Annotated in this window: 50 protein-coding genes and 1 riboswitch (1 of these 51 cut by a window edge); of the genes, 22 read left to right on the forward strand and 28 right to left on the reverse strand. The window is 72.7% G+C overall.

Annotation, left to right across the window (positions count from 1 at the left end; translation table 11 throughout):
• Both ACFYMO_RS18610 and ACFYMO_RS18615 read right to left on the reverse strand, forming a co-directional pair.
• On the reverse strand, nt 1-364 hold the 5' end (the start) of the coding sequence (locus ACFYMO_RS18610; RefSeq protein WP_366774176.1) for an amidohydrolase family protein. The gene continues 1,274 nt to the left of window position 1, outside the view; only the first 364 of its 1,638 coding nucleotides appear in the window; the start codon lies at nt 362-364; its stop codon lies beyond the left edge, outside the window.
• A gap of 130 nt (nt 365-494) precedes the next feature.
• A complete protein-coding gene (locus tag ACFYMO_RS18615) occupies nt 495-935 on the reverse strand; it encodes an Lrp/AsnC family transcriptional regulator (RefSeq protein WP_019356223.1) in 441 nt (146 codons plus the stop codon).
• Between the two features lie 236 nt (nt 936-1,171).
• On the opposite strand from ACFYMO_RS18615, the gene ACFYMO_RS18620 reads away from it, so the two are divergent.
• Complete coding sequence (locus tag ACFYMO_RS18620) at nt 1,172-1,621, forward strand: hypothetical protein (protein WP_388547483.1); 450 nt, start codon at nt 1,172-1,174, stop codon at nt 1,619-1,621.
• Nucleotides 1,622-2,355: 734 nt separating this feature from the next.
• Nucleotides 2,356-3,045, forward strand: coding sequence for a hypothetical protein (locus ACFYMO_RS18625; protein ID WP_366774178.1), 690 nt, complete (start codon nt 2,356-2,358; stop codon nt 3,043-3,045).
• Between the two features lie 171 nt (nt 3,046-3,216).
• On the opposite strand, the gene ACFYMO_RS18630 is transcribed toward ACFYMO_RS18625, so the two are convergent.
• Nucleotides 3,217-4,392 carry an acyl-CoA dehydrogenase family protein gene (locus ACFYMO_RS18630; RefSeq protein WP_360299725.1) on the reverse strand — a complete coding sequence of 392 codons (1,176 nt, stop codon included), beginning with the start codon at nt 4,390-4,392 and terminating at the stop codon, nt 3,217-3,219.
• Between the two features lie 361 nt (nt 4,393-4,753).
• On the opposite strand from ACFYMO_RS18630, the gene ACFYMO_RS18635 reads away from it, so the two are divergent.
• Nucleotides 4,754-6,049 (forward strand): glycoside hydrolase family 18 protein, encoded by a 1,296-nt coding sequence (locus ACFYMO_RS18635; RefSeq protein ID WP_366774179.1) that lies wholly within the window; start codon nt 4,754-4,756, stop codon nt 6,047-6,049.
• A 221-nt stretch (nt 6,050-6,270) separates the two neighbouring features.
• Here ACFYMO_RS18635 and ACFYMO_RS18640 read toward each other — a convergent pair whose 3' ends face one another.
• Nucleotides 6,271-6,546, reverse strand: a complete 276-nt coding sequence (locus tag ACFYMO_RS18640; protein ID WP_366774180.1) for a GlsB/YeaQ/YmgE family stress response membrane protein — start codon at nt 6,544-6,546, stop codon at nt 6,271-6,273.
• A gap of 59 nt (nt 6,547-6,605) precedes the next feature.
• On the reverse strand, nt 6,606-7,310 hold the full coding sequence (locus ACFYMO_RS18645) for a TetR/AcrR family transcriptional regulator (protein ID WP_366774181.1): 705 nt from the start codon (nt 7,308-7,310) through the stop codon (nt 6,606-6,608).
• 180 nt (nt 7,311-7,490) lie between these two features.
• Here ACFYMO_RS18645 and ACFYMO_RS18650 point away from each other — a divergent pair, with 180 nt between their 5' ends.
• The 5 genes from ACFYMO_RS18650 (at nt 7,491) to ACFYMO_RS18670 (ending at nt 14,175) form a co-directional block, all read left to right on the forward strand.
• Nucleotides 7,491-9,251 (forward strand): bifunctional 3'-5' exonuclease/DNA polymerase, encoded by a 1,761-nt coding sequence (locus ACFYMO_RS18650; protein WP_366774182.1) that lies wholly within the window; start codon nt 7,491-7,493, stop codon nt 9,249-9,251.
• A gap of 148 nt (nt 9,252-9,399) precedes the next feature.
• A complete protein-coding gene (gene gndA, locus ACFYMO_RS18655) occupies nt 9,400-10,839 on the forward strand; it encodes an NADP-dependent phosphogluconate dehydrogenase (protein ID WP_366774183.1) in 1,440 nt (479 codons plus the stop codon).
• A 284-nt stretch (nt 10,840-11,123) separates the two neighbouring features.
• Nucleotides 11,124-11,327, forward strand: a complete 204-nt coding sequence (locus tag ACFYMO_RS18660) for a hypothetical protein (protein WP_366774184.1) — start codon at nt 11,124-11,126, stop codon at nt 11,325-11,327.
• An 80-nt stretch (nt 11,328-11,407) separates the two neighbouring features.
• The gene (locus ACFYMO_RS18665; protein ID WP_366774185.1) at nt 11,408-11,740 is read left to right on the forward strand and encodes a DUF952 domain-containing protein; all 333 of its coding nucleotides are present in this window, start codon (nt 11,408-11,410) and stop codon (nt 11,738-11,740) included.
• A gap of 353 nt (nt 11,741-12,093) precedes the next feature.
• Nucleotides 12,094-14,175 (forward strand): M4 family metallopeptidase, encoded by a 2,082-nt coding sequence (locus tag ACFYMO_RS18670; protein WP_366774186.1) that lies wholly within the window; start codon nt 12,094-12,096, stop codon nt 14,173-14,175.
• Nucleotides 14,176-14,328: 153 nt separating this feature from the next.
• Here ACFYMO_RS18670 and ACFYMO_RS18675 read toward each other — a convergent pair whose 3' ends face one another.
• On the reverse strand, nt 14,329-14,784 hold the full coding sequence (locus ACFYMO_RS18675; RefSeq protein ID WP_366771928.1) for a VOC family protein: 456 nt from the start codon (nt 14,782-14,784) through the stop codon (nt 14,329-14,331).
• A 502-nt stretch (nt 14,785-15,286) separates the two neighbouring features.
• Here ACFYMO_RS18675 and ACFYMO_RS18680 point away from each other — a divergent pair.
• Nucleotides 15,287-16,252: a glycosyltransferase family 2 protein gene (locus ACFYMO_RS18680; RefSeq protein WP_388547491.1), complete on the forward strand. Its 966-nt coding sequence runs from the start codon at nt 15,287-15,289 to the stop codon at nt 16,250-16,252.
• A gap of 3 nt (nt 16,253-16,255) precedes the next feature.
• Complete coding sequence (locus ACFYMO_RS18685) at nt 16,256-17,668, forward strand: polysialyltransferase family glycosyltransferase (protein WP_388547494.1); 1,413 nt, start codon at nt 16,256-16,258, stop codon at nt 17,666-17,668.
• A gap of 93 nt (nt 17,669-17,761) precedes the next feature.
• Here ACFYMO_RS18685 and ACFYMO_RS18690 read toward each other — a convergent pair whose 3' ends face one another.
• On the reverse strand, nt 17,762-18,919 hold the full coding sequence (locus ACFYMO_RS18690; protein ID WP_366771931.1) for an acyltransferase: 1,158 nt from the start codon (nt 18,917-18,919) through the stop codon (nt 17,762-17,764).
• Between the two features lie 292 nt (nt 18,920-19,211).
• On the opposite strand from ACFYMO_RS18690, the gene ACFYMO_RS18695 reads away from it, so the two are divergent.
• The 5 genes from ACFYMO_RS18695 (at nt 19,212) to ACFYMO_RS18715 (ending at nt 26,687) form a co-directional block, all read left to right on the forward strand.
• The gene (locus ACFYMO_RS18695) at nt 19,212-19,616 is read left to right on the forward strand and encodes a YrhK family protein (protein WP_366771932.1); all 405 of its coding nucleotides are present in this window, start codon (nt 19,212-19,214) and stop codon (nt 19,614-19,616) included.
• Between the two features lie 995 nt (nt 19,617-20,611).
• Nucleotides 20,612-22,249: a DUF4331 domain-containing protein gene (locus ACFYMO_RS18700; RefSeq protein ID WP_388547499.1), complete on the forward strand. Its 1,638-nt coding sequence runs from the start codon at nt 20,612-20,614 to the stop codon at nt 22,247-22,249.
• Between the two features lie 108 nt (nt 22,250-22,357).
• Nucleotides 22,358-23,743, forward strand: a complete 1,386-nt coding sequence (locus ACFYMO_RS18705) for a tetratricopeptide repeat protein (protein ID WP_388547502.1) — start codon at nt 22,358-22,360, stop codon at nt 23,741-23,743.
• Complete coding sequence (locus ACFYMO_RS18710) at nt 23,740-25,437, forward strand: nickel/cobalt transporter (protein ID WP_388547505.1); 1,698 nt, start codon at nt 23,740-23,742, stop codon at nt 25,435-25,437. Before ACFYMO_RS18705 ends, ACFYMO_RS18710 begins: the two co-directional genes overlap by 4 nt.
• 173 nt (nt 25,438-25,610) lie before the next feature.
• The gene (locus tag ACFYMO_RS18715; RefSeq protein WP_388547507.1) at nt 25,611-26,687 is read left to right on the forward strand and encodes a hypothetical protein; all 1,077 of its coding nucleotides are present in this window, start codon (nt 25,611-25,613) and stop codon (nt 26,685-26,687) included.
• Between the two features lie 371 nt (nt 26,688-27,058).
• On the opposite strand, the gene ACFYMO_RS18720 is transcribed toward ACFYMO_RS18715, so the two are convergent.
• From ACFYMO_RS18720 to ACFYMO_RS18750, 7 genes are all read right to left on the reverse strand, one after another.
• On the reverse strand, nt 27,059-28,297 hold the full coding sequence (locus tag ACFYMO_RS18720; protein WP_366771937.1) for a PP2C family protein-serine/threonine phosphatase: 1,239 nt from the start codon (nt 28,295-28,297) through the stop codon (nt 27,059-27,061).
• 352 nt (nt 28,298-28,649) lie between these two features.
• A complete protein-coding gene (locus ACFYMO_RS18725) occupies nt 28,650-29,162 on the reverse strand; it encodes a hypothetical protein (protein WP_366771938.1) in 513 nt (170 codons plus the stop codon).
• A gap of 263 nt (nt 29,163-29,425) precedes the next feature.
• Nucleotides 29,426-30,412 carry an SRPBCC family protein gene (locus tag ACFYMO_RS18730; RefSeq protein ID WP_388547511.1) on the reverse strand — a complete coding sequence of 329 codons (987 nt, stop codon included), beginning with the start codon at nt 30,410-30,412 and terminating at the stop codon, nt 29,426-29,428.
• Nucleotides 30,413-30,417: 5 nt separating this feature from the next.
• The gene (locus ACFYMO_RS18735; protein ID WP_366771940.1) at nt 30,418-31,017 is read right to left on the reverse strand and encodes a hypothetical protein; all 600 of its coding nucleotides are present in this window, start codon (nt 31,015-31,017) and stop codon (nt 30,418-30,420) included.
• A 441-nt stretch (nt 31,018-31,458) separates the two neighbouring features.
• The gene (locus ACFYMO_RS18740; protein WP_366771941.1) at nt 31,459-31,887 is read right to left on the reverse strand and encodes an Asp23/Gls24 family envelope stress response protein; all 429 of its coding nucleotides are present in this window, start codon (nt 31,885-31,887) and stop codon (nt 31,459-31,461) included.
• 494 nt (nt 31,888-32,381) lie between these two features.
• Nucleotides 32,382-32,753, reverse strand: coding sequence for a peptidase inhibitor family I36 protein (locus tag ACFYMO_RS18745; RefSeq protein WP_366771942.1), 372 nt, complete (start codon nt 32,751-32,753; stop codon nt 32,382-32,384).
• 155 nt (nt 32,754-32,908) lie between these two features.
• A complete protein-coding gene (locus ACFYMO_RS18750; protein WP_366772045.1) occupies nt 32,909-33,745 on the reverse strand; it encodes a helix-turn-helix transcriptional regulator in 837 nt (278 codons plus the stop codon).
• 54 nt (nt 33,746-33,799) lie between these two features.
• On the opposite strand from ACFYMO_RS18750, the gene ACFYMO_RS18755 reads away from it, so the two are divergent.
• Nucleotides 33,800-35,032 (forward strand): MFS transporter, encoded by a 1,233-nt coding sequence (locus ACFYMO_RS18755; protein WP_388547516.1) that lies wholly within the window; start codon nt 33,800-33,802, stop codon nt 35,030-35,032.
• A gap of 96 nt (nt 35,033-35,128) precedes the next feature.
• Here the strand turns inward: ACFYMO_RS18755 and ACFYMO_RS18760 are convergent, their stop codons facing one another.
• Together ACFYMO_RS18760 and ACFYMO_RS18765 are read right to left on the reverse strand one after the other, a co-directional pair.
• Nucleotides 35,129-35,314, reverse strand: a complete 186-nt coding sequence (locus ACFYMO_RS18760) for a DUF1737 domain-containing protein (RefSeq protein WP_360294362.1) — start codon at nt 35,312-35,314, stop codon at nt 35,129-35,131.
• Between the two features lie 187 nt (nt 35,315-35,501).
• Nucleotides 35,502-37,004: a SulP family inorganic anion transporter gene (locus tag ACFYMO_RS18765; RefSeq protein WP_360294364.1), complete on the reverse strand. Its 1,503-nt coding sequence runs from the start codon at nt 37,002-37,004 to the stop codon at nt 35,502-35,504.
• A gap of 394 nt (nt 37,005-37,398) precedes the next feature.
• Here ACFYMO_RS18765 and ACFYMO_RS18770 point away from each other — a divergent pair, with 394 nt between their 5' ends.
• A complete protein-coding gene (locus ACFYMO_RS18770; protein ID WP_360294367.1) occupies nt 37,399-37,794 on the forward strand; it encodes a MerR family transcriptional regulator in 396 nt (131 codons plus the stop codon).
• Nucleotides 37,795-38,024: 230 nt separating this feature from the next.
• Here ACFYMO_RS18770 and ACFYMO_RS18775 read toward each other — a convergent pair whose 3' ends face one another.
• The gene (locus ACFYMO_RS18775; protein ID WP_366771944.1) at nt 38,025-39,434 is read right to left on the reverse strand and encodes a peptidase C39 family protein; all 1,410 of its coding nucleotides are present in this window, start codon (nt 39,432-39,434) and stop codon (nt 38,025-38,027) included.
• Between the two features lie 253 nt (nt 39,435-39,687).
• Here ACFYMO_RS18775 and ACFYMO_RS18780 point away from each other — a divergent pair, with 253 nt between their 5' ends.
• A complete protein-coding gene (locus ACFYMO_RS18780; protein WP_366771945.1) occupies nt 39,688-40,329 on the forward strand; it encodes a hypothetical protein in 642 nt (213 codons plus the stop codon).
• Between the two features lie 382 nt (nt 40,330-40,711).
• A complete protein-coding gene (locus ACFYMO_RS18785; protein ID WP_388547729.1) occupies nt 40,712-42,808 on the forward strand; it encodes an AAA family ATPase in 2,097 nt (698 codons plus the stop codon).
• On the opposite strand, the gene ACFYMO_RS18790 is transcribed toward ACFYMO_RS18785, so the two are convergent.
• From ACFYMO_RS18790 to ribD, 10 genes are all read right to left on the reverse strand, one after another.
• A complete protein-coding gene (locus ACFYMO_RS18790; protein WP_366771946.1) occupies nt 42,729-43,952 on the reverse strand; it encodes a hemolysin family protein in 1,224 nt (407 codons plus the stop codon). The genes ACFYMO_RS18785 and ACFYMO_RS18790 overlap by 80 nt on opposite strands.
• Complete coding sequence (locus ACFYMO_RS18795; protein ID WP_366771947.1) at nt 43,949-45,376, reverse strand: hemolysin family protein; 1,428 nt, start codon at nt 45,374-45,376, stop codon at nt 43,949-43,951. The genes ACFYMO_RS18790 and ACFYMO_RS18795 overlap by 4 nt, the downstream gene beginning before the upstream one ends.
• A gap of 202 nt (nt 45,377-45,578) precedes the next feature.
• Entirely contained in the window at nt 45,579-46,082 is a 504-nt protein-coding gene (locus ACFYMO_RS18800; protein WP_366771948.1) for a PH domain-containing protein, read from the reverse strand.
• A 19-nt stretch (nt 46,083-46,101) separates the two neighbouring features.
• Nucleotides 46,102-46,950 (reverse strand): ATP phosphoribosyltransferase, encoded by an 849-nt coding sequence (hisG, locus tag ACFYMO_RS18805; RefSeq protein WP_019356186.1) that lies wholly within the window; start codon nt 46,948-46,950, stop codon nt 46,102-46,104.
• Nucleotides 46,951-46,995: 45 nt separating this feature from the next.
• Nucleotides 46,996-47,268 carry a phosphoribosyl-ATP diphosphatase gene (locus tag ACFYMO_RS18810; protein WP_019356185.1) on the reverse strand — a complete coding sequence of 91 codons (273 nt, stop codon included), beginning with the start codon at nt 47,266-47,268 and terminating at the stop codon, nt 46,996-46,998.
• 34 nt (nt 47,269-47,302) lie between these two features.
• Entirely contained in the window at nt 47,303-47,788 is a 486-nt protein-coding gene (gene ribH, locus ACFYMO_RS18815; protein WP_366771949.1) for a 6,7-dimethyl-8-ribityllumazine synthase, read from the reverse strand.
• 95 nt (nt 47,789-47,883) lie between these two features.
• Entirely contained in the window at nt 47,884-49,245 is a 1,362-nt protein-coding gene (locus tag ACFYMO_RS18820) for a bifunctional 3,4-dihydroxy-2-butanone-4-phosphate synthase/GTP cyclohydrolase II (RefSeq protein ID WP_366771950.1), read from the reverse strand.
• Nucleotides 49,246-49,291: 46 nt separating this feature from the next.
• Complete coding sequence (locus ACFYMO_RS18825) at nt 49,292-49,975, reverse strand: nicotinamide mononucleotide transporter family protein (protein WP_366771951.1); 684 nt, start codon at nt 49,973-49,975, stop codon at nt 49,292-49,294.
• Complete coding sequence (locus ACFYMO_RS18830) at nt 49,972-50,649, reverse strand: riboflavin synthase (RefSeq protein ID WP_366771952.1); 678 nt, start codon at nt 50,647-50,649, stop codon at nt 49,972-49,974. Before ACFYMO_RS18830 ends, ACFYMO_RS18825 begins: the two co-directional genes overlap by 4 nt.
• Complete coding sequence (ribD, locus tag ACFYMO_RS18835; RefSeq protein ID WP_388547732.1) at nt 50,650-51,792, reverse strand: bifunctional diaminohydroxyphosphoribosylaminopyrimidine deaminase/5-amino-6-(5-phosphoribosylamino)uracil reductase RibD; 1,143 nt, start codon at nt 51,790-51,792, stop codon at nt 50,650-50,652.
• 206 nt (nt 51,793-51,998) lie between these two features.
• Nucleotides 51,999-52,129, reverse strand: a riboswitch (FMN riboswitch).
• Nucleotides 52,130-52,385: 256 nt separating this feature from the next.
• On the opposite strand from ribD, the gene ACFYMO_RS18840 reads away from it, so the two are divergent.
• Together ACFYMO_RS18840 and ACFYMO_RS18845 are read left to right on the forward strand one after the other, a co-directional pair.
• Complete coding sequence (locus tag ACFYMO_RS18840) at nt 52,386-53,747, forward strand: MFS transporter (RefSeq protein ID WP_388547529.1); 1,362 nt, start codon at nt 52,386-52,388, stop codon at nt 53,745-53,747.
• Between the two features lie 130 nt (nt 53,748-53,877).
• Complete coding sequence (locus tag ACFYMO_RS18845; RefSeq protein WP_366771955.1) at nt 53,878-55,260, forward strand: solute carrier family 23 protein; 1,383 nt, start codon at nt 53,878-53,880, stop codon at nt 55,258-55,260.
• Here the strand turns inward: ACFYMO_RS18845 and ACFYMO_RS18850 are convergent.
• Complete coding sequence (locus ACFYMO_RS18850) at nt 55,242-55,808, reverse strand: GNAT family N-acetyltransferase (protein ID WP_366771956.1); 567 nt, start codon at nt 55,806-55,808, stop codon at nt 55,242-55,244. The two genes, ACFYMO_RS18845 and ACFYMO_RS18850, sit on opposite strands and share 19 nt — an antisense overlap.
• 127 nt (nt 55,809-55,935) lie before the next feature.
• Between ACFYMO_RS18850 and ACFYMO_RS18855 the strand changes: the two genes are divergently transcribed.
• Nucleotides 55,936-56,646 carry a DUF5995 family protein gene (locus ACFYMO_RS18855; protein ID WP_366771957.1) on the forward strand — a complete coding sequence of 237 codons (711 nt, stop codon included), beginning with the start codon at nt 55,936-55,938 and terminating at the stop codon, nt 56,644-56,646.
• The last annotated feature ends 12 nt before the right edge of the window (nt 56,647-56,658 follow it).

Below are 56,658 nucleotides of genomic sequence, written 5' to 3' on the forward strand. Positions count from 1 at the left end.
GCGCGTCCCAGCCGGTGCCCAGCAGCACCCGGTCGTCCGGTCGCGCCCGCGCGTACGCGCGCACCCGGGCCAGCGCGTCGGCCAGCGTGGGCACTCCCGACAGGTCGAGCCCGGTCAGCGCGAGACCGGTCGCCGTGGTGTGCACGTGCGCGTCGGTGAAGGCCGGGGTGACCAGCGCGCCGTCGAGGTGCACCACCTCGTCGACGCCCTCGGCGAACGAGTCGGCGGCCCCTTCCGAGCCGACCCAGGCGATGCGGTCACCCTCGACGACCATCGCGGTCGCGAACGGGTCGGCGGGGCTGTGCACCTCGCCCTCGCGCAGCAGGACGGTACGGGGCCGGGAAGGGGTCGTGCGCTCGGTCATGGGGACAGTCTCCCGCTTCCCGGCGGCTGCCCGGTGCGCGGGGGCCGGGAGCGCCTCCCGGGTGGGGGGCTCCCTTCCCGGCAGGACCCCGGACCCGGCCGCCCTCGGGGGATTCCGACCCCGGGGCGGGTCAGATGCGGGGCGGACGCGCCTCGTAGGGGGTGGACAGCACGACGGTGGTACGAGTGGAGACCCCCGCCAGGCTCCGGATCCTGGCCAGTAGGTGTTCCAGTTCGATCGGTGTGGCCACGCGCACCTTGAGGATGTAGTTCTCGTCCCCCGCCACGCTGTGGCACGCCTCGATCTCGGGCACGTCCGCGAGCCGGTCCGCGATGTCGTCGGGGGCGCTGGGGTCGAAGGGTTTGACCGAGATGAACGCCGTCATCGGCAGGCCGACCGCCTCGGAGTCCACCAGCGCGGCATAGCCGCGGATGACGCCGCGCTGTTCGAGACGGCGCACCCGCTGGTGCACGGCCGAGGTGGACAGGCCGGTGGCCTTGCCCAGGTCGGTATAGCTCATCCGCCCGTCCTTGACGAGCAGTTCCACGATCTGACGGTCGAGTTCCTCCACAGCGGATCACCGTACTGCCCTCTCGCGCCCGCCGCAGCGGAAAAAGCTCCGGCGCACGCATACGGCGCACCGGGCCGGTGGACACAGCGGCGAACATCCGAGTGCTAAGTATGTGACCAAGGCCACACTTATGCATCCGCGTGCTCCCGTGCAGAGTGATTATGCGCGCGGCACGACGGGAAGTGCTTGCTGTGGCCGGAGCCCAGTCGCCCGGCCGTTCCATCAAGGGGGATCACATGCGCACGACGAAATCCACCCAGCCCGCCCGCCCGCGAAGCGCTCTCCGGAGCGAGGCGCACCGCGACGAGGCGCGACCGCACGCAGCGGCCGCTCCCCAGGACGGCCCCGACACCCCCATCGACCCGTCCGGAGCGGTCAACGAGGACGAGATGTACGAAGGTCTCCGCGTCAAGTGCCCCGAATGCCGCCAGGCGATCGCGGTGTTCGCGCAGGAGGAGAAGCTGCCGCGGCACGGGCTGTGCGCCTCCCCCTGGGACCCGTTCGGTCTGACGGTGTGCCAGGGATCCGGCCGCCCGGTGGGCGAGGCCGCCCCGTGGGACAGCGAGACCCGCGGCCGCACCGTCAGTGAACTGCTCACGCTTCCCGAGGGATTGGACTGGCGCACCCAGCCCTTCTCGCACGCGGGACGGCCGGACCGCCGGCCGGTTCCGGTCGGCGCCGAGTGACCGGCCGGGCCACCGGGGCACGGAGCGGGACGGCCCGGCACACGCCGCACGGCCGGCGGCGGCGGCACACGCCGGCAGACCCCGCCGCCGGGGCGCCGGCTCCCCGCTGAACGACCGGGCCCGCGCCGGTCGTCCGCACCTCGCCCGTCGAGCGCGCGTCCGGCCGCCCCGGCCGCCGGGCGCGAACACACCGCGCCACCGGTGCGGTACGGCCGCGCGGCAGGTCGGCACGTCGCGGAGTCTCCCGCACCGGATTCGGCCACCGGCGCCCTGTGGTCGGGCGTTCTCCGGAGGACGCGACACGGCCGCACGGCGGGCGCAACACGCGTGGTCGGCAGCGCCGTTCGGCGGCTGTCCGGCGTCAGCCCGCATCGGCACCGCGGACCGCGCCGCAGAGCCGGCGGGCAGCTCCGCTCCGGGACGGCACGCCCGCGCGCGGCGCGGTCCGGCGCACGGCCCACGACCGCCGTACCGGCACCGACCGGGCCACCGGCTCTCCTCGGCCTCCTCGGCGCCGAGGGGCCCGACCGGTGCCGGCCCGAGCCCTGACGTGGCGCGTCACCCCACCGTTCCGGAGGACGACGCAGCGTGACGCTGCGACGCACTGCTCCCGGCCGCACTGCCCCGGCACGTGTTCCGCACCCATGTGTGCGGCCCGGACCCGCGCCGATGGCCCCGCACGGGCCCGGCGTGGATCCCGCACGGCTGGGAACCTCGGGGGCCGAGGAGGCATCATGGCGAACACGCGCACAAAGAGCAGGACAGCCGCCACCACCCGGCGCAGCGACCGGGCCCAGCAGCAGGCCGTGGTGCGGGAGCTGCTGCGACGGCACGGCAGTACCTACGCGGAAGACGCCGGTATCACACTGCGTGACACTCCGCAGCCGCTCTACCGCCTTCTCGTGCTCTCCCTGTTGCTGAGCGCCCGCATCCGTGCGGACATCGCGGTGGCCGCCGCGCGGGCGCTGTCGCGGGCCGGGATGCGGGACCCGCGGCGGATGGCGGAGGCCACCTGGCAGCAGCGGGTCGACGCACTCGGCGAGGGCGGCTACCGGCGCTACGACGAGCGCACCGCCACCCAGCTCGGCCGGGGGGCGGAACTGCTGCTGGACCGCTGGGGCGGCGATCTGCGCAGGATGCGGCGGAGCGGCGACGTCGCCGCCGCGCTGCGCGAGATCCCCGGCATCGGGCCGCTGGGGGCGTCGATCTTCCTGCGCGAGGCCCAGGCGGTGTGGCCCGAGTACCGGCCCTGGCTGGACCAGAAGGCGCTGCAGGGCGCGGAGCGGCTGGGACTGCCGGCGTCCGCTGAGGCGCTGGCCGGCATGGTGCGGGAGGACGAACTGGCGCCGCTGGCCGCCGGGCTGGTGCGGGTCGCGCTCGGCAAGGACGTCGCCGAGGACGTCTGGCAAGCGGCGCGCGGATGAGGAGCACCGCGCCCGGCGGCGGTCGGCTCGGCGACCATCGCCGTCGATGACCGGTCCGCGGGTGACGCCCCGTTCACCCCGGAGCCGGAAACACAGGCCGGATCCGGAGTGGGGCGGAAGGCCGGGGGTACCGGTCTTCGGCGCGCGGCCCTCGTGCCGCGCCGGTCCCGCTCAGCTCCTGCGTTCCGGTCCCGCCACGTGCCGGGCGATGACCATGCGCTGGATCTGGTTGGTCCCCTCCACGATCTGGAGGACCTTGGCCTCGCGCATGTACCGCTCGGCGGGGAAGTCCGTAGTATAGCCGTACCCGCCGAGGAGCTGCACCGCGTCGGTGGTGACGGCCATGGCGGCGTCCGTGCAGAACAGCTTGGCCATCGCCGCCTGGCGGGAGAACGGCTGCCCCGCGTCCCGCCGCCGGGCCGCCGCAAGGTAGAGGGCTCGTCCGGCCTCGATCCGGGTCGCCATGTCGGCGAGCATGAAGCGCAGCCCCTGGAAGTCCGCGAGGGGGCGGCCGAACTGCTCGCGTTCCGCCGTGTAGGCCAGCGCCTCGTCCAGCGCGGCCTGTGCGACGCCGACGGCGCAGGCCGCGATCCCCAGGCGGCCCGAGTCGAGAGAGGAGAGGGCGACCGCGAAGCCCTGGCCCTCGTCTCCGAGCCGGCGGGTGTCGGGGATCCGCACCTCGTCGAGATGGAGCTGCGCCGTGGGAGAGCCGTTCAGCCCCATCTTGTGCTCGGGTGCCGCCGCGCTCAGCCCCTGGGCATCGGCGGGGACGAGGAAGGCGGTGATACCGCCCGCCCCCTCGGCGCCGGTCCGGGCGAGCACGGTGTAGAAGTCGGCGACGCCGCCGTGGGTGATCCACGCCTTGGTACCGTTGAGCACCCAGTCGTCACCGTCGCGGACGGCCCGGGTGCGCAGCGCGGCGGCGTCCGAGCCGGAGGACGGTTCGGAGAGGCAGTAGGCGCCCAGCAGGCCGCCACCGAGCATGTCGGGCAGCCACTCGGTGCGCTGCTCCTTGCTGCCGAAGTGCGCCAGGCCGTGGCAGGAGAGCGAGTGCACGCTGGTGCCGAGCCCCACGGTGAGACGCGCGGCGGCGAGTTCCTCGAGGACCTGGAGGTAGACCTGGTACGGCTGGCTCCCGCCGCCGTGCTCCTCGGGGTAGGGCAGGCCCAGGAGTCCCGCCTCGGAGAGCAGCCGGAAGGTCTCGCGGGGGAAGACGCCCGCGGCCTCCTGCTCCGCGGCGACGGGCTTGATCTCCCGCTGCACCAGGTCGCGGACGAGGCCCAGCAGGTCGCGTGACTCGTCCGTGGGCAGTTCACGTTCCACCGGCTGCGGACCGTCCTTGGGCATGACGCGCTCTCCTTCGGGTCAGGAATCGCGGCGACCGGCGCCGGGGTGTGGCGGGTCGCCGAGGGACACCGGCCCGCTGGCGGACCGGGGGTGCCGCTGCCCCTGCCGTGATACTGCACCGTCGGGTCGCGAGGGTGGCTGACCAGCGGCTGCGGCGAGTTGGAGTATGCCCGATCGAGCGCCGCACGTCACCGGCGTAGGGGTGTGAACCGCTCGGTGATCGCGAAGGGGCTCGGGGTGCGGCCCCCGGGCACCGGAATTGGTCCGAACCATTGACGGACTGGTCTAGTCCATCTAGATTCCCCGAACGTACGACCGGCGCCACCCCCCACACCCTCCGCACCCCACACGCGAGGTGACCATGCTCGGATCGGACAGCCAGCACTCCCCACGCATCAAACGCTCCCGCCTCCCCCGCCGCCGCGGACTCATCGCCTTCCTGGGTGCACTGTGCGCGGCCCTGCTGACCACGACGCTGCTCTCGGCCACGGCCTCCGCAGGTCCCCGTCCGACAGCGGACGAGAACCGCCAGGGCTCCGTCGCGGCACCGTCGGCAGCCGGTGGAAAGACGGTCGGATACTTCACCAACTGGGGCGTCTACCAGCGCAATTACCACGTCAAGAACATCGAGACCTCGGGCTCGGCGGACAAGCTCACGCACATCAACTACGCCTTCGGCAACGTGCAGGGCGGCAAGTGCACCGTCGGCGACAGCTACGCCGACTACGAGAAGTCCTACACCGCCGCCCAGAGCGTCGACGGCAAGGCCGACACCTGGGACCAGCCGCTGCGCGGCAACTTCAACCAGCTGCTGAAGCTCAAGAAGAAGCACCCGGACCTGAAGGTGCTGTGGTCCTTCGGCGGCTGGACCTGGTCCGGCGGCTTCGGCCAGGCGGCCCAGAACCCGGCGGCCTTCGCCGAGTCCTGCTACAACCTGCTCAACGACTCGCGCTGGAAGGGGCTCTTCGATGGCATCGACATCGACTGGGAGTACCCCAACGCCTGCGGACTGAGCTGCGACACCAGCGGCCGGAACGCCTTCACGAACCTGATGAAGGCGCTGCGCGCCAAGTTCGGCGACAAGCTGGTGACCGCCGCCATCAGCGCCGACGCCTCCCCCGGCGGCAAGCTGGAGGCCACGGACTACAAGACGGCCGCCCAGTACGTCGACTGGTACATGCCGATGACCTACGACTACTTCGGCGCCTGGGACGCGAAGGGGCCCACGGCACCACACTCGCCGCTGAACTCCTACTCGGGCATCCCCAAGGAGGGCTTCAACACCCAGGCCACCATCGCCAAGCTCAAGGGCATGGGCATACCCGGCAGCAAGCTGCTGTACGGCCTCGGCTTCTACGGCCGCGGCTGGACCGGGGTGACGCAGTCGGAGCCCGGCGGCACGGCGACCGGCCCGGCCCCCGGCACCTATGAGCAGGGCATCGAGGACTACAAGGTCCTCAAGAGCAAGTGCCCGGCCACCGGCACCGTAGGCGGTACCGCCTACGCCCACTGCGGCAACCAGTGGTGGAGCTACGACACCCCGCAGACGATCGGTGCCAAGGGCGACTGGGCCGCACAGCAGGGTCTCGCCGGCTCCTTCTTCTGGGAGCTGAGCGGCGACACCGCGAACGGAGAGCTGATCAAGGCCATCCGGTAACGCGCGGGCGGCCGGTAGCACGCACGACGCCCGGCAGCACGCAGGGCCCCGCGGCGCACACCGCGGGGCCCCTGGCCTGGACGAGCAGCCTCGCAGCGGTCGTCGAGCGCGCGGCGACCGCGCCGGTGACGGAGTGCCGACGCGGGGCTGCCGGCCGCACCCGTCTCCGCGGCCCCGGACCGCTCCGGGGCCGCGGACGGACGGGGCCGGCCGCGGGCTCTCTAGCGCGGCACGCGCCTGCCGGCGCGCGCCCGGTCCAACGCACCGACGCCGACCGCGGCGAGAGCGACCTGGATGATCAGCTCGATCCAGTCGAATCCGCGGGTGTCGGCGACCCCCAGACCGCTGGCGATTCCGGTGCCCACGAACGCGGCGGCGATGCCCACCACCACCGTCCACAGCAGCCCGATCCGCTGCCTGCCCGGCAGCACCAGCCGACCGAGCGCGCCGATGACGACGCCGACGACAAGCGCACTGATGATTGCGGATATGGCCATGGCCGCCTCCTGGACCCGAGGACACTCCTGGTGGAACGAGTGTCCCGGAACCGCGCGGATCATGCGGAGCCCGGCACGGCAGCAGCCGCCGGCTGCGCGGGCAGCGGCTCCCGGCCGTCGGCGCGCGGCGAGAGCGTGCCCTCGAGCCGCGCGACGCTCTCCAGCGTGCCCCGCAGCGTGCGGGTGAGCAGGTCGCACAGCGCCTCGGCGGAGAGCTCCTGCCCGCGCCCGAGCCAGTCCAGGGTGACGCCCTCCAGCGAGGAGAGCCAGCCCACCAGGGCGGCTCGGGCGAGCGGCTGGAGGGGCGTGCGGCCCCAGAAGCCCTCGGCGATGACGCCCAGCAACTGCTCGCGCGCCCGGTCACGGATCGCCAGTACCTGCGCGTCGTGGCCCACTCCCCCGGTGACGACCGTGCGGTACGCGGCCTGGTTGTGCTGGGCGTAGCGCAGACAGCCCTCGATGGTGCGCTGGACGCGTTCGGCGCGGGGCAGGTCGCGGCAGCTGGTCGCGCGGAGCACCAGTTCGGCTGCGGCGTCCTCGACGACGGCCAGGTAGTAGCCGCGCTTGCTGGTGAAGTAGTAGTAGACCAGTCCCTTGGCCACGCCCGCGCTGCGCGCGATGTCGTCCATGGACAGGGCGTCGTAGGACGTGTCGGCGAAGAGGGTGCGCCCCGTCGCCAGCAACTCGGCGCGACGCGCCTGGGAGCGCTCGGTACCGCGGGGGCCGGGGAGCCGGCGCGCCTCGTGCGCCCGGACGTCAGCCACCGTGCGCCCGTTTCTCCAAGTGGATTGGCATGGCCGGAGTATGACACCCCCTCATCTCGTTTCGCCGCCGAATTACGCCGACCCGGGGGCACCCGCACCGCGGCTGCCCCCGCCGCTCATGCGCGGACGCGGTCGGCGGGGTCCGGCGGCATTGTCGGAGGCGGCTGGGAGACTCCCGGCATGGACGACAGGACGGGGGGCGCGGGGGGCGGGCACCGCACGCGGGAGGCACCGGACCGCGGGAGATGGGCGCTGGCACCGGCGGGCGGCACCCGGGTGCGGGTGTGCCCGCTGGACGCTCGCGGCAGCCCGGCGGGGCCCGTGCACACGGAGGAGTCGGCGGCAGCCGCCGTGCGGGCCCGCCCCGGGGTGGCCCGATGGGTGTGGCGGGCCACCCCGCAGGTGCAGTCGGAGCTGCTGGCCGCCGGGGTCCGGGTGGCGCGGTGCTATGACGTGGAGACGGCCGAGGCGCTGCTGCTCGCACACGAGGGCCGCGCGGGCGATCCCCGTTCGCTGCCCGCCGCGTGGGCCCGGCTGCGCGGACACCCGGTGCCCCCGGACCGGCCGCCGGAGCACCTGGAGTCCGACGTCCCGCCGTCGCTGTTCGAGACGGGCCCGGTACCGCTGCCGGACGGCGTGGATCCGCTGGAGGCGCTGCTGGAGGTGTACGCGGCACAGCTGGACCGGACGGCGCGGGCGCAGCATCCGGACCGGATGCGCCTCCTGCTGGCCGGGGAGTCCGCGGGGACGCTGGTGGCCGGGGAGATGACACGGGCGGGGCTGCCCTGGAGCGCGGAGATCCACCGGGAGCTGCTGGCGGAGCTGCTGGGCGAGCGGTACGCGGGCAACGGGCTGCCGAGGCGGCTGGTGGAGCTGGAGGAGGAGATCTCGCAGGCGTTCGGTCCGGGCGAGCGGGTGCGCCCCGACCTGCCCGCGGAGGTGCTCCAGGCGTTCGCCCGCGCGGGGGTCCGGCTGGGGTCCACACGTGCCTGGGAGCTGCGGAAGGTGGACCACCCGGCGGTCGAGCCGCTGCTGCGCTACAAGAAGCTGTACCGCCTCTACACCGCGCACGGCTGGAGCTGGCTGCGCTCCTGGGTGCGGGACGGCCGCTTCCACGCCGCGTATGTGCCCGGCGGCGCGGCCTCCGGCCGCTGGACCACCAACGGGGGCGGTGCGCTGCAGATCCCGAAGGTGGTACGGCGGGCCGTGGTCGCCGACCCGGGGCATCTGCTGGTGGTGGCCGACGCCGACCAGCTGGAGCCGCGGGTGCTCGCGGCCGTCTCCCGGGATCCGGGGCTGATGACGGTGGCGAGCAGCGGGCAGGACCTGTACACGGTCCTGTCGCAGCGGGCGTTCGCGGGCGACCGCGACCGCGCCAAGCTCGCGGTGCTGGGCGCGGTCTACGGTCAGACCAGCGGTGACGGCCTGCGCCATCTCGCCGCGTTGCGGAAGCGGTTCCCGGCCGCGGTCTCCTATGTGGACGAGGCGGCCCGCGCGGGAGAGGAGGGCCGGCTCGTCCGTACCCATCTGGGCCGCACCTCCCCGCCCGTGGGCCGCGGCGGGGAGGAGGAAGCGGGCGGCACCGGGCCCGAGGCAGGTGCGGGGGCCTCCGGGCCGCCCGAGGGTGCTTCCGGGAGCGCGACGGGCGCTGCTCGGGCCCGGGGCCGCTTCACCCGGAACTTCGTGGTCCAGGGCAGCGCGGCGGACTGGGCGGTACTGATGCTCGCGGCGCTGCGCCGGCGGCTCCTGCCCCTCGCCGCCGAACTGGTGTTCTTCCAGCACGACGAGGTCATCGTGCACTGCCCGGCCGGGGAGGCGCCCCTGGTCCGGGAGGCGATCACGGCGGCCGCCGAGGAAGCCGCCGTCGCCGCGTTCGGGCCGACTCCCGTGCGCTTCGGGTTCACCACCGCCGCGGTGGAGTGCTACGCCGACGCCAAGTGACGGGGCCGGACCGGGCGGCGCGGGCCGCGGCGGCGAGCGCCGGGGCGCATGTCGGGGGACGATCGAGGGGTGGCCGGGCCGGTCGGCGCGGGAGCCGCGGGCCGGCGCTCCCGGCCCGCGGAGGTCTCCCCGTCCGAAAGGTGTGACCATGACAGCATCGGCGCGGATCGGTGTCACCGGATTGGCCGTCATGGGGCGCAATCTCGCCCGCAACTTCGCCCGGAACGGCTTCACGGTCGCCCTGCACAACCGCACCGAGGCGCGGACCAGGGAGCTGATGGACGCGTTCGGCCACGAGGGCGACTTCGTACCGGCAGGCTCCGCGCGGGAATGCGTGGCGGCCCTGCGGCGGCCCCGCTGCCTGGTGGTCATGGTCAAGGCGGGCGAGCCGACGGACGCGGTCCTCGAGGAGTTCGCCGAGCTGCTGGAGCCCGGCGACATCCTCGTCGACGGAGGGAACGCGCACTTCGAGGACACCCGCAGGCGGGAGGCCGCGCTGCGCGAGCGCGGCCTCCACTTCGTGGGCACGGGCATCTCCGGCGGTGAGGAGGGTGCCCTGCTGGGTCCGAGCATCATGCCGGGCGGCTCGGACGAGTCCTGGGAAGCGCTGGGCCCGTTGCTGGAGCGGATCGCGGCGCGGGCTCCGGACGGCGCCCCGTGCACCGCGCACATCGGGCCGGACGGGGCCGGCCACTTCGTGAAGATGGTGCACAACGGTATCGAGTACGCGGACATGCAACTCATCGCGGAGGCGTACGACCTGCTGCGGAAGGTCGCGGGCCGGTCCCCAGCCGAGATCGCCGAGATCTTCCGGCGCTGGAACGAGGGGCGGCTGGACTCCTACCTGATCGAGATCACCGCGCAGGTGCTCACCCACACCGACGCGGAGACCGGCGGGCCGTTCCTCGACGTCGTCGCCGACCGCGCGGAGCAGAAGGGCACCGGCCGCTGGACCGTGCAGACCGCTCTCGACCTGGGGGTTCCGGTACCCGGCATCGCGGAGGCCGTCTTCGCCCGCTCGGTCTCCGGGCACGCGGACCTGCGCGCCGCCTCCCGCCGGCTGGCAGGACCCGCCGCGCGCACTCTCGGCGAGGGCGAGGCGGCCGCGTTCACCGACCGCGTCGAGCAGGCCCTGTACGCGTCGAAGATCGTCTCCTACACCCAGGGCTTCCACGAGATCGCAGCCGGCAGCGAGAAGTACGGCTGGAACATCGACCCCGGAGCGGTCGCCGCGATCTGGCGCGGCGGCTGCATCATCAGGGCCGCCTTCCTCGACCGGATCACCAGGGCCTACGCCGCACGGCCCGGACTGCCCAGCCTGCTCACCGACGAGGGGTTCGCGGCCGAGATCGCCGGCGCACAGGACGACTGGCGGGCGGTCGTCGCCACAGCCGCCACCCAGGGCGTCCCCATCCCGGGCTTCGCCTCCGCCCTGGCCTACTACGACTCCCTGCGCGCCGAACGCCTTCCGGCCGCACTCACTCAGGGGCAGCGCGACTACTTCGGCGCACACACCTACCGCCGCACCGACCGCGACGGCGTCTTCCACACGCTCTGGGGCGGCGACAGGACCGAAGTCGAAGGCTGACCCTCCGCCTCTCTCCGGTCCGGGGAGTCCAGGCGCCCTGGTCGGCCGGGCGTGCTGGGCCCGGGGCGCGGAGCGCCTGGCGGGAATCCGTCGCCGCCGCGGGGGGCGCGGAGTGCCGATGCCGGAGGTCTGGCGCCGCTTCCCGCGGCGGACCGGACCTCGGCCCGCTGTCACAGGCCCGTCCCGGGACCGTCGCGGCACGGTACCGGGAGCACCCGTGCGCGGCCCCGTTCACGTCCTTCCGGGAAGAACCACCGAACGGGAACGAAGGCGAGGGATCCGCGATGGCTGCCGGCTGCCGGGACTGCGAGAGCTGCACCAAATCCGGGCTGGGAAAACTGTTGCAGGCGGCGGGAGTCGGCCTGGTGTACCTGTGCACCGTGGGAATCGGATACTTGCTCAAGCGGGGGCTGCGGCGCCACTGCCCGCTGTGCGGGCACCTGTTGGCCCGGCACGCGCGGCGCGCGGACGGCTCGTTCCGCGACTGAGCCCTCCGTCACCCGGGGCCGGGGGGCCGAACCGTCCAGGGGGTGGTCCCCGCGGGGCGCGCGGCGGCTACCGTGCGGGGATGGCTGAGGTACTGCACATCACCGAGCGGGTCCTGTGGGACGAAGCCCGCGCGCGGGGGACGTACGAGATGTCCACGCGCGGCCGGACGCTGGGCGAGGTCGGGTTCATCCATCTCTCGCTGCGGCATCAACTCCCCGCCGTGGCGGCCGCGCTCTACGGCGAGCAGGCGGCACCCGGGCGGCTGGTCGTCCTCGTCGTCGACACCGAGCGGCTCTCCTCCCCCCTCCGCTACGAACCCGTCGCGCCCGGCGGTGAGGAGTTCCCGCACCTCTACGGGCCGCTTCCGGTGTCGGCGGTCGTGGCGACCGAGCCTTGGACCGGCGGAGCCTGACGAGCCCTACGGTCCGGACGGAGCCCGACGCGGCGCGCCCGCCCGGCCGGTGAACGGCACCGGATAGCGGACGTGAACGCACGGACAACGGACCGTTTCCGGCCAAACCCTTGATGCGCTCCTGACAGGAGCTCGCCCCGAGTGGCAGTCTGCGACTGGCCGCTCGTACCACTGCACGAACGACGAGCGGTAGTTCCCCACACGCGGTGCTGGTCGTTCCGGTCGCCGCACCAGCAACACCGTTCCACCAGCTCGCGTTTGCTCCGCCTTGCTCTGCCGAGATCCGCCGGACGGTCGTCCGCCGTCCGGTCTCCCAGGCCGCACGAGCGTGCGGCCAGCAGAAGGAGCCAGTCTTGCGAAGATCAACCTCCCACAGAGGCACCACCGCCACCTCCCACAGACGCCTCCTGCCGCCGAAGGCATCGGCGGGCGTCGCACTCGGCGCCGTGGCCGCCCTGCTCTCGGTCGCCGTCCAGACCGGTCCGGCCGCGGCCGACGACCAGAGCCACGACAGCGCGGCGGCAGCCGCCAAGGGCGCCGACACCGGGGCCCTGCCCGTCAAGCTCTCGCCCGCCCAGCGCGACGCGCTGCTGCGGAAGGCGGACAGCAAGAAGGCCGCCACCGCCGACAAGCTCGGTCTGGGCGCCAAGGAGAAGCTGGTCGTCCGCGACGTGCTCAAGGACCGCGACGGCACCGTCCACACGCGCTACGAGCGCACGTACCGCGGAATGCCCGTGCTCGGCGGTGACCTCGTGGTGGAGACCACCGCGAAGGGCGCCACCAAGGAGGTCGGCCGGGCCTCCAAGCACGCGCTCAAGAACCTCTCCGCCAAGGCGGGCGTGCGGCCCGGCACAGCCGAACGCCAGGCGCTCAAGGCCGCCGACGCCGCGGGGTCGAAGAAGACCGACGCCGACCGCGGACCGCGCAAGGTCGTCTGGCTGACCGGGGGCAAGCCCACCCTCGCCTTCGAGACGGTCGTCGGCGGACTGCAGCACGACGGCACGCCCAGCGAGCTGCACGTCGTCACCGACGCGCGCACCGGCAAGAAGCTCAGCCAGTGGCAGGGCATCGAGACCGGCATCGGCAACACGCAGTACAGCGGCCAGGTCACCCTCAGCACCGCGCAGTCGGGCTCGAACTACACGCTGACCGACAACGACCGCGGCGGCCACAAGACCTACAACCTGAACCACGGGACCTCCGGCACCGGCTCCCTCTTCTCCCAGTCCTCGGACACCTGGGGGAACGGCAGCCCGTCCAACGCCGCCACCGCGGGTGCGGACGCGCACTTCGGCGCCGCGGAGACCTGGGACTACTACAAGGAGGTCTACGGCCGCTCCGGCATCCGCGGTGACGGCCAGGCCGCCTACTCGCGGGTCCACTACGGCAACAGCTACGTCAACGCGTTCTGGAGCGACTCCTGCTTCTGCATGACGTACGGCGACGGCTCGGGCAACAGCAAGCCGCTGACCTCGCTGGACGTGGCGGGACACGAGATGACCCACGGTGTCACCTCGGCCACCGCCGGCCTGATCTACAGCGGCGAGTCCGGCGGCCTCAACGAGGCGACCTCGGACATCTTCGGCACAGCGGTGGAGTTCCACGCCGCCAACTCGACCGACAAGGGCGACTACCTGATCGGCGAGAAGATCGACATCAACGGTGACGGCTCCCCACTGCGCTACATGGACAAGCCCAGCCGGGACGGCGCGTCCAAGGACTACTGGTACTCGGGTATCGGGAACAGCGACGTGCACTACTCGTCGGGTCCCGCCAACCACTGGTTCTACCTGCTGAGCGAGGGCAGCGGCGCCAAGGTCATCAACGGCGTCAGCTACGACTCGCCCACCTCGGACGGTCTCCCGGTCACCGGGATCGGCCGCGAGAAGGCCGCGCTGATCTGGTACAAAGCGCTGACCACCAAGTTCACCTCCACCACCAACTACGCCGGGGCACGCGCCGGCACCCTCGCGGTGGCCGGTGACCTGTACGGCACCGACAGCGCCGAGTACAAGTCGGTGGCGGACGCCTGGGCGGGTGTCAACGTCGGCGAACGCCCCGGCGGCGACCCCGACCCCGGCGACGGCAAGACGTTCACCAACGACACGGACGTCTCCATCCCGGACTACCCCGGCTCCGCGGTGACCTCCAAGATCACCACCACCGGTCTGAGCGGCAAGGCCCCCAGCAACCTCAGGGTGGGCGTGAACATCGTGCACACCTACAGCGGTGACCTGCAGGTCGATCTGGTGGGCCCGAGCGGCAGGTCGTACCGCCTGCACAGCTCCTCCGGCGACTCGACGCCGAACATCGACACCACCTACACCGTCGACGCCTCGTCCGAGAACGCCAACGGTGTCTGGAAGCTGAAGGTCCGGGACAGGGGCTACTTCGACACCGGATACATCAACAGCTTCAAGCTCACCTTCCCGTAACCCTCCGCAGCACCGGTCCGGCGCGCTGCGCGCCGGACCGCCGCGGCACCGTGTGCGCCGTGCCGGGAGCAGTGGCTCCCGGCACGGCGCACCTGCGCGTAGGTCCGGGCCGTCCCGTTGAATGTCCCTGTCCGGCGCGGGTGCGGGGGCCCGTCAGTCCCGGCGGGCGAAGTGTCCGTGCAGCATTCCGGTCGCCTGACCGACCTCGATCAGATAGCCGTCCGGATCGCGCAGATAGCAGCGCAGTTCGGCCTCCCGGTCGAGGGGCGGGGTCAGGAATTCGGCGCCCTTGGCCGTCCACTCCGCGTACACGGCCTGGATGTCGGCCACCCGGAGGTTCATGAAGCTGGAGACCGTCTCCAGGCTCTCGGGGGCCCGCAGCGTCACCCCGGGTTTGTCGGGGGTGGGGCCGCCGCCGGGGTTCATGATGACCCAGCTGTTGGCGAGCCGGACGGTGCAGGGGTTCTCCTCCAGAACGACCTCGCCGCCCAGCACCTCGCTGTAGAAGCGGCGCGAGCGCGCCACATCGTTCACGGTGAGGAAGACGGTCACCGCCATTCCCTCGCTGGGCGCGGGAAAGGCGTTGCCGCTCGATCGGCTCTCGGGCATGGCACGCGCTCCTTCGCTGGGGGCGGCCGCACACCGGTGGAGAGCACCGGCAGGCTCCGCGCCCCGATGCGCACCCGGCCGGCGGCCGGGGCCGGCCGCATGTGCTTCGAGCCTAGGCGACCGGGGCGATGCGGGCATCCCGAGCGCTTCACCGCCCGGCGGGCGAAAAGCACCGGGGAATACAGCCCACCGCGGGGGGGTGCTGCTGTTCAACGGAAATTCCGACCGGAGCAGAATGCGGGCCACCGAGAATTCACCGGCCGCACGGACAGCTTTCCGACACGGGGATACGCAGCCGGCGCAAGAGGACCGGCAACCGTTGGCGGCCTTCAGGGAACCCTTGCTCAGAGGGTAGGCTCACCACTTGTGCCGCACATCCGAGCACTTCGCGCCAGCCCGGCCCGGAGAGCGGCCGGAGCAATTCTTCTTTCACACTGTCGACCGCCGGAATTCACTGCCAGTTCACCGTCCCGCCCACTTCACCCTTTTTTCTGGATCACATATGCCCAAACTCTCCGTCATCGTGCCGTGCCACAATGTGCAGGAATTCGCGGAAGACACCCTGAGGAGCCTCGCCAACAACGCGGGGCCGGCAACGGAGTTCATCCTGGTCGACGACTGCTCCACGGACGCCACCCCGGAGATACTGGACCGGTGGGAGCACCGTCTTCCCGGCTCCACCGTCATCCGGCACGCGGAGAACCGGGGCATCGCCCGCAGCCGCAACGCCGGGATCGAGGCGGCCCGCGGCGACTACCTGACCTTCCTGGACGGTGACGACTGGTACGGCCCCGGCCACCTCGACGAACTCGTCCGGGTGATCGAGCGGTTGGACTGCGACTTCGTGCGCACCGACCACGTGCAGAGCACCGGCACAAAGCGCGTCGTGCGCCGCGCGCCCGCTCCGGTCCGCGACAGGGTGCTGCACCCGCGCGAGGTGATCGCTCCTCCGCAGGCGGAGACGATGGTGGACTACCCGTTCGTCTGGGCCGGCGTCTACCGCCGCGCCCTGTTCGAGGACGGCGCGCTGCGGTTCGCCGCCGACCTGCGCACCGCAGAGGACCGGCTGTGGACCTGGCGGCTGCACCTGGCGGCGCGCTCGTTCGCCGTCTCGGGCTTGCTCGGGGTGTTCTACCGGCGCGGGGTGACCACCTCGCTCACCCAGATCCGGGACGCCCGGCAACTGGACTTCATCCCCGCCCACGACGCGCTCCTCGCCGACCTGGCCGCCGATCCGGAAGGGGACCGCTTCCTGCCCAAGGCGGTGCGGACCTACTGCGCGCTCATCGCCTTCCATCTGGCCAACATCCGGCGCTACCACGCCCCGGTGGCACGGCAGCTGAAGAAGAAGGCGGCCGCCGCGCTGCAGCACATGCCGCAGGACGTGCTCGACCGGACGCTGGCGGGAATGGACCACGCACGCGCCGACAGACTGCAGCGCATGCGCGCGACCGGAAGGGCGGCCTGACCGATGCCGGATCCCCGTGGAAGTGCGCAGCAGCGCCGCACCGACCCGCGCTCCGCCCGCCCCGTCCAGATCTTCGAGGTCTCCACGCTCTACGGAGCCGCGACCCTGGCCGCCGCCGTGGACGCGGGGCAGTTCGGGCAGCCGGACGCGGCCCGCCGCATCCTCCTGGTCTCCAACAACGCCGCCACTCCGGAGGCGGCCACCCGCCTCCCCGCGATGAACGGCTTCGAGCGGCTGGCGGCGCGGTTCGACGAGATCGTCGACTGGAACGAGGCCATCCAGCCGTACCACCCCAGTACCTGGGCCCCGCTGCGGGACGAGGCACCGGTGTGGGAGCGGATGTTCCGGCACGCCTGGGGGCTGGGCAGCGCGCCGGTGGAGCTGGTGGTCGAATCCGTCCACGTCAGTCCGGCCAAAGCGCTGGCCACCGTGTTCAGCGGCAGTGCGGTGCACGTCTACGCCGACGGTCTGATGAGCTACGGCCCGACCCGGGAGCGACTCCCCCAGTGGCTGGGCTGCCGCGTCCGGCGGCTGCTGCACCTCGACCTGGTGCCCGGCCTGCGCCCGCTGCTGCTGGCGGAGCACACCGTCGTGCCCGAGGCGGTGCCCGACGAGGCGTTCCTGAAGGTGCTCGGCGAACTGGGGGAGGCCGCCGCCGGGGAGCCGGAGCTGGCCCGCGTCGCACGGGACCGCCCGAGCGCCGTGCTGCTGGGGCAGTACCTGGCGGCACTGGGCATCCTCACGCCCGAGGAGGAGGAAGAACTGCACGCGCGGATGCTGCGCGGGGCGGTGGCCGCGGGCCACTCGTGTGTGGTGTTCAAGCCCCATCCCACCGCTCCGGCGCGCTACTCCCGCGTCCTGGAGCAGGAAGCCGCCCGGGCGGGAGTGCGGCTGCACGTCCTGGAAGGCCCCGTGCTGGCCGAGGCCGTGTACGACCGCTGCCGTCCCGGCCTGGTCGTCGGCTGCTTCTCCACCGCGCTGCTGACCGCGGCCGCCTACTACGGCATCGCGATCGCCAGGGTGGGCACGGAGACGCTGCTGGAGCGGCTGACGCCCTACCAGAACAGCAACCGCGTTCCCGTCACGATCGTCGACTTCGCGGTGCCCGAGCCGGCCGACCGCACGGAGGACGCCCCCACCGTCGCCGAGCGGGCCGGCGAACTCGGTGCACTGGTGCGGACCGTGGGCTACTGCATGCAGGCCAAGCTCCATCCGGAGTTGCGCCAGGAGGCCGCCGCCTGGCTGGAGGAGCACCTCGGCGAAGGCACCGAACGCTACTTCAAGCGCCGCCGACTGACCGCGCTCGCCCTGCCGGGAGGCGGTACGTCGGTCCGGGCCAGGCTGCTGCGGACCAGCCCGTCGGCGCGCTGGGCGGCCCGCCGGATCCGGGCGGCGCAGGCAGCGGTACGGGGATGACGCGCGGAGGGAGGGCCGGTGCCGGACAGTTTGTCCGGCACCGGCCCTCCCTCCGTCGGACCGCGCCCGGCGCGGCCGCCCGGTGGCGGCTGCCTATCCCAGGTAGCGCCGCAGCTTGAACCGCCCCCACAGCAGGCTCAGGCCGAAGGACGGCACCACTGTGACGACCGTCAGCGCGGCCGCCGCCCCCGCCGCGCCCAGCCATCCGCGGTCGGCGGAGACGAACGCGGGCGAGATCGTCTTCAGCAGCAGCACATGGAACATGAACGCCCCCAGCCCGGCGTCCGTCAGCTTGGTCAGCGTCGGACGCATCCGCTCGGGGATCCGCACCCCGTTGGCGGCGAACAGTACGCAGACGCTGAGCGCGGCGACGAAGATGCTGGCATTGGGGATCACGAAGTGGATGCGGTCCTGGGACCAGAGCACCAGCCCCAGGGCCGCCAGGGCACCCGCGAGCCACCAGCCGCGGTGCCTGCGCCGGGTGGCGGGCAGGCTGAGCAGCAGGGCTCCGAGCACGGCGTAGACGAGTGAGTAGCTGCCGACCTGCCAGCCGAAGCGCGGCACGTCCCAGCCGGTGAGCCGGGCCAGATCGCTGAAGGCGGTGGGGCCCGCCGAGATCACCACGAGTGCGGCCACCACGCCCCAGGGTCTCTTGCCCGCCTTGAGCAGCATCACGAAGCCGAGGATCAGGATGAGCGGCACGTGGGCGTAGAAGTACCAGAGGTGGAAGGCCGGCTGGACGGTGCCGAAGAGCGCGTCCAGGGCCAGCTTCGAGGTCGGTCCGCCGTTCGTGTCCCGCAGCCGTCCCCACAGCAGATAGACCGCCGACCAGATACCCACCGGGATGATCATGCGCAGCGAACGCTTGCGCAGCGTCCCGCCGTTCCGCGGCGGCGCCCCCACCAGCACCGCCCAGCCGGCGATCGCGAAGTACATCGGAACGGCCCAGCTGGTCACCGAGTCGAGGAAGAGGCCCGTCCAGTAGACGGCCCGGCCGTTCTCCGCGCTCTTGCCGACCGCCAGCATGCACTCGCCGCCGACGTGCCCGGTGATGACCGCGCAGGCGCAGATCACCCGCAGCAGGTCGATGTCGAAGCGGTGTTCGCGGCGCACCCGCGGCGCCTGCCCGGAGGCGGCCGGCCCGGCGGGTGCGGCCTCGGTGACGACGGTGCCGGCCGCCGGATCCGCGGGAGGAACCACCGGACTCGCGGGCGGGGTCACCGGGCCCGCGGAAACTTCATCAGTTGACATGCCCAGCCTTGAGAGGACGAGGATTTCCTGTGCCGCCTCGCCGGTCACCGGCGAGGCGGACCCGCAAGAGCGTGCCAGCCGCCCGGGCCCGCAACCTGTACGCGAGGGGAACAGCAGCGGAACTCCTCCGCCGGGCCCGTGCCGCGCACCGGACAGCGGCGGTCGCCATGTTCAGGCAGCGGGGTGCCGGGTACGGGCGCAGAGGGTCGTCAGCATCCTCCCGCGCGAGCGGTGCGCGGTTGCCGGGGTGTCCGACGACGTCCGGCCGTCCCGTTCCAGGAGGTTCCCGCAGGTGTCCGAATCCGCGTCCACGACCGCGTCCACGACCGCGTCCACGACCGCCTCTGCCGACGGCGGCGAACCCGGCCCGCACCGGCTCGCGGGCGCGCCCCGGCCGCCGCGCCGGGAGACGTCCGCGCGTCCGCTGACCGTGCAGATCGGCCACGAGGAGCTGGTGATCCGCCGGCGGTACGCCACCGCGAGCATCGTCAACGACATCCTCATCGCCCTCTGGTTCATCGTCGGCAGCGTGATGTTCTTCTCCGAGGCGTGGACCGTGCCGGGCACCTGGTGCTTCCTCATAGGGAGCGTCGAGCTCCTCGTCCGCCCGGTCATCCGGCTCGGCCGGCACGTCCATCTCCGCCGGGTGGGCGGCAGTCCGGAGGCGGCGCACCTGGCGTCCTCGCAGGACTACTGACCGGCGGGACGCCGACGACGGGCCGGGGCTCCTCCACGCCCCGCGGCGAACGAGGGGCGCGGCAGCCCGAGCGTCGGCACCCGCCGCCCCGGGCACGGTCACCCGCGCCCGACGGGCGGCCGCACCGTCCCGCAGGCCCGGGACGGTGCGGCCGCCCGCGCGCACCGGTTCCGCGCCCGATGCGGGGGTCGGCTTTCCGCTGACCGACTTCAAGCACATCGCTTTCCAGCGCATATTTCCACGCATGAAAAATGCGCAGCCCGCCGCAGGGCCGAGGCCACCGAGATCTCCTGCTCACATATCGTCGTTACAGCTATATCGAACTCCGTCGATTTGCATGAGCCAATATATTTATCGCGCTCCTGTGAGGTTTTCGTCAGGGCTTCGAAGCCCCGCACCCCGCTCCGAGCGCCACGGGGCCGCTCCGAGCGGCGCCGCACCCGGGACACCCCGCACGTCACCCGCCTCCCGTCACAGTCGCGGAGCCCTTCGGTGCCGCCCGGACCGGCCGAACTGCCCGTCACCCCCGATTCGGGGCAATGAAGCCACCGGATGGGCCGGGCCGCCACATATCACCCGAAAGCAGCGACCTCGCCCCTCCTCGTTGACATCTCCGCTCGCCGTGCACCCCCGGAGCGGAGCGCGGGAGTTTGCCGTGCACCCCCGTCACACCCTCGCCGACCTGCGAATTCCTATCCGCCTGCAATTCTCTTGCAACCCATGTGCAACAGGTATGCCACGCCCACAATCACACTCCACAGGACGCCGTACCCCAGGCCTTCGGATACACACGGGAACTGAATTACCGGTGATTGCGAAATTCAGTGCTTTACTTCTGCTTGCCCTGCGGAGCACAGGAGAAAGGCGATGCGCCGATCGGCTCCGCGGACTTCTCTCCGCCCAGCGGATCGCCGTGACCGAGGTACTGACCGGGCTGATCAGCCGGCAGCAGTCACGCCTTCGACCCGATGCCGGCGGCCGACCGGAAGGACCCCATGAGAAACCGTTCATCCACCCGCAGGTTCCGCCTGCCCGACGGCAAGGCGTTCGACCGCGCCCTGGTCACGACAGGCGTCGGAATCCTGGCGACCGCCGCCGCCGTGACCGGACTGGCGCCGGGCACCAGCGCGGCGTCCAGCCACCGGGAGGCCCCGCTCATCTCGGGCGACCCCCGCGCGGACAACACGGACGTCTACGCGTTCACCAGCCCGGACAAGCCCGACACCGTCACGCTGGTGGCCAACTGGATCCCCTTCGAGGAGCCGAACGGCGGGCCGAACTTCTACCCGTTCGCCGAGGACGCCCGCTACCACATCAAGATCGACAGTGACGGCGACGGCCGCCCGGACACCACGTACACCTGGGCCTTCCGGAACCGCACCAAGGAAGCCGGCAGCCAGTTCCTGTACAACAAGGGCGTCGTCACCGGCTTCGACGACCCGGACCTGCTGTTCAAGCAGACCTACGACCTGCGCGTCACCCGCGCCGACGGCCGCACCCGCACCCTGCTGCACGACGCGCCCGTGGCCCCGTCCCGCGTGGGACCCGCCTCGATGCCGGACTACGGCAAACTCCGCGACCAGGCCGTACGCCGGCTGCCGGGCGGCGGCAGGGCGTTCAGCGGCCAGGCCGACGACTCCTTCTTCCTCGACCTCCGCGTCTTCGACCTGCTCTACGGCGGGGACCTGAGCGAGCGGGGCAAGGACACGTTGGCCGGCTACAACGTCAACACGCTCGCCGTCCAGGTGCCCAAGAAGCACCTGGCACTGGAGGGCGACGCCGGGCGCAATCCCGTCATCGGCGTGTGGTCCACCACCGACCGCAAGGGAGCCGGCGTCCTCGAGGGCCGGGAGGCGAAGCGGCACCACCGCTGGCGCCAGGTCTCCCGGCTGGGCAACCCCCTGGTCAACGAGGTGGTGGTGCCCCGCAAGTACAAGGACGCCTTCAACAGCATCTCCCCCGACCAGGACCGCACCGTGCAGCCGGTCGTCGACAAGGTCTACGACCCGATCCTGCCCAAGACCATCGAGAAGGTCTACGGCGTCCCCGCGCCCGAGACCCCGCGCGAGGACCTGGCGGAGATCTATCTGACCGGCATCTGCAAGGCGTGCGGCCCCATCAAGGCGGACCTCAACGCCCACCGCCTCAACAAGGACGCCGACCGGGACCGGATCGTCCCCGCGGAAGAGCTGCGACTGAACATGGGCGTCGCCCCGGCCGGAAAGCCCGACCGCCTCGGGGTGCTGGGCGGAGACCTGGCGGGCTTCCCCAACGGCAGGAGGCTGACGGACGACGTGGTCGACATCTCCCTGCAGGCGGTCGAAGGCGCAGCCCAGACGGGCAAGCTGGTCGAGGCGCTGGCCGACGGCGACCAGGTGGATGCGAACGATCGCGCCTTCGGGAAGACCTTCCCCTACGTGGCGCTGCCGCACACCAAGAGCGTGAACGAAGCCGGTCCCGGTGGCGGAGCACGGCAGTCCGCCGCCGAGGGCGACCGGGCGGGCTTCCTGGGCGTGCCGCAGGAAGCGGCCGCCCCGGCCGGGCTCGCCGCGCTCGGCGCACTGCTGCTGGGTGCCGGCGGTCTGCGCCTCCGGCGCCGCAGGTCCGGACGGGAGCACCGCACCACCGCGTGACCCGAACGCCCACCACGGACGGCCTGCGGACATCCGGTACCCGACCGGGACACGCAGGCCGTCCGTCCCCTCTGCCCCACCCCGCCACAGCCGACCTCCGGGGGTTCCGTGACCGCCGCACCGCCGCACCGCCCCACCGACAGCGCCCCTCCCGCCCCGCACGCCCCGGGGCGGCGAGCGCGGCGCCGACACCTGCGCAGAACCGGTGCCGTCCTCGCCCTGGGGACCGCGCTGTTCGCGGCAGGCGCCCTGGGCCTCGCGCCGGACCGGGCCGACCCGCCCACAGGCGGGGGACGCGCCCCTGCCGCCTCCTCCGAGGACACCGCCCAGCGCCGGATCGAGGCGCTGCGGCAGCAGATCCGCCGTACCGGGAAGAACCCCCGGGCATGGGCCGAGCTGGGGCTGGAGTACGTGCAGCAGGCCAAGACGACGGCCGATCCCGCCTACTACCCGAAGGCCGAGAAGTCGCTGCGCAGATCACTGGACCTGCAGCCGCGGGACAACTTCACCGCGGAAGTGGGGCTGGGAGCGCTGGCGGCGGGCCGCCACGAGTTCCGCGACGCACTGCGGTGGGCCCGCCGTGCGGCGCGGACCAATCCGGCCAACGCGGCCGCCCGGGGAGTGCTGGGTGATGCGTACACCCAACTCGGCCGATACCGCGAATCCTTCGAGGCCGTCCAGAAGATGGTCGACCTCCAGCCGGGCACTCCCTCGCTCGCCCGCGCCTCCTACACATGGGAGCTGCGCGGCGAGACGGACCGGGCACGTGCCCTGATGCGCCGTGCGCTGAAGGCGGCGTCGGACCCCGGGGACACGGCCTTCGCGCGCTACCACCTGGCCGGGTTGGCCCTGCGGTCCGGTGCGCCCTCCACCGCGTTGCGGGAGGCGAACGCGGGCCTGCGCAGTGTTCCCGACAATCCCGACCTCCTCGAAGTGCGGGCACGGGCCCGCTCCGCGCTCGGCCGGCCGACCGCGGCCGTGGCCGACTTCGAGCAGGCCATCGCCCACGTACCGCAGCCGGCCTACGTGATCGCGCTGGGCGAGCTCCAGCAGGCACGGGGGCACCTGGGGAAGGCACGTCGGCAATACGCCCTGTACCGGGCCCAGGAGCGGCTTCTGCAGCGGGCCGGGGTCCGGGACGACGCCGAGGCGGTGCTCTTCGAGGCCGACCACGGCGACGCCGACCGCGCGGTCGGGCTCGGGCGCCGGGCGGTGCGCAGCCGCCCGTTCCTCGCCAGTCACGATGCCTACGCCTGGGCACTGCATCGAGCGGGCCGCGACCGCGAGGCGCTCTCGCACGCCGAGCAGGCCCTGCGCCTGGGGACCCGCAGCGCCCTCTACCGCTACCACCGCGGCATGATCCACCACGCTCTCGGGGACCGCGCGGCCGCACGCACCGATCTGCGGGCGGCGCTGCGGACCGACCCGCACTTCCACCCGCTCCACGCACCGGCCGCACGCCGGACACTCACCAGGATCGGAGCCGAGGCATGAACGGCCGTACGCGGCGCGGGACTCCCCTGCCGGCCGCCGCGCGGGCGGCGGTCCTCGCCGCCTCGGCGGCGCTGCTGCTCCTGGGCGGCGCGCCCACGGCGCAGGCTCATCCGCTGGGCAACTTCACCGTCAACCACTACTCCGGGTTCACCCTCTTCACCGACCGGATCGACGTCACGGCCGTCGTCGACCGGGCCGAGATCGCGGCGGCCCAGGAGCTGCCGGCCGTCGACGCCGACGCGGACGGACGGACCTCCGAAGCCGAACGAACCGCCTACGCCCGCCGACAGTGCGCTGAGCTGGCGCGGAAGGTCACCGCGCAGATCGACGACCGGGGAGTCCACTGGCGCGTGCGCAGCAGCGCCTTCACCCGCCACCCCGGCCAGGCCGGGCTGCGGACCAGCCGGCTGCACTGCGACCTCACCGGTCCGGCCGACCTCTCCTCCCCCGCGCGGGTCGAGGTCACCGACTCCTTCGCGGGAAAGAGCGTCGGCTGGCACGAGATGACCGCCGAAGGCAGCGGCGTGCGGCTGTCCTCGTCTCCGCTGCCGACGTCGTCCGCGACCGACGAGCTGCGGCACTACCCGGCGGACCTGCTCGCCGACCCCCTCGACCAGCGCTCGGCGACGCTGCGGACCGCACCGGGCGCCGGCGGGGACGGCGCTCCCGCCGTCCCCGCCGAACTGCCGGGCGCCGGGCCGCTGACCGCGGCGCTGACCCGGGTCACCGACCTCTTCGACTCCCTCGTCGGTGCCGACACCCTGACCCTGCCGGTGGGACTGCTGGCGCTGGCCCTCTCCCTGGTGCTGGGGGCGTCGCACGCGGCCATGCCCGGCCACGGGAAGACCATCATGGCGGCGTATCTGGCCGGACGGCGCGGCAGCGTGCGGGACGCGGTGACCGTCGGTGCGACAGTCACCTTCACCCACACCGCCGGAGTCCTGGTCCTCGGCTTCGCCCTTCCTCTGACGACCCGTCTGGCGGGCGAGTCGGTGCTGGGATGGCTGGGAGTCGCCAGCGGACTGCTGGTCACCGGCATCGGTCTGGCGCTGCTGAAAGGAGCGTTGCGGGGCGGCGGCGACGGCATCGGCCACTTCCACGGTCACTCCCACAGCCATGGGCACCAGCACGAGCACGGGCACGGCCGTAGGCACGGGCACGGCCACGGTCATGGGCACGGCCACAGCCAGGGGCACTCGCACGGGCACGAGCACGCCCCCGGACCCCCGCACCCGGAGCAGCCTTACGCCGACGAGAAAGCGCACGGCGGTGTCGCCGTGCTGGCCCCCGCCCCGGAAGCCACCGAACCCGAGGCCCGGGCCCGTCCCGGCGCCGCTCCCCCGTCCGCCCGCACCCACGCCCGACGCGGCCTGATCGGTGTCGGGATCGCGGGCGGACTCGTCCCCAGCCCCTCCGCGCTCGTCGTGCTGCTCGGGGCCGTGGCGCTGGGACGTACCGCCTTCGGAGTGCTGCTCGTGCTCGGCTATGGGCTCGGCATGGCGCTCACCCTGACCGCGGCGGGTGTCGCGCTGGTGAAGTTCCGCGACGCGCTGACCGGCTCACAGCGCCTCTCCCGGCTGGCATCTTCCCGGGTCGTCACCCACCTCGGCCGACGCGGCCCGGCGCTCACGGCCGGACTCGTGGTGGCTGTCGGCCTCGGGCTGACGGCACGCGCCTTCTTCGGCAGCCTGTGAACGAGCGCAGAGGTGGTCCGCGAAGCGGTTCTTCCCGAGCCGCCGTGCGCCCCGAACGCCCTTCAGCACCCGTGCCGTGCCGCCGGCACGGAGGGTCGTTCCCGGGCGCGGAATCCGGGCGCCCCCTCTAGGGTGAAATGAGTGGATACAGCGTAGACACTCCGAGGTGCGACATGCGGGAGCGCGGCGAGAACGACGCTGAGCCGGACACGGACGAGGACGAGCGTGGCGTCTCCTCCGACGACGGCGAGCGTGAGGACGAGGAAGCGACTGACGCGGAGTGGACCCAGGAGGACGAGGACGAAGAGCCTCTGGAAGGCGAACTCGCGGAATCCCCGTCGGCACAGCCGGCCGGCAGGTCCGACGACCCGGACGTTCTGCTGGACGTACCACAGCTACGGGTCGAGGAGATCGATCTGCAGGTCGAGGATCTGCAAGCCCGGGTCTCGCTGCAAGCTGAAGTCCTGGACCTCCTCAAGCTCAACGTCGGCGCCGATGTGTCACTCGGCCGCGTCGAGCTGGACATCAAGGGCGTGGAGGCGCAGGCCCTGCTCAAGGTCCGGCTCGACAACGTCGCGGCGATCGTGGGCAGGGTGCTGTCCACCATCGACCGCAACCCCCAGATCCTGGAGCAGATCACCTCCGGCGTCGGCTCCGCGGCGGAGAGCCTGGGCAGCGGCGCCGGGAAGGCGGTCGGCGAGCTGGGAGAGGGTGCCGGCGAAGCCGTCGAGGACGTCGGCAAAGGCGCGAGCAAGGCGGTCGAGGACGTCGGGGAGGGCGCGGGCGGAGCCGTCGAGGACGTCGGCAAAGGCGCGGGCGGAGCCGTCGAGGACGTCGGGGAGGGCGCGGGCGGAGCCGTCGAGGACGTCGGCAAAGGCGCGGGCGGAGCCGTCGAGGACGTCGGCGAAGGCGCCGGAAAAGCCGCGGAAGACGTCGGCAAAGGCGCGGGCGGAGCCGTCGAGGACGTCGGCAAAGGCGCCGGAAAAGCCGCGGAAGACGTCGGCAAAGGCGCCGGTGAGGCGGTAGGGGAGGTGGGGGGCACGGCCTCCGAGACGGCTGGGGCGGCCGGGCGTGCGGTGAGGAGTTCCACGGGCGGACAGTCCGGCGGGAGCTCGGGCCGCGGTTCGGGGGCCGAGGGTCGGACCACGAAGAAGAGCTCCGGCTCCGGGAGCAGAGACGAATCCGCCGGGCGGGCCTCACACAGGCGCAAGTCCTCGTTCCGCGGCCGCGAGCGGGAACGGCCGCCATGAACGTCCGCCCCGGACATCGAGGCCTCCTCCGTGGTGGAGGCCGACCGGCCGTGCTCTCGAGGTTCTGGTGAGCAGACTGGCACTGGTGAGCAGGAAGGGTACCTGGGGGCGGCACGGCACCGGACATCGGTCTTCCGCGCGGTGCGCCGCAGCCTGTCGCACGATCCACCGGCGTAGCGGCGTACCGGGCGCCCGCACACCGGGTGCTGTCTGAGCCCGTCCGGATCCGCGGGCGACCGCCGGTCGCCCGCGGATCGGTGTGCCGGCGCGCCGGGGCGGTGAGAGACGGCCCCTCGACACCGGACCTGCGGCAGGAGCCCCCGGCCGGGGTCCTGCATCGGGGTCCTGCATCCCGGCTACGGTGTCGGGGCCTACGGTGTCGTGCGGCGCTCCGGAGAGGCTTTCCGCGTGTCAGCGCCGGAGCTGACACACCGCTGGGACTCGGAGGGTCCGTACCAGTCCAGGCAGACCACCGTGGCGTCGTCTTCGAGCCGCCCGCCGCACGCGTGCAGAACTGTGGTCGTCAGAGCCATCGTGATCTCCCGCGGATGCAGGTTCCGTGTGCGCTCCAGCACGGCGGCCAGATCCACCCTCTCGGCGTTCCGCTCCAGCATGCCGTCGGTGAGCAGGAGCAGTCGGTCGCCAGGGCGCATCTCGAGGTCCTGGACACGGTAGACCCAGGACGGGGAGATCTGGAGGCCGAAGGGGTGATCCACCTCGCAGGTGACTTCCTCCACTGTGCCGTCCCGCATACGCAGCGGCCACGGATGGCCTGCGTTCACGAACCGGGCCCGCCCGCTGCGGAGATCGAAACGCAGCAGTTGACCGGTGGCGTGACCACGACCGTACCCGGCGAGCGCTTCGTCGGCCCGGCGGGCCTGATCGGCCAAGCCGGCTCCGGCCCGCCGGGCGCCGCGCAAGGCGCCCACCAGAACCGTGGCGGCGAGAGCGGCCTCGACATCGTGCCCCATGGTGTCGGTCACCGACACGTGCAGGGCGTCACGGTCCAGGGAGAAGTCGAAGGTGTCGCCGCTGAGATCTTCGGAGGGTTCCAGGTTCCCGCACAGGGCGAACTGCGCGGCTTCGCACGACAGGGACGGGGGCAGCAACTGGTATTGGATCTCCGCCGCCAACGTGGGCGGCTTGGTGCGTTTGCCCCAGGTGTAGACATCGGTGAAGCGTCCGTTGGCGATGACGATGTAGGCCAAGGCATGGGCGGCTTCCCCGACCTCCTGGAGGGTCCGCTCGTCCACGCCGGCCGGAAGGCGGAGTTCCAGCACCCCGATCGCATCGCCGCGGTTGGTCACCGGCACGATGACTCTCCGTCCCTGTCCGGTCCCCTCCTGATACAGCCGCTGCGTACGGATCACCTGCTCATAGGGGCTTCCGCGGAGCATGATCCGCTCCGCTGCGGCGGAACCGGCCCCCGCCGCAGCGGAGCGGGCCAGCCGCATCACGGCTCTGCCCGTCAGATCCACGATGAGGAAGGAGACCTCGGAGGCTTGGAATCGCTGCCGCAGGTCCTCGGCGACCACATCGACCGCCTCCACCGGCGCGGCCGCCTCAGCGGTCGTCAGGAGCCGGGCGAGTTCACCGTGCGCACCACTCACGGCACGCTCCTTTCCCTCCCCCTCCTGTCAGCTTGGAGTCCACCGTGGTCAGCGTCAAACGGCGGCCGGTGCGAAGGGTACGGACGGTCACGAGGGCCCTCCCTCCATCCGGATGCGCCGCGGCGCGTGTCCGGCTCGCGAAGTCTCCCCGTACAGCAGCGGGCCGACCGCGGCAGCGCCGATCAACAGGGCGCGGCTGTGGACCAGGAGCGGTCGAGCGCGGCCGCCCGTGGCCGATCAGTGGCCGGCGAAGTGCGGGACGCAGCCGCTGGGAGCGGCGGGGCGCCTGCCTTCAGCGGACTACTGCGGCATGGGCGTGGGCTGTCCGGCGGCCCGGTCTCCTCCCGCCGTGTCACCGCTTGCCCGGTGCGGTGCTGTACACGTCCGGGGAGAAGTTCGCCTCGACCGCGACCAGGCGCAGCGCCTCGAGCGTGTCGATCTGTTCCAGGGCTCGCTCGAGCAGCTGACCGATCCGGTCCTCGTCCGGCGCGCCTTCCCGCTGCCCCGTCCGCAACAGGGTGCGCCAGAGCAGGGCCTTCCCCTCGACCCCCAGCCTCAACGTCTCCAGTTCCATGAGGCTGTTCAGCCCGGAGGGTCCGTGCAGCACGCCGTTGGGCTTCAGGCGCTCCAGCAACTCGGCCACCCTGCCGCCGTAGATCTTGTAGCGGCGGACGGGCAGGCCGAGCTCGCCCATGATCGTCAGCAAGGAGTTCCGGTCTTCCGCGATCTGTTCGGCCAGGTGCTCCAACTCGGCCCCGTGCGCCCCGTTCCGGCCCCGGCGGGCGATCCGACGCGCGAGTCCGGTACCGAAAGTCGCGCCGGCCAGATGGTCGTTGAGATAGATCGCCAGCTTGTCGGCATGCATTGTGGCCCTTCTCCGGCTGTAGTGGGATCTCCAGGAGCATGCGCACTCCGACAGCGGACCCGTGGGGCGCCACTCGTGGTACCGGCCGCCCGCGGCGGGTCCGCCGGGCCGCGAGGCAGGCGTCGGTGCCAGGCCGGGGCGGTTCCCGGGCCTGTCCTGAACCTGTATCCCCCGGTCTCCTGCGGAGCTACCGGGGTCGGAAAGACGGACACCGGCGCATGACCGGCCCCGGCCGACGGTGGCGAGCGCGCAAAGGGCCGGCCCTACCGCTGACGGCCCTCCTCCTCGCTGTCCTCCTCATTCTCGTTCTCCCCGTTCTCGTCCTCGCCGTTCTCGTCCTCGCCGTTCTCCTCGTTCTCCTCGCCCTCAGCGGGCCCTTCTTCGTCCTCCCCCTCCTGCTCCTCCTGCACCACCTCGTCATGACTCCGGACGACCTCGCCGTCGCGGATCTCGCACCGCCAGCCCTCCACTTCTTCGGCCTGGAGAGTGACATAGCGCTGGAAGTGCTTGAGGTCGAGACGAAGGCGGCGGCCCTGAGCCCGCCAGATGTTGCCGAGCTTCTCGAAGAAGCCGGACGGGTAGTACTCCACGACCACTGTGACCCGCGTCAGTTTCTCGTCCAGCCAGTGGAAGCTGACCGCGCCGCGAGTGGTGCCCTTCGACCCTTCCGACGTCCACACGATCCGCTCGTCCGGCACCATCTCCAGCGTGGTGGCCTTCCAACTTCGGGTGGACGGCCAGACGCGGACCTTCCAGTCGGTGGTGGTCTCGTCCTCGTCGTCCACCGAAACGTTGCTGACGCCGTTGGTGAAGGTGCCGAAGTTCTCGAACTGCGAGAAGTGGTTGTAGACGACGCGGAGCGGCCGGCCGATGTCCACGTGCTCGATGATATTGATGGCCTTCAGGTCGCCTGCTTCGCTGCTGCCACCGTCCATACCGACCGCTTCCTTGGCCTTCCCCACCGCCTTGTCCTTGGCTCCCTTGGCCTTCTCCTTGACGACGGCCTTGACCGGGTTCTCCCCCTTGGCCGCGGCCTCCGCGGCGCCTGCGAGAGCACCGCCACCCTCACTCCCCGGCAGCAGCTTGCCGAGGCCGCCGTCTGCGTCCGCCACGCTCTCCAGCTTGTCCGTCACTTTGCCGACGGCCTGCTTGCCCATTGCCCCCAAGAACTCCAGGACCTGTTCACGAAGCTGATCGAGAGGAGAGGGGCCGCCCTCGTCCGGCTTCGTCTTCTGCAATTGTCCGGCCACGCCACTCACCTCCTGCGGCTCGAACGAGCGGCGGACCTCTTGTCCGATCCGCCTGAGGTCTTCTTGGCGGACGAACTCTCCGTCTTTCGCCCACCCGACCGGACGGAGGCCGTCTGCGCGCCGGTGCCGGAGCGCTTCGCCGGTCGGCGGCCACCGCCGTCCGACTTGGCGGGTGCCTTCTTCGCGGGTCTGCGCCGCGGCTCCCCGGACTCTTCCTCGGGCTCTTCTTCGACTTCCTCGTCCCGTTCTTCCTCGCCCTCGCCGCTCTCCTGTTCACCGTCCGCCGCCTCCTTGGGGCTCAGGCTCTCGGTGCGTCCGCGGAGCGACTCGGTGAAGGACTCGATACGCCTGTTGGTGACCGCACTGAGGGCCGTGCGCGCGGTGCTCAGCAATTCCTCCTGCACCTGTTCGGTGAGGGCCGCGAACTGCGGAGTCTCGGAGAGCTTCCGAACGCCCTTGCTCACCAGTTCCTGCGGGTCGAGCCCCAGTCGGCGCCCGGCGACCGCAGAACCGAGGACGAGCGCGAGCTTCGCCTTCCTCGTCCTGCCGAGCAGGTATCCACCGGCAACGGCGGCGATGACCGCCTTTTTGCAACTGTCTTCCATGGCTGATTCCTCGGGCTCCTTCGGCTGGTACCCCATGCCGTCGCGGGTCTCGGAACGGTTCGGAAAGGTGCTGCCAACAGGCACTGGGAGCGGTTCACCGCCCCTGGAGCAGGATTCCGCGCGCAGTTCTTTCGGACGGGAAGCCCGGATCGGCCGACCCGGCGCTGCCGGGAGGGTGGAGCCCGGCGGGGCGGTGACGGTGATGCTGCCGGTGCCGGTTTACGCCTCGGCAGCACTGATGATCAGACATATAACCATTGTGTACATATGTCTTTCTCGGCCGCATGTCCTGCTGTGCATATGCGTCACAGGCCGCCCCGCCATCCCGCGGCAGGTCGAACAGGGTTCCGCCGGATCGCAAGACGGCCGACTCGAACAGCGCTCGCACAACCCGAGGGGCGGCGTGGGCGGCTCGTCGGCGGATCCGCGGTCCCGCCGGGTCTAGCGCAACGGACGCCCGCTGGCCCCGCCGCTCTCCTCGTCGCCCTCCTCGTCCTCCTGGAGCGCGACATCGGGAATGACGATGTTCACCTCGGCGACCTCGAAACCGGTGGTGTTCTCCACCGTGGAGATCACGTGCTCCCGGACACGCTGGGCGACGCGATGGACCGGCTCGCCGTACTCCACGACGACGCTCAGGTCTATCGCGGCCTGTTGCTCACCGGTCTCGACGGACACGCCCTGCTGAGCGGCGCTGCCCTCACCCCCGACACGCCGGCGCACCGCTCCGGTGGCACGCGCCCCTGCTCCGCCCAGGGCATGGACGCCGGACACCTCGCGGGCGGAAATACCGGCCGTCTTGGCCACCACCGTGCCGGAGACGGTGGTGGTGCCCCGGTTCTTCGGGTCCTGCTGGTTGCCGTCAGCCATGATGCACCTCCAAGGGCCGGATCGCCGGGGCCCGTCGGCCGACTGCACTGCATCCCGGCTGCTCGGCCACACTCTCCACCCTCCGCCTGCGACGGCATGAACGCCAATCCGGGGCCGGCATCCCGTCCTCACCCCGAAGAAGCCCTACTGACCTGCGGTGATACCGACCGGCAGCGCTGCCCCGACTGACCCGCGCCCCTCCTGGGCAGGCCCCCACCGCCGGAATCCCCGCCGATTCTCCTCGCCGCCGAGCCATCACCCCCCGTAGCCGGAAATGTACGCAACGTCACCACGGTGCCGCCTCCCACCCGATGCCTCCCGGGTGGGAACTGTCGCCGAAGGGGGCCGTCCCGCGCGGACGTCGCGGGACGGCCCGGGCACCGGCGCATGCCGTGATGGTGTGGTCCGAAGACGGGGAGGCAGGCCACGCGGAGTCCGCCGCCCCACCGAGGGGAGGCGTCACGCGGCAGCCGGTGGCGCGTCCTACGGCACCCTCAGCACTCGCCCCGCCACACGACCCTCTGGACGACGAGCGTGCGGTAGGCGGTCCATTCGTACTGGCCGGGACCGGGGTTGTAATGGAAACAGGAGGTGGCGGTCCCCTCGTACCAGTAGGTCATGTCGACATGATCGGCGCCGGGGTAGGCGTAACCGTTGTTGAAGACGGACCTGAAGGCGACACTGCCGCTCCAGTTGCCCGCAGTCCTGAGCACCAGCGAACCGGTCTGGTCCGGTCCGCTCCAGGCGCAGAAGTACCCCTTGGGGCAGCCGGGCGGGCTGGCCTCGGCGGAGGCGGTGGGCGCCAGGCCGATGATGCCGGCTAACGCGCCGGAGGCGGTGAGAGCTGCGACGGTCGACTTGCGCATCGGATGTCCTTCCGGGACGGATTCGGGAGTGCACGCCGGTCGGTGGCGCTGTGCGGTCGATACCCGGTCACTGCGGTTCGTCCATTCCCCTCGGAGCATGCGGCGCAGCAGCCTCCGAGGGGCGGAGCCGAACACTCGAAGGGCCCGTCGGCCCATCAGTTGGACACTCGGCAGCTCTCTACGGTTGTGCTTCCGCGCCGGTCCGGGCCGCTTCCTCCCGTCGCCCCCGGGGCATGCGGCCGGGGCTGTCGGTCCGCCGGGTGGGAGCCCGGGGTGTGCCCGAAGGTGCGCCGGAAGACGTCGATGAACGCGCTGGTCGACGACCAGCCGCAGCGGTGGGCCACCGCGGTGACCGGCTCCTTCTCGGCCAGCAGGACCAGGGCCCGCTGGAGCCGCAGTTGGGTGCGCCACTGCGGGAAGGTCATGCCGAGGTCGCCGCGGAACAGCCGGGAGAGGGTGCGCTCGCTCGCGCCGACCTGGCGGCCGAGGTCGGCGAGGGTGCGGTCGTCGGCCGGATCGGCGCGCAGGATCCCGCACAGCGCGCGCAGTGCGGGTGCGGACGGCGCCGGCAGGTGCAGCGGCTGTTGCGGGGAGGCGCGCAACTGGTCGAGCAGCACCGCGCGCAGCCGGGTGCGTTCGGGGCTCTCGTCTTCGGGGGCGCGGGTGTAGGCGATGATCAGCTCACGCAGCAGCGGGCCCACGGCGAGCACGGTGGGGGCGTCCAGGCGGAGCGGGTTGTCGGTCGCGGGCAGCCCCACCAGGTGCAGGTCGAGCTCCCCGCGGGCCTCGTGTGCGTGCACCGTGCCGGCCGGCACCCAGATGGCGCGGTTCCCCGGGGCGACCCAGGAGCCGGAGCCGGTCGTGACGATCAGCACCCCGCGCCCGGCGTAGACGATCTGGTGGTCGTCGTGCCGGTGCGGGTCGATCGCGCCACCGGAGGCCAGTCGCCGGGTGTGCGTCGGAGCGATCGGCGTGTGGCGGGCATCCGTCATCATTCGGCAGATTATCGGAAGCCCGACAGCCGCGCCGGCCCGGAGCATGGCGCTGTGCGAAGAAACCTCTCGATCACTCTGCTGTCCGTCGGGCACGCCTGCGTCGACGTCTACCAGGGGGCGGTGGCGTCCCTGGTCCCGTTCTACGTCGCCGAGCGCGCCTACGGCTACGCGACGGTCTCCGGCCTGGTGCTGGCCGCCTCCCTGCTGTCCTCGGTGGTGCAGCCGGCGTTCGGTGCCCTGACCGACCGCTGGTCGATGCCGTGGCTCCTGCCCGTCAGCACGCTGGTGGGCGGCGCGGGCATCGCGCTGAGCGGAACCAGCGGCTCCTACGGTGCGACCGTGCTGTTCGTGGCCGTCTCCGGGATCGGTGTGGCCGCCTATCACCCCGAGTCCGCCCGGATCGCCCGGATCGCGTCCCGCGGCAGCCACAGCGCCATGGGGTGGTTCTCCACGGGCGGCAACCTCGGCTTCGCCGTCGCCCCGCTGATGGTCGGCGCGGTGGTGGGGACCGGCGGACTGCGCCTGACTCCGCTGCTGGTGCTGCCCGCGCTCGCCGGGAGCGTGCTGTGCCTGCCGGTGCTGCGGGTGCTGGGTCGGTGGCACGCTGCCGGGGGCTCCGCGGCGCGGACGGACGGAGCGGACGACCGGGCCGCGTTCATGCGGCTGTCGCTGGCCGTGGTGTGCCGCTCGATCGTCTTCGTGGGACTGAGTACGTTCCTCTCGCTGTACGCGCAGCAGCGGACGGGCGGCGGGTCCGCGGCGGGCACGGCGGCCCTGTTCGTGCTCTACCTCGGCGGCGCGGCCGGCTCCGTGCTGGGCGGCACCCTGGCGGGCCGCTGGGGGCGGGTCACCGTCGCCCGCCGGTCCTACCTGGTCGCGACCGCCGCGGTCGTGGGTGTGCTGGTGGTGCCGGGTCCGGCCCTGTACCTGTTCGTGGCGCTCACATCGGCCGGTCTCTACGTACCCTTCTCGCTGCAGGTCACCCTGGGCCAGGACTACCTGCCCTCACGGGTCGGCACGGCGGGCGGGATCACACTCGGGCTGGCCGTCGGCGTCGGCGGCCTGGCCGGTCCCCCGCTCGGCGTTCTCGCCGACGCGACCTCGCTGCGGACCGCCCTGGCCCCGCTCGCCCTGATGCCGGTGCTGTGCTGGCTGCTGTTCCGCACGCTGCCGGAACCGGCCGCACCGCTCCCGGCGTCCGGCCCGCCTGGGGACCCGGCCGCCGCGGAGGCGGAGCCGGGCGCGACGGCCGCGGAGCCCGGCCGGCAGTCCCGCCGGGGCTGAGCCGAGCCGCTCCCGTTCGGCAGGGGCGCCACGGAGGAGCGCACCTGAGCTGCCCGCCGCCGCTCTCGGCGACGGCGGGCGGGGCTCTCAGGGACCCTACGACCGCGTCGGCCAGACCAGCGCCTGGGCGACGACGACGTTCTCCCCGTCGAAAGTGACGGCGGGGCCTTCGTGCAACTCGTAGCCCATGCCCATCGCCTCGCTCACACGGTGGCAGAACGCGGCATCGTCCGGCCCGGTCAAGACCCGGTAGAGGGGCCATCCCTCAGGGGGTGTGCTCATAGGCGAAGGATCCCACGCAGGCCCCGGGCCTCCATGAACACCCCCAGCTCCTTCGCTCCCCGGGTCGTGGGGACGACCGCGCGTCGGACGTGGAGCCCGTCGTCCGGCAGGCGGTGCGGGCGCGGACAGTGAGGAACCGGTTGCCGGGCGGACGCTCCGTGGCGGGCACCGGGCGGCGGCCGACTGGTCAGTGACTGCCGTTCAGTTGCCCGGCCAGCTGCTCGTGCATGGTGGCGCTGGGCTCGTTCAGACCGATGATCGTGACCTGCTTGCCGCGCTCCGCGTACTTGGTCTCCACCGCGTCGAGAGCGGCGACGGAGGAGGCGTCCCAGATGTGTGCGTCGGACAGGTCGATGACGACGTCGTCCGGGTCGCCCTTGTAGTCGAACTGGTAGACGAGGTCGTTGGAGGAGGCGAAGAACAGCTCGCCGGTGACGGCGTAGACGACCTGTGTGCCCTCGGGGTCGACGACGCCGGTGACTTCGGCGAGGTGGGCCACCCGCTTGGCGAAGATCACCATGGCGGTGACCGAGCCGACGACGACGCCGATGGCGAGGTTGCCGGTGGCGACGACCACGATGACCGTGATGGCCATGACCGCGATCTCACCGGCCGGCATGCGCTTGAGGGTCTTGGGCTGGATCGAGTGCCAGTCGAAGGTGCCGACGGCCACCAGGACCATGACCGCGACGAGCGCTGCCATGGGGATGTCGGAGACCACGGGGCCGAAGGCGATGCACAGCACGAGCAGGAAGGCTCCGGCCAGGAACGTGGACAGGCGGGTGCGCGCGCCGGATGTCTTCACGTTGATCATGGTCTGGCCGATCATGGCGCAGCCGCCCATCCCGCCGAAGAAGCCCGTGACGATGTTGGCGACGCCCTGACCCACCGACTCACGGGTCTTGTTGGAGTGGGTGTCGGTGATGTCGTCCACCAGCTTGGCCGTCATCAGCGACTCCATGAGACCGACCAACGCGAGTGCGAGGGCGTAGGGGGCGATGACGGTGAGCGTGTGCAGGGTGAGGGGCACATCGGGCAGGCCGGGGACGGGAAGGGAGCCGGGCAGCTTGCCCTTGTCGCCGACTGTGGGGACCGCGACACCCGCGGCAAGGGTGATCACCGTGAGGACGACGATGGACACAAGCGGTGCGGGCACCGTCTTGGTGAGCTTCGGGAAGAGGACCATCAGCAGCAGTCCCGCCGCGATCAGCGGGTATACGGGCCATGGCACATGCGTCATCTCCGGCACCTGGGCCATGAAGATCATGATGGCCAGCGCGTTGACGAAGCCCACCATGACGCTGCGGGGGACGAACCGCATCAGCTTGGCGACGCCGAGAGCCCCGAGGATCATCTGGAAGACACCGCCGAGGATGACGGCGGCGATCAGGTATCCCAGCCCGTACTCGTGGTTCAGCGGTGCGACAACGAGGGCGATGGCGCCGGTGGCGGCCGAGATCATCGCCTTGCGGCCGCCGACGAACGAGATGACCACGGCCATGACACAGGCGGCATACAGGCCGACCTTCGGGTCGACGCCGGCGATGATCGAGAAGGAGATCGCCTCGGGGATCAGCGCGAGGGCCACCACCAGACCGGCCAGCACCTCGGTGCGCAGCACCTTGGGAGAGGCGAGCCATTCCGGCTTGGACAGGCGCAGCTTGGCAGCCACGGGAAGCGGTGAGGACATGCAACCGTTTCTGTTCAGGCGCGCGTCCAGGCCGTGGACGCACACGCGTCGTACTGGCTCCGCAAGGAGCGGGAACATCCGGCGGCCCGGCCGCCTCAGCGCGGTCGCCGGACCAGGGCGGCAACCGCGCGGTTGCCGATCGGGCATCATTGCCCGGAAGACTCGGGCGCCGGCGGGCCCCCGCCGGGGCCTTCGCTACGGCGAGATCACCTCTACCGTGTACGGGACGGTGGAGGCGAACACCTGAAAACTCTACCCTGACGTGAGGGCAGAGTGCGACCCGTGGGCTGTGAATTGCAGGTAAACCCCCTCAAGATCCTGTGATTCATCTCACGCACAGGCGGAGTCGTCCCGTCTTCGAAAACAGCGAATGACAGAAGGAGAAGACGCGGCCATGAGCGAGCGGCAGATGCAGATCGGTGAGGTCGCCGAACGGACCGGTTTGTCGCTGCGCACCATCCGCCACTACGAGGAAGTCGGCCTCGTCATCCCCTCCGCCCGCAGCAAGGGCGGGTTCCGGCTCTACACCGAGGCCGATGTCGAGCGTCTGATGGTCATCCGCCGGATGAAGCCGCTGGACTTCTCCCTGGAGGAGATGCGGGACCTGCTGGAGATCACCGACCGGATCGCCGCCACGGACGACCCACCCGCCGACGAGGAGCGCGAGCGGCTCCGCGAAAGGCTCGACGCGTACCGCAAGGTGGCTGACGAGCGCTGCGAGACGCTGCGCGCCCGCCTGGAGATGGCCGAGGACTTCGCCTCCACCCTGCGCCGGCGCCTGGGTTCGTAGAGCCGCGGGGTGAGCGGGCACGGCTGGCTGGTCCGGCCGGGGCCCCGACTGCGGGTCAGTGCCTCCCCCCCGGGCCGGGCGGGAGCGAGGGCTTCGGCGCCGGACGCGTCGGTGGCTCGGGCCCCCGTGCGCCCCGCGCGCACTGCGGCACAAGCCGGCCACCGCCTGACGGCAACCGCGCTGCCGTCAGGCGGTGGCCGCGGTGTACGCCGATCACCTGCCCGACTGGCTCAGCACACCCCGTGCTTGCGCAGCACCCGCCGCTGGGCGCCGGTCAGCTTCGTCGGGAAGTAGAGGTAGCAGATGCCGCCGGTGCCGCCGACGACCTTGCCGTCGGCGTTCTTGCGCTTGGTCCGCAGCCAGATGTTCTCGAACTGCCGGCGCCGGTAGACGTGCCGGACGGAGGGATTGTCCGGTGAGTTGGGGTCGTTGGCGATGACGTCGCCGGACGCGGTGAAGCCGATGACGGTCATCAGGTGACCCGAGGTGCCGTATCCGGCGCCGTCCAGTTCGGACTCGAGGAAGGACTGGGAGGTGATCAGCGGGATGCCCGCCGCGACGAGTTCCTCGGCCTCGTTCAGCGAGTTCATGCGGGTGACGACCGCGTTCATGTCCCGGTAGGTACTGGCGTAGGCGCCGTTGAAGGGCCAGTTGCCGCAGCCTTCGTACCGGTAGTCGAAGGTGTACCGGGCGGCGTGGCAGACCTGCGGGTCGGCGTAGTCGGGGTTGACCCAGGCCAGGTCCTCGGCGCTGGGCCTGCGGCCCCAGTACTCGATGATCATCTGCGAGGAGGTGGGGCTGCACCACGCCTCTCCCCCGTTGTCGTACTCGGGGTACTGGCCCTTGTGGATCTCCTGCGAGTAGCGCGGCACCTTCAGCTCGACGTCCCGGCCGAGGCCCGGCTCGGAGGCGGGGACCTCGAAGCGGTCGGGCACGTCGGAGCACATCGCGCCGGCCCGCCAGACGGTGGGGGTGGCGCGGCTGCCCGGGGCCCGGTAGAGGGTCAGGCGGATCCGGTAGGACGTCAGGCGGAGCCCGGTGGCGGGGTCGTCCACGGCGAAGGTGTCGGTGTAGATGGTGCTCTTGCCGTCCTTCTGGCCGCCGACCGAGGTACGGCGCGGTACGTCGTCGCCGTCGCCCGAGGTCCAGATGCCCATGGTGTACCAGGGCGTGTGCCCACCGTCCGAGTAGCTGCCGCGCAGTTCGACCCGGATCCAGGTGCCCTCGGGGGTGTGGGCGTTCCAGGAGGCGATGGCCTCACTCGCCGGGACGGCGCAGGTGTGGCGCGGCGAGGTCCAGGTGGCGTACTCCCAGTCGGCCTTCCTGCCGGTGTGCGGATCGCTGTAGGAGGTGGTGCCCGCGGCGTTCCCGAGCACGATGCCGGGGCGCCTGCCCGACCGCACCCGGGTGCCGTCGGCGGCGCCCGTGGCCCAGTCGCGCCGGGAGGCCCAGTCGTGGAACTCCACCTGTCCCGCCTTCCCGGGTCGACCCGGCCGGGGCGGGCGGCCGGGGTGCGGCGCGCCGGTGGTTCCACCCGTCCGGGCGTCGGCTGCCAGAGCGGTGGGAACCGCGCCCGCCGAGGCGGCCACGGCGACGGCGGCGGCCAGGACGGTACGGCGGTTGGCGGATCTGCTGGTCATGCGGAGTGCCCCCAGTCGTGGGTCGGTGCGATGGTGCCTCACGGTGGTGCTCGGCGTCGTACGCGGTCCTGCCCTGCGGTCCGGTCCGGGCCGTACGCGGAAGCCAACTATCGCGGCTCGGCGGGACGCGTGCCAGGGCTTCGGCCGCTCGGCATGCCGCCGTCATTGGCGGAGACCAGTGACGCACCGTGGCTGCCCGTCAGGCGCGGGAGCGTTTCGCACAGCCGTGTGCACCGGGACGTAGGCTGGGAGGATGCCTGCTCCGCTCCCGCTCGACGCGCTCGCCGACCGGCTCGCCGCGCTGCCCGCCTCGTGCGGGCCGGTGCGCCTGGTCGGTGTGGACGGGCATGCCGGGTCGGGCAAGACGACGCTGGCCCGGGAGCTGTCGGAGCGGCTCGGCGGGGCGCCGGTGCTGCATCTGGACGACCTGGCCTGCCACAAGGGACTGTTCGACTGGACGGAGCGGCTGACCCGGCAGGTCCTCGAACCGCTGGAGCGAGGGGTCCGCGCACGCTACGTGGTCTACGACTGGGTGGCGCGCGCCTTCACCGCGGAGGCCGGGCTGCCGCCCGCGCCGGTCGTCCTCGTCGAGGGCGTGGGGGCGGGACGGGCTGCGCTGCGGCCCCGGCTGGCCTCGCTGCTGTGGGTCGAGATGGCGGCCGCGGACGCGTGGCGGCGCGGGCGGCGCCGCGACGGCCCGGCACAGCGGGACTTCTGGGCGCGGTGGATACCCGCGGAGCGCGCGCATTTCGCGGCCGACCCGTCGCGCCCGTTCGCGGACTTCCTGGTACACGAAACGGGCCCGGGACACACGGGGTACGAGGTGCGGGAGAGGCGTGGAGAGACGCCGGGCCCGCCGCTGAATATGACGCTCCGTATAAGCAACGGCCGTTGAGAGCATACTGTCGGCACCGTGTGCAACCGAGCGGCTTGACCATCGGCGCAGGACCGATTAGTTTTCCAACAGGCGGTCTGCGCAGGCCGTCTTCGGACGCGAAGCCCCCGGTTGTTCCCCCGTGACCGGGGGCTTCGTTCTGCCTCGGAACACCCGAAGCGGAATAAGAGACTCGTATTTCTCTCACCCTCTGTATCGGCTCTACGGATACCCTTCCGCGCCGGACCCCCCTTCGCATCCCGCCCCGGCAGGCCGTTCCGCACGCCCGGAAGCCGGGTAGACCGCCCTTCGACAGCGCCCTGAGCACGGGTACGATGCGGAACAGCGTGGGAACCCCGGGTGATAACCGGCAGATGACGGGGGACATTTCGTGGGGGACGTGATGAACTTCGGCACGCAGGACCCCCAGGGCCTGCACGCCCCGGCCGAACTCGCCTGGCTGCGCGGGGTGGACGCGTACACCATCGGCGGATACGCGCAGGCCGAGGAGGAGTTCCGCACCGCGGTGCGGCTCGATCCGGGGATGGCCGACGCCTGGCTGGGCCTGCACGCGCTGCGCGCCGACACCGCGACCGCGCTGCTGCGGATGCACCACCACCGGGAACGCTTCGGCGAACAGCGCGCCCGGCACGGGCGCACCCTCAACTCCTGGTACTGGCTGGGCTGGTGGGTGCAGCCGGTACTGGAGTACGAGCGGGACCTGCTGCTGGCGCACGCCTCGCACTGGCTGGACGGGCGCCACGTCGCCGAACTCGACCGTGCCCTGGCGGGCTGCCCCCCGGTGGACGCCGACCCGCAGGTGCGGTTCCTGCACGCCTGCCGGGCCTATCTGGCCAAGGACTGGGAAGGGCTGGTCGCGCACACCGAGCCGTTGGTGGACGATCCCCTGCTGGGCATCGAGGCCGGGCTGTTCGCGGGCATGGCCCGGGTCCGGCTGGAGATGTACGGGCAGGCCGAACCGCTGCTCGCGGCCGCACTGATGCGCTGCCGCAGCGAGCAGCCGCAGCGCAAGGAACTGCGCTACTGGTTGGCCCGCGCCCGCGAGGGCACCGGGCGCAGCGCCGCGGCACTGCCGCTCTACCGCGCGGTGCACCGGATCGACCCGACGTTCATGGACACGGCGGCCCGGCTGACGACGATCGCGGACGGCGACGGTGGCGGCACGGCGGAGGATCTGGCAGCCGTCGTGCTCTCCGGCTCGCTGGGCGGCCCGGACCGGACCACGGCCCCGGAACTGTTCGACAGAGGTGCCGAACCGCCCGGCGACCCGGCACAGCCCGCCGATCCGGCGGATCCCACCGACGGCGCCGCAGCCGAGGAGAGCCGCGCCCTCGGAGGCTCGGGGTTCCGGGACGGCGGCGCACGCCGCAAGGACCCGGGCGGGCCGCCGGGCACCGCCGGTGGCGGGGAGCCGGAGCCGGCGGACGACGCCGGGGCCGCCGACCCGCTGGTGGATCCGGAGGTGGACGCGCTGCGCCTGGAGGACTCCGGCGACCCGGCCGAACCGGTCCGCGTCGACACGGGCGTGCTGCGCGGGCGCCGGGCCGCCGCCGGGGACGGCAGAGTGCCGGCCGGGCCCTCGGACCCGGTGCTGCTGGCGCAGGCGCTGGAGGAGTTGGAGCGGATGGTCGGCCTGGAGCCGGTCAAGCGCCAGGTCCGGGCGCTTTCCGCGCAGTTGCACATGGCGCGGCTGCGTGCCGGTCAGGGGCTGCCCGTCCAGCCGCCGAAGCGGCACTTCGTCTTCTCCGGCCCCTCCGGCACGGGCAAGACCACGGTGGCCCGGATCCTGGGCCGGGCCTTCTACGCGCTCGGGCTGCTGGGCGGCGACCATCTGGTCGAGGCGCAGCGGGCCGATCTGGTGGGCGAGTTCCTGGGGCAGACGGCGGTCAAGGCCAACGAGCTGATCGACTCGGCGCTGGGCGGGGTGCTGTTCGTCGACGAGGCGTACGCGCTCTCCAACTCGGGTTACTCCAAGGGCGACGCGTACGGCGACGAGGCGCTGCAGGTGCTGCTCAAACGCGCGGAGGACAACCGGGACCAGCTGGTGGTGATCCTGGCGGGCTACCCGGAGGGGATGGACCGGCTGCTGGCGGCCAACCCGGGGCTCTCCTCCCGTTTCACGACCCGGGTCGACTTCCCCAGCTACCGGCCGCTGGAACTGACGGCGATCGGTGAGGTGCTGGCCGCCGACAACGGTGACGTCTGGGACGAGGAGGCGCTGGAGGAGCTGCGCAGCATCAGCGGGCACGTCGTCGACCAGGGCTGGATCGACGAGCTGGGCAACGGCCGCTTCCTGCGCACCCTCTACGAGAAGAGCTGCGCCTACCGGGATCTGCGGCTGTCCGGCTACGCGGGCACCCCGTCCCGCGACGATCTGGCGACGCTCCGGCTGCCCGACCTCATGCAGGCGTACGGCGAGGTGCTGTCGGGGCGGGGGCCGGACGGCTCTCCGCCGGGTGCGCAGCCGCCGCCGGGTTGACGACGCCCTTCGCGCCGCCGCTCCGGGAGTCCGGCAGGTGCCGGGCGCCCGGTACGGCACCTGCGGCACCGGCGGACGGGACGGCGGCGGCAGGGCCGGTCCCGGGGCCGCCCGGGTCGGTGTGGGCGGGATCGTGCACCTCGCCGACCAGGATCTCCAGCACATCCTCCAGCGCGGCCACACCCAGCACCCGCCCCGCGGCGTCGGCGACGGCGGCCAGGTGCGAGGCACCGGCCCGCATGGCGGTCAGCGCGTCGTCCAGCGGCAGCTCGCCGCGCAGCGTGGCGATCGGGCGCCACAGCCGCTGCGGCACGGCCCGGTCGGCTTCCTCCAGGTCGAGCACGTCCTTGACGTGCAGATACCCAAGGAAGCCGGCGTCCTCGGCCCGCACCGGGAAGCGGGAGTAGCCGGTGCGCACCGTCAGCTCCTCCACCTGGCGCGGGGTGACGTCGGTGCCGACGGTGACCAGCTCGGTGCGGCCCAGCAGGACATCGGTCAGCGGCCGGGAGCCGAGTTCCAGCGCGTCGGCCAGCCGCTCGTGTTCGTCCGGTTCCAGCAGGCCGGCCTGGCGGGAGTCGTCCACCAGCTGGTTGAGCTGTTCGCTGGTGAAGGCGGCCGCCACCTCGTCCTTGGGCTCGACGCGGAAGAGCCGCAGGACGAGGGTGGCACACGCCCCGAGTGCGGCGGTGACCGGCCGGGTCAGCCGTGCGAAGGCGACCAGTGCCGGGCCGAGCCACAGCGCGGTGCGCTCGGGCGCCGCCATCGCCAGGTTCTTGGGCACCATCTCGCCCACGACCAGGTGGAAGAAGACCACGACGGCCAGCGCGAGCACATAGCCCACCGGGTGCACGAGCGCCTCGGGCAGCCGGGCGGCGTGGAAGGCGGGCTCCAGCAGGTGGGCCAGCGTCGGTTCGGCCACCGCCCCCAGCGTCAGCGAGCAGACGGTGATCCCGAACTGCGCGGCGGCCATCATCTGCGGCAGCGTCTCCAGCCCGCGCAGCACGCGCCGGGCGCGCACCGATCCGCCGGCCGCGAGCGGCTCGATCTGGCTGCGGCGCACCGAGACCAGCGCGAACTCGGCACCGACGAAGAAGCCGTTGGCGAGCACCAGCAGTGCGGCGAAGAGGAGTTGCAGCACGCTCATGACGCCACCGCCTGCACGCTCCGGTCCGGCCGCCGGGATGCGCCGTCGGCCGGACCCGCGGGAGCGGCGGGGCGGGAGTCGGGAGCCACGATCCGGACGCGTTCGGCACGGTGGTGGGCCACGTGCCGGACCCGCAGCTGCCACTCCGGGCCGTCCTGGCCGACTCGCGGCTGCGGCACCCGCAGCCGGGCGGTGTCGCCCGGTACCGGGATGCGGCCCAGCAGGTCGGCGACGAGTCCGGCGACGGTCTCGTAGGGGCCTTCGGGGACCTCCAGGCCGATGCCGCGCAGGGCGCCCACCCGGCAGCCGCCGTCCGCCTCCCACGCCGGACGGCCCTCCGCTTCGGCCGGCGCCGGGGCCAGTTCGGGCAGTTCGTCGTAGAGCTGTCCGTCGTGTTCGTCGCGCACCTCGCCGACCATCTCCTCGACGATGTCCTCCAGTGTGACGACGCCGGCCGTCCCGCCGTACTCGTCCACGACCACGGCGATGGGCTGCTCGCTGCGCAGCCGCGCCAGCAGCGGGCGGACGGGGAGGGTCTGGGGGACGAGCAGCGCCGGGACGGCGATCCGGGCTGCAGGGGTGTGCAGCCGCCGGTGCGCGGGCACGGCGAGCGCGTCCTTGAGGTGCACCATGCCCACCACCTCGTCCAGGGTGTCCTGGTAGACGGGGAAGCGGGAGAGGCCGGTGGCACGCGTGAGGTTGAGGACGTCCTCCGCGGTAGCCGCGGCCTGCAGCGCGCCGACCCGGACCCGGGGCGTCATCACGTGCTGGGCGGTCAGCCCGCCCAGCGCCAGGGTGCGCACGAACAGGTCGGCGGTGTCCTGTTCGAGGGCCCCGGCACGGGCCGAGTGGTGGGCGAGGGAGACGAGTTCACCGGGGGTGCGCGCGGAGGCCAGTTCCTCGGCCGGCTGGACTCCGAAGAGCCGCACCAGGCGGTTGGCCGCCGCGTTCAGGCCCGCGATGACCGGCCGGAACGTGCGGGAGAAGAGGCGCTGCGGACCGGCGACGAACCGGGCGACCGCCAGCGGCCGGGAGACGGCCCAGTTCTTGGGCACCAGTTCGCCGACGACCATCTGGACCGCGGAGGCGGTCAGCATCCCGGTGACGACGGCGATTCCGCCGACGGCGCCGGACGGTAGCCCGAGTGCGCCCAGCGGTCCGCTCAGCAGCCGGGCCAGCGCGGGCTCGGCCAGCATGCCGGTGACCAGGGAGGTGAGGGTGATGCCGAGCTGGGTACCGGAGAGCTGGAAGGAGAGCTCGCGCAGCGCCAGGACGACGCCGCGCGCCTTGCGGTCGCCCTCGGCGGCGGCGCGTTCGGCTTCGGGTCTCTCGACGGTGACGAGCCCGAACTCGGCCGCGACGAAGAAGCCGTTGGCGAGTACGAGCAGGAACGCCACACCGAGCAGGACGAGCGGGAGGGTCATGCCGCGCCCCCGTGGAGACGGGACGCGGCGCATGTACTACAGGACGATCCGTCCATCGCTGGAGGGTCTCACTCCTCGGTTCGCAGGTGCCCGCGCGAGCGCGGGGCGGCTCACGCCGGTGTGCTCCAGAGTAGACACTGGGCCGCACCTCGCGAAGACGCGCGGCGCCGCGCCGGGGTTGCCGCGGCGGGCGTCCGGGCCGCTACTTTCCGGCTTCGGGCCCCGTCCCGCCCACGGCATCGCCCGATGCTCCGTTCGGGGCGGCGTCCGGGACGCCCTTGAGGTCGACCAGTGCCCGCAGGGCCCGCGCGTCGGCGAGGGCCTGCTGCTTGGCGATGCCCGGCTGGATGCCCATCGCGGGCAGGCTGGTCCCGTCGGCCAGATCGAGCGAGACCCAGGGGTCGCCGGGCCGCAGATGGACGGCGAGCACCTGCGCCCATTCGAGGCGCCGCTTTGTGGTGAGGTTGACGACTGTCACCGCGTCCTCGTCCGCGGTCACCCGGGGACGGCTCAGCAGCACCAGCACGCCGAGGAAGAGCACGGCGGTGCAGATGAAACTGGCCCGCTCGCCGCCGCCGAGCTGGAGCATCAGCGAGATGGCGGTGATGACGACGAACGCGGCGAGGCCGGCGCTCAACAGCACCGCGCGGGTGCGGGTGGGCCGGAAGGTGACGGGAAGCGCGGGCACCCGCGGACTGACGGTCATGAGCGTGCTCCGGTGGCGGTCACAGGCGGCAGGCGTGGATGCCCGTGGTGAGGATGGCGCGGGCGCCCAGGTCGTAGAGGTCGTCCATGATCCGCTGCGCCTCGGTGGTGCGCACCATGGAGCGGACGGCCACCCAGCCCTGGTCGTGCAGCGGGGAGATCGTCGGGGACTCCAGTCCGGGGGTGAGCGCGACGGCCTGCTCCAGGTGCTCGGCCCGGATGTCGTAGTCCATCATCACGTAGCTGCGGGCCACCAGGACACCCTGGAGACGGCGCAGGAACTGCTGCACCTTGGGCCCGTGCGGATCGGCTCCGGTCCGGCGGATCACGACGGCCTCGGACTCCAGGATCGGCTCCCCGGCGATCTCCAGGCCCGCGTTCCGCAGCGAGGTCCCGGTCTCCACGACATCCGCGATGACCTGGGCCACACCCAGCTCGATGGCCGTCTCCACCGCGCCGTCCAGGTGGACGACCGAGGCGTCGATGCCCTTGTCCGCCAGGTGCTTGGCGACGATGCCCTCGTAGGAGGTGGCGACCGTCAGCCCGGCGAGATCGTCGAGGGTGCCGACGGTGCCGGGCTTGGCCGCGTAGCGGAAGGTGGAGCGGGCGAAACCGAGCGGGAGCACCTCCTCGGCCCGCGCCCCGGAGTCCAGCAGCAGGTCGCGGCCGGTGATGCCGATGTCCAGCCGCCCGGAGCTGACATAGATCGCGATGTCGCGCGGGCGCAGGTAGAAGAACTCGACATCGTTCTCCGGGTCCACCAGCACGAGTTCCTTGCTGGCCTTGCGCTGCTGGTACCCGGCCTCATGCAGCATCTCCCCCGCAGGTCCGGAGAGGGAACCCTTGTTGGGGACGGCGATGCGCAGCATGCGGGAGCTTCCTTTGTTCGTGCGGCGGCAGAAGGTCGTGCGGTCTCAGAGGTGAGCGTATACGTCGTCGAGGGAGAGGCCCTTGGCGGCCATGAGCACCTGAAGATGGTAGAGGAGCTGCGAGATCTCCTCCGCGGTGCGCGCGTCGCCCTCGTGCTCGGCGGCCATCCAGACCTCGGCGGCCTCCTCCACGATCTTCTTGCCGATGGCGTGCACGCCCTGCGCGGCGAGCTCGGCGGTACGGGAGGTGCCGGGGTCGCCGGTGGCGGCCTTGTGCTGCAGCTCGGCGAAGAGCTGCTCGAATGTCTTGTTCGCCATGGTGCCTCTCACCCTACGCGGTGGCGGGGAGCGCTCAGCGCCAGGGCTCCGCGACCGTGCGCAGCGTCGCGGCGGTCGCCACGGCGGCCGTCACCGCTTCGTGCCCCTTGTCCTCGCTGGAGCCGGGAAGTCCCGCGCGGGCCACCGCCTGCTCCTCGTCGTCGCAGGTCAGCACGCCGAAGCCGATCGGGACGCCGGTGCGCACCGACACCTCGGTGAGTCCTTGGGTGACGCCCTGGCAGACGTAGTCGAAGTGCGGGGTGCCGCCACGGACGACGACGCCGAGCGCCACGATGGCGTCGTAGCCGCGGTCGGCCAGGACCTTGGCGACGACGGGCAGCTCGAAGCTGCCCGGGACGCGCAGCAGGGTGGGCTCGTCGATGCCCAGTTCGCGCAGCGCGCGCAGGGCTCCGTCGACGAGGCCGTCCATGACCTGCTGGTGCCACTGCGCGGCGACCACGGCCACCCGCAGGTCCTGGCAGTTCTTGACGGTCAGTTCGGGTGCGCCCTTGCCGCTCACGGTGCTCCTCGTGCATGTGTCGTGTGCTGTGTGGTGGTGGTGCCGACGTCCCGGATCCGCGCGGAGTGGAGCCCGCCGGATCCGGATCCGCGCGGCTACTGGGTGCCGCAGGGTGAGCTGCGCTCGGCGTCCAGCCAGGGCAGGTCGTGGCCCATCCGGTCGCGCTTGGTGCGCAGGTAGCGCAGGTTGTGCTCGCCCGCCTGCACGGGCATCGGCTCCCGTCCGGTGACGCGCAGGCCGTGCCGCTCCATCGCGGCCGTCTTCTCCGGGTTGTTCGTCATCAGCCGCAGGGACCGCACTCCCAGGTCGGTGAGGATCTGCGCGGCGGCCGCGTAGTCGCGCGCGTCGGCCGGAAGCCCCAGTTCGAGGTTGGCGTCGAGGGTGTCGCGGCCCCGTTCCTGCAGTTCGTAGGCGCGCAGCTTGGACAGCAGTCCGATGCCCCGGCCCTCGTGGCCGCGCAGATAGAGCACCACGCCGCGGCCCTCCTGCTGGACCCGCTCCAGGGATGCCTCCAACTGAGGCCCGCAGTCGCACCGCTGGGAGCCGAAGACATCGCCCGTCAGGCACTCGGAATGCACTCGTACGAGCACGTCCTCGCCGTCGGCGGGATGCCCGGGGTCACTCGGGCCGGTGAGGTCGCCGGCGACGAGCGCGATGTGCTCCACCCCGTCGACGACGGAGCGGTAGCCGTAGGCGCGGAAGTCGCCGTGCCGGGTGGGCAGCCGGGTCGTCGCCTCCCGCCGCACGGTGGGCTCGGCGGAGCGGCGGTAGGCGATCAGGTCCTCGATGGAGATGATCCGCAGCCCGTGCTTGCGTGCGAACGGGACCAGTTCGGGCAGCCGCAGCATGGTGCCGTCCTCGCCGGCGATCTCCACGATGGCGGCGGCGGGGCGCAGCCCGGCCAGCCGGGCCAGGTCGACGCCCGCCTCGGTGTGCCCGGCGCGGGCGAGCACACCACCGGGCCTGGCCCGCAGCGGGAAGGCGTGCCCGGGCCGGACGAAGTCGGCCGGTGCGGTGCCGGGGTCGGCGAGCAGCCGGATGGTGGCGGCGCGGTCGGCGGCGGAGATGCCGGTGGTGACGCCGTGCGCGTCGGTGGCGTCGACCGAGACGGTGAAGGCGGTGCCCATGGACTCGGTGTTCTCGGCGACCATCTGGGGCAGCGCGAGCCGGTCGAGGTCGGCCCCTTCCATGGGGGTGCAGATCAGGCCGCGGCACTCGCTCATCATGAAGGCGACGGTCTCGGCCGTGATCAGCTCGGCGGCGACCACCAGGTCGCCCTCGTTCTCCCGGCTCTCGTCGTCGACGACCACGACCGGGCGGCCTTCGGCGAGGTCGCGGACCGCCTCCTCGACGGGGTCGAGCGCGAGCCCGAACACCGCCCCGGAGTCGGCCGGTTCCGCCTCGGACGGGGGACGCGGGGCGGGGGGCGCGTCGTACCAGTTCGGCAGCGCGGTCATGGGCGTGCTCCTTCCTTGCGGTGCGCCCGGGCGGGGTACGGCGCGTTCACAGTGCGGCTCCGGCCGAGTGCAGCGCGTGCTCGGGGCGGGCGGCGGCCCGCGCGCCCGCCTCCTCGCGGGAGCGCTGCCACCAGGCACGCAGCCCCCACAGGACGAGGGCGAGATAGACGACGTAGACGAGGCCGGAGAAGGCCAGGCCGCTGCTGAAGGCGAGCGGCACCCCGACCACGTCCACCAGCAGCCAGGCGAGCCAGAACTCCACCAGCCCGCGGGCCTGGGCCACCATCGCGGCCAGGGTGCCGACGAAGATGTAGGCGTCGGCCCAGGGGCTCCAGGAGAGGGCGGGCACCAGGGTGAAGAGGGTGCCGACGGCGGCCGTGCCCAGCGCGGTGCCGAGGGCGAGCAGCCCGCGCTCCCGCCAGGTGGCGAACCGTACGGCGATGGAACCGTCCTGCGCCTGCCGCCGGCCGCGTCCCCACTGCCGCCAGCCCCACAGCGCCACTCCGATGACCAGGAGCTGCTTGCCGACGCCGCCCGCCAGCTGGGCCGAGGCGAAGGCGCCCACGAGGATCAGCCCGGACAGCAGCTGCACGGGCCAGGTGGCTATGGAGCGCCGCCAGCCCAGCGCGAGCCCGAGCAGCCCTATCAGGTTGCCGAGCATGTCGGACCAGATGACGTGCTGCCCGAAGGCGGCGAACGCCTCCTGGTTCAGCCAGTGCAGGCCGCTCATCGCGCCGCCCCGCTCTGCTGTGCGGCGCCGCTCTGCGGCGAGGGTGCGCCACCGCCTGGGGGCGGCGGCTGCGGGATGCCCTGCGCGGTCGGGCCCAGCAGCCGCTCCACGTACTTGGCGAGGACGTCGACCTCCAGGTTGACCGGGTCGCCCGGCTGCTTGGTGCCGAGCGTGGTGAGGGCGAGCGTGGTGGGGATCAGGGAGACGGTGAAGTAGGCGTCGGTGGCTTCCACGACCGTGAGGCTGATGCCGTCGACGGTGATGGATCCCTTCTCGACCAGGTAGCGACCCAGCCCTTCGGGCAGCCCGATGGTGAGGTCGGTGCCGCTGTCCGCGTCCTGCCGCGCGGTGAGGGTGCCGGTGCCGTCGACGTGCCCCTGGACGAGGTGGCCGTCGAGCCGCCCGCCCAGCGCCATGGGGCGCTCCAGGTTGACCGGCGAGCCCGCGGTGAGGGCTCCGAGGCTGGAGCGCTCCAGCGTCTCGGCGATGACGTCGGCCGTGAACTCGCCGTCGCGGGTCTCCACGACGGTCAGGCACACGCCGTTGACGGCGATCGAGTCGCCGTGCCGCGCGTCGGCGGTGACGCGCGGTCCGCGCAGCCGCAGCCGTGCGGAGCCGCTTCGGTCCTCGACGGCGACGACCTCGCCCAGTTCTTCCACGATTCCGGTGAACACTCAGGACTCCTCGGTCTGCTCGGACTGCCCGGCGACGGCGGCGGACGGGCGGGTGGTCGGGTGCGCGGTGCTGCCGACCGCGGTGACCCGCAGGTCGGGGCCGATGCGCAGGGTGTCGCTCACGGTGAGCCGCAACGCCTGCGCGATCGTGCTGATTCCGGCGTTCCCCAGGACGGGCGGCCCCGCGCCCAGCAGCACGGGGGCGAGGTAGCCGACGACCCTGTCGACCAGCCCGGCGGTGACGAAGGCGGCGGCGAGGGTGGCACCGCCCTCCAGCAGGACCGCGCGCACGTCGCGGGTGTGCAGGGCGGTCAGCAGCGCGTCCAGGTCGAGTCCGGCCCGGTCGCCGGCCGCCCGCGGCAGCCGCAGCACCTCGGCCGGGCTGCCGTCGGCCGCGGCCTCCAGTTCGGCGGTGTCCGCGTCCCGGGCGACGGCGATCAGGGTGGGCGCGGCGCCGTCGAGGACGCGGGCTCCGGCGCGTACGGCGGTGGCCTCGGTGTCGACGACGACGCGCAGCGGCTGGGTGGCGCCGGGCACTCCGCGCACGGCCAGGTGCGGGTCGTCGGCGCGGGCCGTTCCGGAGCCGACGAGGACGGCGTCGGACTCGGCGCGCAGCCGGTGCACGTCGGCGCGGGCCCCGGCGGAGGTGATCCAGCGGCTGGAGCCGTCGGCGGCGGCGGTGCGGCCGTCGAGCGTGGCGGCGTACTTCCAGGTGACGTAGGGGCGGCCGTGCAGGACGGAGGTCAGCCAGGCCGCGTTGCCGGCCGCCGCCTCGTCGGCCAGCAGCCCCCCTTCGACCTCGACGCCGGCGGCGGCGAGTGTCGAGGCGCCGCCCGCCGAGCCGGGGCCGGGGTCGGGCACGGCGTAGACGACGCGGGCGATCCCGGCGTCGATGAGGGCACGCGAGCAGGGGCCGGTGCGCCCGGTGTGATCGCAGGGTTCGAGTGTGACGACGGCGGTGCCGCCGCGGGCGTCCTCGCCCGCTTCGGCCAGCGCGTGGACCTCCGCGTGCGGGCCGCCGGCCCGCTGGTGCCAGCCCTCCCCGACCTGGCGTCCCACGTGGTCGAGGACGACGCAGCCGACGACGGGGTTGGGGCTGGTGGAGCCGAGTCCCCGCGCGGCGAGCGCGATGGCACGGCGCATCGCGTCGCGCTCGGCCTGCGGCGCGAGCGGCGCCTGGGGGTGGGGGGCCACCGGGTCCTCCTGCCTCTTCGGGCACGGACTCCGGGGCTGGGGGACTGTGTGACGGACGCGCGGCGGGACGACCTGCCGGAACGGGAGCGTCCGCTCCGGTCCGGCCGCAGCCTCCGGAACGGGACCGCCGGCCGGCGGCGCACCGATCGCGTCCGCCGCGCACTGCCTCCCATCCGGACTTTCACCGTCGGTCCAGGAATCTCACCTGGTCAACCGGCCGCTGGAGGCGACCGGGTCGCGGACTGTAACCGCCGGTTCGGACTTTCACCGACCCCGGAGTGCGCTGACGTCACTGGTACTCCCCCAGCTGTCGGCCGGGGGTACTCCCAGTCTGCCACGCGGGGACGGGTGCCATGCGGACGGCTGCTGTGCGCTGACTCACAGCAGCCCCGGGACAGCACGTGCGCCACCTGTGTCCCCAGGTGTTCGAGCGGGGTCCGAGCGGGGCACGATCAGCGTCGTGGGCCGCGCGGACCCGCCGCCGGGCGGCGGTACGGGCGCGCGCCGGAGGGCGGTGTCGGAAGGTGCGGCGGGGAGACGGGATGCGTACGGATGCACCCGGACCCGACCCGGGGGCCGGGGCGGGGACCGGTACGGAGGCGGGAACCGGCCCGCAGCCGGGTGCCGGGGCGGAGCCGGATGCCGGGGTGGACCCCGGTGTCGGGGCGCAGCCGCGGACCGGTACCGGGCGGCCCGGCCCGCGGACGGGCGGCCCCCGGAGCGCATCCGGGGCCCGGCCCGCGAATCCCGCGCGGGCCGGGCGGGTGGCGGTCTCGGTGGTCTTCGCCGTGCACGGGACGGCCAGCGGTACGTTCGCCACCCGGATCCCCTGGCTGCGCGAGCATCTCGGGCTGAGCCCCGGCTGGCTGGGGCTGGCGTTGGTCTTCATGACGGCCGGGGCCTCCGCGGCCATGCCGCTCGCCGCACGCGCGGCGCACCGCCACGGCCCGCGCCGGGCGCTGGCCGCGGTGTCGCTGGCCTGCTGCGCCGGGCTGGTGCTGCCGCCGCTCGCCCCGGCCCTGGGATGGCTGTGCCCGGCGCTGTTCCTGTACGGCTGCGGGCTCGGTCTGATGGACGTGGCGATGAACGCCCAGGGGGTGCGGGTCGAGGCGGAGTACGGGCGGTCGGTGATGTCCTCGCTGCACGGGCTGTGGAGTGTGGGGACGCTGGTGGGCGGCGCGGGCGGCGTGCTGGCCGCGCACGCGGGGCTGGACGCGCAGCTGCATCTGGGGCTGGCGGCTCCACTGCTGGCCGCGACCGCGGTGGTCGCGGCCCGGTGGACCCCGGACCGGGAGCCGCCCGGACAACCGGCGAGCGCCCGGGAGGGCGCCCGCGAGGACGAGGCGCCTCCGCGCTTCGCGCTGCCCACCCGCGGGGTCGTGGCGATCGGGCTGCTCGGCTTCTGCGCGGTGTTCGCCGAGGGCGCCTCGATGGACTGGTCCGGCATCTACCTGGCGGACGTGACGGGGGCCGGGCCCGGGCTCGCCGCCTCCGCCTACACGGCGTTCGCCTGCACGATGGCGCTGGCCAGGCTGTCGGGCGACGCGGTGGTGCGGCGGTTCGGGCCGGTGGCCACCGTACGCGCGGGCGGGGCGCTGGCGGCGGCGGGCGGGGCGCTGGTGGTCGCGGCACACACGCCGCCCGCGGCCGTCGTCGGGTTCGCACTGATCGGGGTGGGGATCGCCGTGGTGGTCCCGCTGTGCTTCGCCGCCGCGGGGCGCACCGCGGCGGCCGCCCCCGGGCAGGCCATCGCGGGGGTGGCCACCCTGGCCTATGCGTCCGGCCTGGCGGCGCCCGCCGCCGTCGGCTGGATCGCCGAGTCGACCACCCTGTCGGCCTCCTTCGGCGTGGTCACCGTTCTGCTGCTGGGGCTGGTGGCGGGAGCGCGGGTGCTGCGCACCTGAGATCCGGGCGGATCCGGCGCGGTACGGCGCCCGGTCCCGGGGGCCGTCGAGGGAGTACAGAGGCACAACACTGGTCGAACTAGTATGTGGCCCGATCAGAATCAGCCAGGCAGCGAGCGGGAGTGAACACATGGGCGGCGGGCTCGGCGTGCGGTGGAAGGTGCACGGCGACGGTCGGGTCCCGGCGCCCGGCGCGGTGGTACGGCCCGACGAACGGCTCTCCTGGCCGCGGACGGCGGGCCTGGGCGCCCAGCACGTGGTGGCCATGTTCGGCGCCAGCTTCGTGGCACCGGTCCTCATGGGGCTGGACCCGAACCTGGCGATCATGATGTCCGGCCTGGCCACGATGCTCTTCCTGCTGGCCACCCGCGGCCGGGTGCCGAGCTATCTGGGGTGCAGCCTCTCCTTCGTCGGAGTGGCCGCGGCCATCCGCGGCCAGGGCGGCGGCAGCGCCACGGTGACCGGGGCGATCCTGGTGGTCGGGGCCGTGCTGCTGCTCGTCGGACTGGCCGTGCAGAAGTTCGGCGCACAGATCATCCACGCGGTGATGCCGCCCGTGGTGACCGGCGCGGTCGTCATGCTGATCGGCTTCAACCTGGCACCCGTCACCGCCTCGACCTACTGGCCCCAGGACCAGTGGACGGCGCTGCTGACCATGCTGCTGACCGGCCTCGCCGTGGTGTGCCTGCGCGGCTTCTGGTCCCGGATCGCGATCTTCCTCGGGCTGGTCGCCGGCTATCTGATGTCCTGGGCGTTCGACACGCTCTTCGGCCGGATCCACTCGCCGGACGCGAGCGGCAAGACGGTCGACCACTGGCGGCTGGACCTGTCCGGCGTGGGCAGGGCCGACTGGTTCGGGCTGCCGTCCGTGCACGGCCCCGACTTCTCCTGGTCGCCGGTGCTGGTCGCGCTCCCGGTGGTGATCGCGCTGGTGGCCGAGAACGCGGGGCACGTCAAGGCGGTCGGCGAGATGACCGGCGATCCGCTGGACGACAAGCTGGGCACCGCGATCGCCGCGGACGGCGCGGGCAGCGTCCTGTCGACGGCCTTCGGCGGTCCCGCCACGACGACGTACTCGGAGAACATCGGCGTCATGGCCGCGACCCGGGTGTACTCCACGGCCGCGTACTGGGCCGCGGCCTGCTTCGCGCTGCTCTTCGGGCTGTGCCCCAAGTTCGGTGCCGTCGTCGCGGCGATCCCCGGCGGAGTACTGGGCGGCATCACCGTGATCCTCTACGGCATGATCGGTCTGCTCGGGGCGCAGATCTGGATCAACAACGCCGTCGACATGCGCAATCCGCTCAACCTCGTCCCGGTCGCGGCGGGCATCATCATCGGCGTCGGCGGCGTCACCCTGAAGGTCACCGACGACTTCGAACTCGGCGGCATCGCGCTCGGCACCATCGTCGTCCTCACCGGCTACCACGCGCTCAAGGCGCTGGCCCCGCCGCACCTCAAGGCCCAGCAGCCGCTGCTGGACGAGGGCACCAGCGGCTACGACGAGCCGAGCTGACCCGCGCCGGGAGCCGTGGCCCGACCGCCGGTAGCGGTGGCCCGACCGCCGGGGGCCGTCGCCGCGAAGTACCGGACCCGGTGGTCCTGTCCCACCGGCCACATCCCGGCCGCCGCCATCACGTGCTGCGAGGCCGCATTGTCCAGGTCGGCGTCGGCCTCGACCCGGGTGACACCCTGTGACCACGCGTAGGCCAGCAGCGCACGCAACGCCTCGGTGGCATACCCCTTGCCGCGTGCCGAGACGTTGAGGCCGTACCCGACGGTGACGGCGTCCGCCGCGCCGGACACCCGGTTGAGACCGATGCCGCCGATGGCGCAGCCGTCCTCGCGGCGCCGGATCTCGTAGTTGCCGACCGGCCGTCGATCGCCGTCGGCGCCGCACGCCGCCAGCAGGACCCGGGCGCCCCGCACATCCATCGCGTCGGGGTACTCGGGCCCCCACCGGTCCCCGGGCCCGGGCCTGCGCCGCACGACGCGTCCGGCCTCCTGACGTGTCATGGGGTGCAGCACGAGCCGCTCGGTGTGCAGGTCTCTCGCGGTGGCCATGGGCGGAGTATCGCGCCATCCCGTCGGCCGCGCACCTGAGTTGAACGGGGGGCACACGTCCTCCGTCCGGGGGCTGCCGGGGCCGTGCTGCCCGCACCGGGGGCCGGTGGCTGTCAGGCTGCCCGGCATGACCTCCCTCGAGCAGGTGCCGGCGCAGCGCGCGGCGACGGCCGCGCCCATCGCCGATGTGACGGCCCGGATGCGCGAGATCGGCGCCATACTGCCCAGGCAGGACGGGGTGGCGGTGTTCAACCGGGTGTACCTGTCGGTGACCGAGGAGCTCGAACGGCGGCTGGCCGCCGGGCACTTCCGGGACCGGGGCGCCACCGGGGAGCTGGGCAGCCGGTTCGCACAGCGCTTCCTGGACGCGGTGGACGCCGAGGCGGCCGGGCTGCGGATGCCCGCGTGCTGGCGGCCGCTCTTCCGCTTCCGGCGCCATCCCTCCGTCCATCCGCTGCAATTCGCGCTGGCCGGCATCAACGCGCACATCGGCCACGATCTGCCGCTGGCGCTGGTGGACACCTGCCGGGCGCTGCACACCGAGCCCGAGGAACTGGAGGCGGACTTCGAGCGGATCGGCGAACTGCTGACGGGCCTGGAGGAGCGCATCCGGGAGGACCTGATGCCGGGCCCGGACCTGCTGGACGTGGCCGATCCGCTCACCCACCTGGTCGGTTCCTGGAGTCTGGAGCGGGCCCGCGCGGGCGCCTGGGTGTCGTTCCGTGCGCTGTGGGGGCTGCGGAGGTGCGGCGAACTGCTGGCGGAGACGGCCGAGGGGATCGACGCGACCGTCGGCATCGCGGGCCGCTGTCTGCTGACGCCGCTGTGGCACGGCTGACCGTCGAGGCAC

Source organism: Streptomyces sp. NPDC007025 (assembly GCF_042869455.1).
In the GTDB taxonomy this organism is placed as follows: Bacteria; Actinomycetota; Actinomycetes; order Streptomycetales; family Streptomycetaceae; genus Streptomyces.

Bases quoted from the DNA above. Each gene is read 5' to 3' on its own strand.
- ACFYMO_RS18775 (WP_366771944.1), bottom strand. From the start codon at position 39,434: ATGACCAGCAGATCCGCCAACCGCCGTACCGTCCTGGCCGCCGCCGTC.
- ACFYMO_RS18640 (WP_366774180.1), bottom strand. From the start codon at position 6,546: ATGGCCATATCCGCAATCATCAGTGCGCTTGTCGTCGGCGTCGTCATC.
- ACFYMO_RS18735 (WP_366771940.1), bottom strand. From the start codon at position 31,017: ATGGAAGACAGTTGCAAAAAGGCGGTCATCGCCGCCGTTGCCGGTGGA.
- ACFYMO_RS18620 (WP_388547483.1), top strand. From the start codon at position 1,172: ATGCGCACGACGAAATCCACCCAGCCCGCCCGCCCGCGAAGCGCTCTC.
- ACFYMO_RS18840 (WP_388547529.1), top strand. From the start codon at position 52,386: ATGCGTACGGATGCACCCGGACCCGACCCGGGGGCCGGGGCGGGGACC.
- ACFYMO_RS18855 (WP_366771957.1), top strand. From the start codon at position 55,936: ATGACCTCCCTCGAGCAGGTGCCGGCGCAGCGCGCGGCGACGGCCGCG.
- ACFYMO_RS18675 (WP_366771928.1), bottom strand. From the start codon at position 14,784: ATGCCCGAGAGCCGATCGAGCGGCAACGCCTTTCCCGCGCCCAGCGAG.
- ACFYMO_RS18680 (WP_388547491.1), top strand. From the start codon at position 15,287: ATGCCCAAACTCTCCGTCATCGTGCCGTGCCACAATGTGCAGGAATTC.
- ACFYMO_RS18685 (WP_388547494.1), top strand. From the start codon at position 16,256: ATGCCGGATCCCCGTGGAAGTGCGCAGCAGCGCCGCACCGACCCGCGC.
- ACFYMO_RS18825 (WP_366771951.1), bottom strand. From the start codon at position 49,975: ATGAGCGGCCTGCACTGGCTGAACCAGGAGGCGTTCGCCGCCTTCGGG.
- ACFYMO_RS18635 (WP_366774179.1), top strand. From the start codon at position 4,754: ATGCTCGGATCGGACAGCCAGCACTCCCCACGCATCAAACGCTCCCGC.
- ribD (WP_388547732.1), bottom strand. From the start codon at position 51,792: ATGCGCCGTGCCATCGCGCTCGCCGCGCGGGGACTCGGCTCCACCAGC.
- ACFYMO_RS18630 (WP_360299725.1), bottom strand. From the start codon at position 4,392: ATGCCCAAGGACGGTCCGCAGCCGGTGGAACGTGAACTGCCCACGGAC.
- ACFYMO_RS18700 (WP_388547499.1), top strand. From the start codon at position 20,612: ATGAGAAACCGTTCATCCACCCGCAGGTTCCGCCTGCCCGACGGCAAG.
- ACFYMO_RS18715 (WP_388547507.1), top strand. From the start codon at position 25,611: ATGCGGGAGCGCGGCGAGAACGACGCTGAGCCGGACACGGACGAGGAC.
- ACFYMO_RS18770 (WP_360294367.1), top strand. From the start codon at position 37,399: ATGAGCGAGCGGCAGATGCAGATCGGTGAGGTCGCCGAACGGACCGGT.
- ACFYMO_RS18760 (WP_360294362.1), bottom strand. From the start codon at position 35,314: ATGAGCACACCCCCTGAGGGATGGCCCCTCTACCGGGTCTTGACCGGG.
- ACFYMO_RS18750 (WP_366772045.1), bottom strand. From the start codon at position 33,745: ATGACGGATGCCCGCCACACGCCGATCGCTCCGACGCACACCCGGCGA.
- ACFYMO_RS18625 (WP_366774178.1), top strand. From the start codon at position 2,356: ATGGCGAACACGCGCACAAAGAGCAGGACAGCCGCCACCACCCGGCGC.
- ACFYMO_RS18740 (WP_366771941.1), bottom strand. From the start codon at position 31,887: ATGGCTGACGGCAACCAGCAGGACCCGAAGAACCGGGGCACCACCACC.
- ACFYMO_RS18790 (WP_366771946.1), bottom strand. From the start codon at position 43,952: ATGAGCGTGCTGCAACTCCTCTTCGCCGCACTGCTGGTGCTCGCCAAC.
- ACFYMO_RS18850 (WP_366771956.1), bottom strand. From the start codon at position 55,808: ATGGCCACCGCGAGAGACCTGCACACCGAGCGGCTCGTGCTGCACCCC.
- ACFYMO_RS18745 (WP_366771942.1), bottom strand. From the start codon at position 32,753: ATGCGCAAGTCGACCGTCGCAGCTCTCACCGCCTCCGGCGCGTTAGCC.
- ACFYMO_RS18795 (WP_366771947.1), bottom strand. From the start codon at position 45,376: ATGACCCTCCCGCTCGTCCTGCTCGGTGTGGCGTTCCTGCTCGTACTC.
- ACFYMO_RS18780 (WP_366771945.1), top strand. From the start codon at position 39,688: ATGCCTGCTCCGCTCCCGCTCGACGCGCTCGCCGACCGGCTCGCCGCG.
- ACFYMO_RS18665 (WP_366774185.1), top strand. From the start codon at position 11,408: ATGGCTGAGGTACTGCACATCACCGAGCGGGTCCTGTGGGACGAAGCC.
- ACFYMO_RS18820 (WP_366771950.1), bottom strand. From the start codon at position 49,245: ATGACCGCGCTGCCGAACTGGTACGACGCGCCCCCCGCCCCGCGTCCC.
- ACFYMO_RS18765 (WP_360294364.1), bottom strand. From the start codon at position 37,004: ATGTCCTCACCGCTTCCCGTGGCTGCCAAGCTGCGCCTGTCCAAGCCG.
- ACFYMO_RS18690 (WP_366771931.1), bottom strand. From the start codon at position 18,919: ATGTCAACTGATGAAGTTTCCGCGGGCCCGGTGACCCCGCCCGCGAGT.
- ACFYMO_RS18785 (WP_388547729.1), top strand. From the start codon at position 40,712: ATGAACTTCGGCACGCAGGACCCCCAGGGCCTGCACGCCCCGGCCGAA.
- gndA (WP_366774183.1), top strand. From the start codon at position 9,400: ATGACAGCATCGGCGCGGATCGGTGTCACCGGATTGGCCGTCATGGGG.
- ACFYMO_RS18660 (WP_366774184.1), top strand. From the start codon at position 11,124: ATGGCTGCCGGCTGCCGGGACTGCGAGAGCTGCACCAAATCCGGGCTG.
- ACFYMO_RS18710 (WP_388547505.1), top strand. From the start codon at position 23,740: ATGAACGGCCGTACGCGGCGCGGGACTCCCCTGCCGGCCGCCGCGCGG.
- ACFYMO_RS18810 (WP_019356185.1), bottom strand. From the start codon at position 47,268: ATGGCGAACAAGACATTCGAGCAGCTCTTCGCCGAGCTGCAGCACAAG.
- ACFYMO_RS18725 (WP_366771938.1), bottom strand. From the start codon at position 29,162: ATGCATGCCGACAAGCTGGCGATCTATCTCAACGACCATCTGGCCGGC.
- ACFYMO_RS18845 (WP_366771955.1), top strand. From the start codon at position 53,878: ATGGGCGGCGGGCTCGGCGTGCGGTGGAAGGTGCACGGCGACGGTCGG.
- hisG (WP_019356186.1), bottom strand. From the start codon at position 46,950: ATGCTGCGCATCGCCGTCCCCAACAAGGGTTCCCTCTCCGGACCTGCG.
- ACFYMO_RS18800 (WP_366771948.1), bottom strand. From the start codon at position 46,082: ATGACCGTCAGTCCGCGGGTGCCCGCGCTTCCCGTCACCTTCCGGCCC.
- ACFYMO_RS18650 (WP_366774182.1), top strand. From the start codon at position 7,491: ATGGACGACAGGACGGGGGGCGCGGGGGGCGGGCACCGCACGCGGGAG.